Source organism: Devosia equisanguinis, assembly GCF_900631955.1.
Classification (GTDB): Bacteria; Pseudomonadota; Alphaproteobacteria; order Rhizobiales; family Devosiaceae; genus Devosia; species Devosia equisanguinis.
In genome coordinates this window covers 112,834-166,942 of record NZ_UZWD01000022.1, presented here as the reverse complement: position 1 = coordinate 166,942, position 54,109 = coordinate 112,834, and the positions used below count along the sequence as shown (strand labels likewise).

Genomic DNA, 54,109 nt, shown 5'->3' with positions numbered 1-54,109 from the left:
GAAAGACGAGGTCAATGGCTAAAGGGCGGTTTTGTCGGAATTGCGGGTATGCACGGAGGGGGTGTGTGTGTCATGTGGATTGACCCACAAAAGGGTTGAACCGGCACCGCGCTTGCGGTTCAACGAGGCCGGATCATTTTTTGACCGGCCGCTGCCCGCCTGCCGCACGATGCGGACACAATCGGCAGAGAATGTCGCGCCGGCTTGTTGCCACACAGACAGTTTTTGAGAGGTTTGCCATGGCCGTTGAAGATAGCGTCGCCCAGGACCAGCTCCGCGCCTTTATCGAGCGCATCGAGCGGATGGAAGAAGAGAAGGCAGCCATCGCCGCCGACATCAAGGAGATCTATGCCGAGGCCAAGGGCAACGGCTTCGACACCAAGATCCTGCGCAAGATCGTGGCCATCCGCAAGCAGGACGCCAATGAGCGCATGGAGCAGGAAGCCCTGCTCGAGCTCTACATGTCGGCCCTGGGCATGGTCGAAGCGCCGTAAGGGCAGCTGTTCTATAAAAATCGGAGCGCGGGCGCCGTTGGGGCGGTGCCTGCGCTCTTCGTTTGTGGCCGGTGCGGGCTGCGCGCCGCCATGTCTGGTCGTTCGGTGTTGTCGGCGCGGCTGACGGATGTTTTATCTGGCGGCTCGGTGCAGCGATCAGACAAGGATGTCGAGGAGCGACTTCGACATCTGGTCAGCAGTGGTCACCACTTTGGCCGAGGCGCTGAAGCTGGTCTTGGCCTCGAGAATGCCAACCATTTCCCGCGCCAGGTCGACGCCTTCGAGATCGGTGCCTGATCGCGCAATGCGGGTAGCGCTAGCGTCTAGCCGGTCGCTGGCGCGGTGCATGCCGCTGGCGCCGAGGGCAAGGCTGGTCATGGTCATAGCGCAACTCCAAACACAGGCGCGCGACCATCAAGGCGCTTAAAAGCTTGATGTTTGGTTAGGCGAACGCCCGCATTTGCGGCGATTGCTAAATCTTGGCCAGGGCGGCGGTCATGGCGGCCTGGTCGTAGCCGAGGGTGGTGAGGGCGGTGTTGACGATGCCGGTGCGGTCGAGGCCGGCTTCGGCATACATATCGGCCTGGCTGGCATGTTCGACGAAGCGGTCGGGGATCATCAGGGGGCGGAACCGGGTCTTGCCATCGAGCAGGCCATTGGCGGCGAGGAAGGTGGCGACATGGCTGCCGAAGCCGCCCAGCCCGCCTTCTTCGGTCGAGATCACCACATCATGGGTGGCGGCAAGGCGCGCGATCAGCTCTTCGTCGAGCGGCTTGAGGAAGCGTGCATCGGCGACCGTAGGATTGAGGCCAAGAGCGGCCAGCCGGTCAGCAGCGGCGAGGACTTCGCCCAGGCGTGTGCCATAGGACAGAAGCGCAATGGTGCCGCCCTGGCGGACGATGCGGCCCTTGCCGATGGGCAGGATGGCGCCGCGTTCGGGCATGTCGACGCCCATGCCGTCGCCGCGCGGATAGCGGAAAGCGATAGGGCCGGCGTCATAGGCGGCGGCGGTGGCGACCATGTGGCGCAATTCGGCCTCGTCGGCGGCGGCCATCTGCACGATGCCGGGGATGGCGCCGAGATAGGCGTTGTCGTAATTTCCCGCATGGGTGGGCCCGTCAGCGCCGACATAGCCGGCGCGGTCGATGGCGAAGCGCACCGGCAGGCCCTGGATGGCCACGTCGTGCACCACCTGGTCATAGGCGCGCTGCAGGAAGGTCGAATAGATGGCGCAGAAGGGCTTCATGCCTTCGGTCGCCATGCCGGCGGCAAAGGTCACCGCATGCTGCTCGGCAATGCCGACATCGTAAATGCGGTTGGGGAAGAGTTCGGCGAATTTGTCGAGGCCGGTGCCCGAGGGCATGGCGGCGGTGACAGCGACGATGCGCTCATCGTCTCGGGCTTCCTGGATCAGCGTCTCGGCAAAGACCGAGGTGTAGGACGGCGCATTGGACGGCGCCTTGGCCTGGGCGCCGGTGATGACGTTGAATTTTGAGACGCCGTGATATTTGTCGGCGGAGTTTTCTGCCGGGGCGTAACCCTTGCCCTTCTTGGTCACCACATGCACGAGAATGGGGCCGGCGCCGGCATCGCGCACATTTTCAAGAATGGGCAGCAGGTCATCGAGATTATGGCCATCGAGCGGGCCGACATAATAGAAGCCCAGCTCCTCGAACAGCGTGCCGCCGGTGAAGAAGGAGCGCGCGAATTCCTCGGTCTTGCGGGCGGGTTCGTGCAGGAAGGGCGGGAGCTTTTGCACCACGGCCTTGGCCGCTTCCCGCGTGCCGCGATAGACCGGGCCGGAGACGAGCTTGGCGAGATAGGTGCGGAGCGCGCCGGTGGGCGGGGCGATCGACATGTCATTGTCGTTGAGCACGACGATCAGCCGCGCATCCATGGCGCCGGCATTGTTCATCGCCTCATAGGCCATGCCGGCCGACATGGCGCCATCGCCAATGACGGCAATGACATTGCGCGGGGTGCCCAGATGATCGCTGGCGACGGCCATGCCAAGGCCGGCCGAAATCGAGGTCGACGAGTGGCCGGCTCCGAACGGGTCGTATTCGCTTTCGGCGCGGCGGGTGAAGCCCGAGAGCCCGTCCTTCTGGCGCAAGGTGCGCATGCGGTCGCGACGGCCGGTGAGGATTTTGTGCGGATAGGCCTGGTGGCCGACATCCCAGATGATGCGGTCGTGCGGGGTATCGAAGACGGTGTGCAGGGCCACGGTCAGTTCGACGACGCCGAGGCCCGCACCCAGATGCCCGCCGGTGACCGACACGGCGTCGATCATTTCCGAGCGCAATTCGTCGGCCAGCTGGCGCAGGTCTTCGCGCGGCAGGGCGCGCAATTCGGCGGGGCTGTTGACGGTATCGAGCAGCGGTGTGGAGGGCTTGTCGGCCAAGGGGGGCTCCCTGGAGGCGAAACTGAATACCCCTCTTTAGGCTCGGGGTGGGGCCTTGGCAATGCCGGCCCCGTTTCGGCGTCGCGCATCTGTCATAGTGGATAGGGCGTCGAGGAGGCCGGCTTTTCTATGGCCGGCGACGCTCGACGCCCAAAAATCTCAATTGCTGGCGACGGCGAGTGGCTTGGCCGGGCTGAAACTCTTGTGGCCAAGACTGGTGGTATCGTCGCCGGCGCTCATCACCACGACATAGCGGCCCATTTCCGGGGTCGGATCGAAATCGGCTTCGTCATGGTCGAAGATCACGGCGAAATGGTCCGAGGTCAGGGCCGCTGGGGCCATGAAGATGTCGACCACGTGTTCGAGATCGGGGGCGACGAAGTCGCGGTCCCGCATGGCATCGGTGCCCTCGGGGCGGCTGACATGCTGGGCGAGGGCCGCGGCCAGCGGTTCGGCAGTGGTCTTGCCGGCAGCGTCGAAGGTCGACGCGAAGAGATTGGCCATGGGATCGGCGGCGGCGCCGCCCAGCGAGGCGGTCTGGATACCGGTGGCCGCGGCAACGCCGCCCGGCAGGATGGGCAGGCGCAGGCCCGGCAGCGGGGTCGGTGCGTTCCTAGCGGGAGTCGAGCCGGAAATGATCATGTCGAGGGCGCGCTGGGCCTCAGGCTCAGGCCCATTGGTCGGCAGATAAGCGGTGAGCGTATCTGGCGTCTCGGACATGATGAGGCGCGGCTGCGGGACCGGCGGCGCAGTGAGCGCGGCCAGCGCAGTGACGGCGTCGCCAGCGGGCAGGGCAGAGGCGGTGGCCACCTGAAGGCGTTCGGACTTCATCACCGGCATGGGCGCGATGTGAGCCGTGGTCAGTTCCGAGGGGTCGAGCGGAGCGCTGCCAACCGTCGAGAAGGGGATGGCGGTGGGCGCAGCAGAAGCAACCTCCATAGGCGCCGTCGCGGGCATGGGGGCGACCGGGGCTGCCGCTGCGGTTTGCTGCATCGGCATGCCAAGGCTGGCCGGGCGCATGGCCGGGACCGGAGCGATGGGGCTGGCCGATGGCGTCGCGACGGGTGCGGCCAGCGAGGCAGTCTGTACCTGTGCCTGTGGCGCCGGCTGGGCGGCCTGCTGGTTGTCATTGCCGCCGAAGAACATGTCCATCAGCGTCTTGCCGCCGCCGCCGGCGCTATTGTTGGAAGCAACCTGGGTGCCGGATGAACCGCCGCCACAGGGGAAGGCATGGCAGCGCTTCCACTCGGCGAGGGCCACGTTATAGCCCTCCTGCGACAGCGGCTTGCCATCGGTGGGCAGGTGCATGGTGCGGCCGTCGGGGAAGATTTCCTTGAGCTGGGCTCGGGTCATGCGCGGCCAGGCGCGCACGGAGCCAACGTCCAGATGCACGAAGGGGCTGCCCGAGGTCGGGTAGTAGCCGACGCCGCCCACCTGCTTGCGCATGGCAGCGGCACGCAGCTTGGCCAGCGGCACGCCGGGAATGAAAAAGTCCATGGCCGTGCCGCGCATATGCTGGGAATTGTCAGCGACGCCGGAGGAGTTCTTGGCCAGCATGGCGTTGGTCTGAGGAGAGCGATAGGCCGAGACGACGTTGATCGGCTGGCTGGCGCCGACATCCTGATAGACTTCCCAGACCAGGTCGAACAGGCGCGGGTCCATCTTGGTGGGCTCGTTGCGACGCCAGTCGCGCAGGAAATAGTTGAGCTCGTTGAGCCCCGACTGCACATATTGGCCGTTGCGCTTGAAGACGATGCGCGCGGTTTCCTTGGTGTGAGTGTAGTAGAGATAGAGGGCGCGTTCGCTCGCTGCCTGCACCGGCGCTGCCGCGAAAACAAAAATCATCGAGAGTGCCGCGATCATGGCTGCCGCCACCCGCGCACTCCGCTGCCCGATAGTAGACCAAGTCACCGTCACGCCAAACTCTGCCCGGTTCATTGAGAGATATTGGAGGACGTTAGCGCGCAATTCGCACGAATTGATTAACGCTAACCACTTGTGAACAGACCGGATCGGTGCCCCTCACGCCGCTGTTACTACAGGGCAAAGCTGGCACAACAATGGCGGAAGTGTAAAGGGGCGGTTAATCCGAACGGCCGGGCCCTGAAGCCCATAAGGGGTCTCAGGGGGAGAGATCGTCTGCGATCGGGGAGGTTTCGGCGATGATGGCCGGGGCCGGGGCAGCATTGAGGCCCATGGCGGCGATCAATTTTTCATTGTGACCGTAGACGTCGCCATAAGAGCGGATGGTGCCGTCCCCGTCGACGCGCAGGGTGAAATAGGCCAGGTGCACCGGGATCGAGGTCTGCGGGTTTACCCATTTTTCGTTGGGGCCGAACATGGCTTCGAGCGACGCGCCGCTGATATTTGGCTCGTTGGCCATCAGGGCGTCAGCGAACTCGAACGGGTTCTGCACGCGGATACAGCCATGGCTGAAAGCCCGATAGGAGCGGGCGAACAACGACTTGGACGGCGTATCGTGCAGATAGACGTCGTGCTTGTTGGGGAACAGGAACTTGATCTGGCCCAGCGAATTGCCCGGACCGGGGCGCTGGCGCACGCGGAAGGGGAAGTTGGAGGTGCTCACCTGGCTCCAATTGACCTGCCAGGGGCTGACAACGGACCCATTATAGATGAGGTCCATGTTCTTGGCGTCGGTGTAACCGGGATTGCGCATCACCGCCGGGGCGATCTCGCCGCGGATGATCGAGGACGGCACGTTCCAGAAAGGGTTCACCACCAGGTGGCGGATATTATCCGAAAAGATCGGGGTCTGGTTCTTGGTGGTGCCGACGACGACGCGGGTCGTGTATTCCTCATGGCCGTCGCGATTGATGGCGAGGCGGAATTCGGGGATGTTGACGAAGACGTTGAACTTGCCCAGGTCCGAGGGCATCCAGCGCCAGCGTTCCATATTGGCCAGAATGTCCTCGCGACGCGTGGCGGCGCCGCCATTGAGCGCGGCTACGGTGGCCGGCCCGATAATGCCGTCGACTTCGAGCCCCTGGCTTTCCTGGAACGACTTCACCGCCGAAACCAGCATGTCGTCATAGGAATTGGAGCCGAGGGCGGTGAGCTTGAGGCGCTCGCGAATGGCGGGGACGCGTGCATCGGTGCCGCCGGGACGCAGCACGGCGCCTTCGGCAATGGGAGTGGGGCGCGCGGTATCGGTCTTGCCGAAATTGGCCAGCGCCTGCTTCAGGGCCAGGAATTCAGGGTGCTTGGGCTCGAGTTCGGCCAGGATCGAAGCGGGATTATCGCTTTTGGCGAGCCGCTCAAGCAGGGCGGCCTCGTCGATCTTTTTGGGCTGAATGTCGAGGTTTTCGCTGACCGATTGCGGCCGGATGCGGCCATTATGGATATGGTTGGCATAGCGCATGGTGGCGCGCGAAAAGGCAGTTTCGAGCGCGGCCAACGCTGCGGGATCGCCACTCTTGGCGCGACTGAGATCGATATCGGGCGTCAGATAGTCAGACGGGCGCAGCCCTTCGGCATCAGCGGTGCGGAATAGCGCCACGATCTTTTCGGCGGCCGGAGAAAAGCTGATGGCGCCGCTGGCATCCTGGGACAGCCAGATGGGATCGAAATGGCGTTCGCCATAAAGGAAATAGAGGCGCTGGGCCTCGTTATAGGCGGTGGTGTCGCGCGTGGCGCTGTAATAGGCCGCGGACAGGCCGTCCTTGATGGTGCGGGCCAGGGCATTTTGCGGCGGAGCGATGACGACGCGGCTGGTTTCCAGGCTGGCGACAGCCTGCTGGGCGAGGGCCGGCGACAATGCGCCCGAAGTTGCCGCGACGAGGGCGACGAGGCTGGCCAGAACCTTGTGCATGAAAGCTCCTTTTCGGGGTCGTCCGGAGGGAGAATCCCGGCGTCCCGTCAATTCTCAATAACTTGCAAACCTTAACGGGAGCAATTGCTCTCAAAGTTGTGAGACCGGCCTGTGGCCTGGCTACAACGCTCCCCCGTAAACCACTTCGCCCGAACCAGAGGTCCGGGCGAGGGCTGCATGGAAGCGGGTATTGGCTAGAACTTGTAGTTGACGCCGGCGCGCACGACGCTGAAGCGCGGCGAGATGTCGAGATTGCCGACCGGCAGGCCGGCATAGGTCTGCTTGCCCAGGTCGACATAAAGATATTCGGCCTTGAACGAGAGATTGGGCGTAGCCTGGGCCTCAAGGCCCACGCCGGCGGCCCAGCCCATGTGGTTGGCGGTCTGGGAGGTCACCACGTTCTGGTTATTGGTGATCTTGGCAGTGCCATGACCATAGGCGCCACCGATAGTGGCATAGGGCATGACCTGGCCCACCGGGATACCGGCACGAATACGCGCGGTACCGAAGACGTCGGTGACGGCGTCGAAATTACCAGCCGCGCCGGCCGGGGTGCTGAAGGCGATATTGGCCCATTGCAGGTCGGCTTCGGCGCCGAGCACGAAGCCGCCCATATCGAAATTGTAGCCAGCCTGGCCGCCAATGGTCCAACCGCTATTGTTCACGGTGGCGGGACTACCGGGCAGGGCGGGATTGGTGGTGGAATTGCCCCAGGCATAGCCGCCATTGATGCCGGCATAGAAGCCGGACCAACCGCTGGCGGGTGTGGAGGAATAGATCGGGGATGCAGCGGGGCTGGACCAGTTCAGATCAGCTGCCTGGGCGGACGCGGTGACCGCCAAAACTGCGGAAAGCACAATGCCGAAGCGTTTCATCGATGGCCTCATGGTGGTCGAAAACTTAACGATGAGGCACAAATCCCATGCGAGTCATTAATGGCTCGGAAAGGAACAAGGTTAACGCCGGCGCTTTCTCACGCTGTGATCAGGGGTGTTGCAACAGTGCATCGTCACGCTGCGTCGTTGATCAGCCCTTCTGCCAGGCCATATTCGTGCAGCTTGCGATAAAGCGTCGAGCGGCCAATGCCGAGAGCCCTGGCGACGCGCGACATGCGCCCACCATGATGGTCGATGGCAAAGGCGATGGCGGCGCGCTCGATCTCGGCCAGAGCGCGCAATTCGCCGCTGGCGGCGAGGAAGCGATCAGGGGCCGGCTCGGAGATGATTTCGACGCGCTGGCGGGGCAGGACCGCGTCGATGTGAATGGGGGCGGCTGGCGCAGGGCTCTGTTCGACGGCCCGCAGCGCTTCCTCTCGCCCGGAGGACTGGGCGACGATCTGCGGAAAGTCCTGGCTTTCGAGGAAGGCGCCATCGGTGAGGACGATGGCGCGATATACCGCGTTTTCGAGCTGGCGAACATTGCCTGGCCAGTCATAGGCCTGCAGCAGGTCCATGGCTGCAGGGGACGTCCCGAGCACGCGCTTGCCGGCCTCGGCGGAGAAGCGGGCGATGAAATGAGCGACCAGTGCCGGCAGATCCTCCCGGCGTTCGCGCAGCGGCGGGACATAGATGGGGAAGACGTTGAGGCGATAGAACAGGTCTTCGCGGAATTCGCCGGATTTGGCCAGGTTCAACAAGCGCCGGTTGGTGGCCGAGATGACGCGGACATTGACGCGCTCGGGGCGGCTGGCGCCCACCGGCTCGATCTCGCCCTCCTGCAGGGCTCGCAGCAACTTGACCTGGGTTTCGAGCGGCAGTTCGCCGACTTCATCGAGGAAGAGCGTGCCGCCATGGGCTTCGGCGAATTTGCCGGCCTGGTCGGCGACGGCGCCGGTAAAGGCCCCCTTCTTATGGCCAAAGAGCAAGGACTCGACGAGATTGGGCGGAATGGCACCGCAATTGACGGTGACGAAGGGTTTGCCAGCACGTTCGCCGGTGCCTTGGATGATGCGGGCGATCAATTCCTTGCCGACGCCGGTTTCGCCCTCGATCAGCACCGGAATGGTGCTCTTGGCGGCCTTGGCGCACAGGGTCAGCACACGCGCCATGGCAGGGGCGGCGGCGATCATGTCGGCCTGGGTGAAGGTGCCGCTGCGGCGGGCGCGTTCGGAGCGGATGGCGGCTTCGAGTGCGTCGAGTTTGAGGGCATTACGCAGCGAAATGACCAGACGCTCGGGGGAGACCGGCTTGACGAAATAATCCGCCGCGCCCTGGCGCATGGCCGAGATGACGGTTTCGAGCGAGGCATTGGCGGTCTGGATGATGACGGGGGTGGTAAGCCCCTCCTTGCGCATGGTTTCCATGACGCCCATGCCATCGATATCGGGCATGACCAGATCGAGGATCATGACCCCGACGCCGCGGTCTTCACGCAGGATGGACAGGGCCTGTTCGCCCCCGGTGGCGGTGATCGGCTTGAAGCCGGCCCTATTGGCGACCTCGGCGGTCAGGCGCAACTGCACCGGATCGTCATCGACAACAAGAACCCGCGTCATACATACCCCGAAAACTGGCGACCAAAGGAAGGGCACGAATCGTCTGTGCCGTTTTGGGATGACGATGCCGGATGGGGCTTAAGAGGGTGTTAATCCTGCATTATTTGTGAAGCAGGTTGCTGTGGCGGGTGGCCATGAAAAAGGGCCCCGACTTGCGTCGTGACCCTCCAGAGTCGAACTGTTTATGTCTCGAAACCCTATTGCCGGGTCATGCCCTGGAGCTTGGAAAGTTCGTCCTTCACTTCCAGCTTCTTGCGCTTGAGCGCAGAAACCATCAGGTCGTCGACCGGAAGATGCTGCATTTCGGACTGGATCCGCTGGTCCAGTTCATGGTGCCGTCGCTCCAGTGCAGCTATGTGGCCTTCAGTCGTCATAGTAACTCCTTTCAGCGTGTTGGACGGGGGTATCGTCACAAATATTTCATGCTTTGTCGACGCCCATCGGGTGACCACGGGAAATCAGATGCAAAACAGTCCGTGATCGGTTAACCAAGCATGTATCTGGGGCCCTTCGATCCGGTTTTCAATGCTCAGTCTGACCAAGGAACAGGAAGCCCAACTGGGGCTGGAACTGGCCACAAAACGCCAGGAACACTCGGATCTCGACGCCGCTATCCACACTTTGACGCAGTCGCAATTTGCCGATCGCATGCTGATCCAGCGGCTGAAAAAGCGGAAGCTGACGCTTAAGGACCGCATCGTCCAACTCGAGAATTTACTGCTCCCGGACATCATCGCCTGAGCCCGTTCCGCCTTGAGTTGTGGCAAGAATTGGGCTAATTGCGCGCTTTGAGGAGCGGCACGGGGGAATCGCCATGCTCAAGCCACCGGTCGCCATCGTGATGGGCAGCCAATCGGATTGGCCCACAATGCGGCTTGCCGCCGAGACCCTCGAAAATCTCGAAGTCGAATATGAGGCGCGCATCGTTTCGGCGCATCGCACGCCCGAGCGCATGGTGGATTTTGCCACTCATGCCAAGGCCGAAGGGATCAAGGTCATCATTGCCGGTGCCGGCGGCGCGGCACACCTGCCAGGCATGATCGCGGCGATGACGACGCTGCCGGTATTCGGCGTGCCGGTGCGGTCCAAGGCGCTCAGCGGGCTCGACAGCCTTTATTCCATCGTGCAGATGCCCGGCGGCATTCCGGTGGGCACGCTGGCCATCGGTGAGCCGGGTGCGATCAACGCGGCGCTGCTGGCTGCGGCCGTGCTGGCGCTCAATGACGACGACCTGGCCGATCGCCTCGAAGCCCATCGCGCCCGCCAGACCGAATCCGTGCCGCAGTTTCCGTCCGATATCGAGTAGTCCATTGTCCCAAGACTTCGCATCCCTTCCTCCCGGCTCCACCATCGGCATTCTGGGCGGGGGGCAGCTTGGGCGCATGCTGGCGCTGGCGGCGGCCAAGCTGGGACTGAAAAGCCATATCTATTGCCCCGATCCGCAAAGCCCGGCATTCGAAGTGACGCCACACAAGACCGTCGCTGCCTATGATGATGTCGAGGCGCTCAAGGCCTTTGCGGCTGAAGTCGATGTCGTCACCTACGAGTTCGAGAACGTGCCGGCGGCGACGGCCGAAGTGCTGGCGGGGCTGAAGCCGCTACGGCCCGGCGCCAATGCGCTGGCGATTTCCCAGGATCGGCTGGCGGAAAAAAGCTTTCTGGCCTCCAAGAATATTCCGGTGGCGCCCTATCGCGCCGTGCACAGTCTCGATGACCTGCACCGGGCAATAAGCCAGCTCGGCCTGCCGGCAGTGCTCAAGACCACGCGGCTCGGCTATGACGGCAAGGGGCAGCGGGTGTTGCGCGAGCCGGGCGACGCCGAGGCGGCTTTCAACGAGTTGATGCCCCATCCCCTGGTGCTCGAAGGCTTCGTGCCGTTCGAAAAGGAAATCTCGGTGGTGGTGGCGCGCGGGCTCGACGGCACCGTACGCGCCTTCGATGCCGCCGAGAATGTGCATCGACACCATATTCTCTACACCTCCACCGTGCCGGCCGATGTGCCGCCGGGCGTCGAAAAGCACGCCGCCATGTTGGCCAAGGTCATCGTGGTGGCGCTCGATTATGTCGGGGTGCTGGGGGTCGAATTTTTCGTGGTGCCCGGCGAGCGGGTGACGCTGATGGTCAACGAGATCGCGCCGCGCGTGCACAATTCCGGACACTGGACGGAGGCCGTATGCCTCACCGATCAGTTCGAGCAGCATATTCGCGCCATTGCCGGCTGGCCGCTGGGCGATCCGCGCCGCATGGCGGATGTAATGATGCAGAACCTGGTCGGGGACGAGGTCGATATCGTGCCGGGCGGCATCGATGGCGATACCCAGCCACATCTTTATGGCAAGGCCGAAGCAAGACCGGGGCGCAAGATGGGGCATATCAACCGCATTACGCGGGGCGCTTAGGGCGACCGCCCGAAGCGGGTGGCTCAGGAGGCGGCGTCCAGCTCGGCGATGGCGTCGCGGCGTTGGCGGTCGAGCCGGAGCGTGTCGTCCTGCTTGGGGCAGGAGGCACAATAGGTGCCGGGAAAGGCTAGATAGTCGAGGCAGCAGCCCTTGCGGGCCGAGATCAGCACCTGACGCCCGTCGTGCAGGTCGAGCACTTCGAGATCGCCCTGGCCGGTCAGACCCATGGCCTCGAGCCACAGGCGACAGAGCCTGTGCTGTTCGGCGATGGAAAGGCCGGGCTGGAACTTGCCGAGCCGCAGCCCGATGCCCAGCATGCGGTCGGTGAGAAGGCGCAGCGCCGGCACGCGCTTGAGCTTGGTCACCGTGTTGATTTCGGCCAACACCTGGTCGGCCATGATGCGCAGATCGGCGCCGGCGCGGCGGATCAGGCTTTCGAGATCGGCTGAATATTGCGGGCCGGGCGGCAGGCGGAAGCCATTGATGTCATTGCCGGAGGTTTTCTGCGCCATGCGGGACAGTTCCGGTACGGCACCGTGGGCATGGACCGCAATGGCGGCGAGATAAGCCGGTTGCCACATGAGGTTGGTCCAGAGACGCACCGCGTAAAAGGGTTGGCCGGCATGGGGATAGGTCTGTTCGAGCCGTGCATAAAAAGTGCGGAGCAGGGCGGTGTTGTCCTGGCCCAGCACATGCCAGCCCGGCAGGGGGCCGCCTGGTGCGCCTGACATGAAGCCGGTGACCGACGCCGCCGTCGCCAGGAGGCGCGTCAGGGCAACATCCTCCTGATGAACGGCAAAGAGATAGTTGCGAGCAGTCACGGCGCGCTTCCTCGCGAAGAACGGCACTGTCCTAACCGCTTTATGTGGAGAAAGAAAGTCACCTTCCAAACTTGCACTCCGCAGCTTTCCTATCAGGACTGCGTGTAGCTACGCAGAAGGAGGGTAAGACCATGGTCGCCGGGTCGGGCGGAGACTGACGTCGACAGACTCCGGAGAGGTGTCATGCGACGGCGCGGCAGCACAATGCTGGACGATACGCGCGGGGCGGCGGTTATCGAATTCGCCATCCTGACGCCAGTCTTCCTGCTGCTGATGACCGGCATGCTGGCCTATGCCATCTATTTCGGCACCGCTCATGCGCTGCAGCAATTGGCTGCCGATGCGGTGCGGGTCAGCCTGGCCGGCCTCACGTCTCAGGAAAGCCGCGACCTCGTCGAAGCCTATATCCGCAACAATGCGTCCTCATACATGCTGATCGATGAGCGCCGTCTGGTGCGCACGGTTTCCGCCATCGGCAATGACGGGGTGCAGATGCGGCTGGTGCTGCGCTACGACGCCTCTGCCCTGCCGATCTGGAACCTATATCCACCGCTGCCGCTGCCTGACGACGAGATCGTGACGGCGACCACAATCCGTCGGAGCGTGCTGTGACTATCCGGCGCTTCTGGGCGGACCAGCGGGGCAATTTCGCCTTGCTGTTTGCTATGGCTTTCGTCGTATCGATCGGCGCGGCGGCAGTCGCGGTCGACTCGGCCTCGCTTTATTACGAGCGACGGGCGGTCCAAGCCAGCGTCGATCTGGCGGCGATGACCGCGGCCGGCAATCCGGCGGAGGCGCAGCGGCTTGCTCAATTGGTGATGGTTGATGCTGGGATGCTGCCGGCCGATAGCCGCGCCGGACTGAGCGTGGTGACGGGCCGCTACCTCGCCGATGTGCATCGGCCGATCGAGCAGCGTTTTACCCCCGGCGCTACGCCCATAAATGCCGTGCAGGTGTCGTTCGAAAAGCCCGGTACGCTCTATTTCGGGCGCGCTTTCACCACCTCGCCGCAGATTGCCGCTACGGCGCTGGCAGCCTTTACGCCGGAAGTGTCGTTCGCTTTGGGGACGCGGCTGGCCAGTCTCAATCAGGGCGTGGCCAATGGGCTGCTCAGCGCGCTTTTGGGCACCAATGTGTCGCTGAGTGTGATGGATTACAATGCGCTGGCCGGGGCGCGGGTCGACGCTCTCCGCTTTTTGGGTGCGCTGGGGCAGCAGCTCGATATCGAGGCCGGCTCTTATGTCGATGTGCTCAATATGCGGGCGCGGTCGGGGCAGATCGCAGCGGCCCTTGCCGATATCACCACCGGACCGGTGCATCAGGTTCTCAATGTTCTCTCCAATGGCGGACGCGGAACGGAAGTGCCGGTCGGAAAAATTCTCGATATGGGCATTTTGGGCAGCCGCGAACTGGGTGGCGGCTCCAGCGCCGGCGTTTCGCTATCCGCCCTGGAGGTTCTGATGGCGGCGGCGCGCCTGTCCGACGGGCAAAAGCAGGTCGGGCTCAATCTGGGCGCCAATGTGCCCAACCTGACATCGTTGCGGCTCGACCTGGCGATCGGCGAGGTGCCGCAGGGCAGCGGCTGGGCGCGGGTGGGGGAGCGCGGGGCGACGGTGCGCAGTTCGCAGTTGCGGCTCAAAATTGTGGCGCAACTGCTCGGGGGCGCGGTGCTGCTCAATGCCGGCGTCAGGGTGCCCATCCTGCTGGAGGTGGCCCATGCCGAGGCGCAGGTATCAGCCATTGCCTGCCCGACCGCCGACAATCGCAACGGCTCGGCGGTGATCGCGGTGCGGCCGGGCGTGCTCAAACTGACGCTGGGTGATGCCAGTGACGAGCAATTGCGCAATTTCGGTCAGCCGCTTTACCCGGCAAGGGCCAAGCTCATCGACGTGCTGCTGCTCAAGGTTTCAGGCGCGGCGCAGGTGGAGGTTGCCCAGACCGATAGTATCATGCTGAATTTTTCCTCCCAGGAGATCGGCGCCGGCGCCACCAAGACGGCACGCACCCGCACCATGGTGACGTCGCTGATGACCTCCCTCTTCAATTCGCTCGATCTGCGCATCGATGTGGGGCCGCTTCTGGTGCCGCTCACGCTGCTCGAAGGGGCGGTGCGTGCTCTGATTACCCCGCTGGGGCCGACGCTCGACATGACGCTGGCCGGGGTATTTTCAACATTGGGCCTGGGCTTGGGTGAGGCGGATGTGAAGGTGTTCGGGGTGCGTTGTACCGCCCCAGCCCTGGTCCGCTGAGCGCGGCGCAATCTGCCGCTTGTCAGTGCAAATTTAGTGTGCTAGATAACTAATACACTAGATAGGCAAGACACATGGATGATTTCAACGCCAGCCAGCCGATCTTCGTGCAGATCCGCCAACGGCTGATCGACATGATCCTGCGGCGGGCCGTGGCGGAAGGTGATCCCCTGCCATCGGTTCGCCAGATTGCAGCTGATCTGTCGGTCAATCCGTTGACGGTCACCAGGGCCTTTGAAGCCCTGGTCGAGATCGGGGTGGTCGAAAAACGCAGGGGGTTGGGGATGTTCGTTACCCAGGGCGCACGCGCCACATTGCTCGCACATGAACGCGAGAAATTTCTCAAACAGGACTGGCCGCGCATTGCGGCGCAGATCAGGGCATTGGAGCTGGACATGTCCAGCCTGCTGCAAGAACCACACGCCGAAACTCAGCCGGGGAATTCCCAGAAATGACCGACGCATCCCTTGCCCTTGAACCGATCGTCTCGGCCCGCGGGCTGAAGAAATCCTTCGGCCGCAAGCAGATCCTGCATGGGCTGGATTTCGACATTCCCGCCGGGCGCATCTATGGGCTGGTCGGCCATAATGGCGCCGGCAAGACCACGACCCTTAATGCCATGCTGGGCCTCACCAGCTATGAAGGCACCATCCGTGTGCTCGGCGAGGATCCGTTCCAGAAGCGCGCCAGGCTGATGGAGAACGTCGCCTTCATCTCCGACGTGGCCAGCCTGCCGCGGTTCCTCAGGGTTCGCGAGCTGTTTGCGCTGTTGAGCAATATCCATCCCAATTTCTCCACCGACAAGGCACGCCAGTTCCTCGAAGGCACCGATATCAAGCCGGAGATGAAAATCCGCACGCTCTCCAAGGGCATGGTGGCGCAGCTGCATCTGGCGGTGGTGATGGCGATCGATGCCAAGCTCTTGGTGCTGGACGAGCCGACGCTCGGCCTCGACATCACCTATCGCAAGCGCTTCTACCGGCGGCTGCTCGAAGACTACATGACCGAGGAGCGGACCCTGATCATCACCACTCACCAGGTGGACGAGATCGAGTTCATGCTGTCGGACATCATGTTCATCCGCGACGGCGACCTCATCCTGCATATGCAGATGGAAACGGTGAGCGAGAAATTCAGCCAGCTGGTGGTCGATACGCCCGAGCAGCAGCAGGTCGCACGGGCCCTGGGCCCGGTTTATGAGGAAACCCGTTTCGGGCAGACGGTGATGATTTTCGACGGCGTCGATCGGAGCCAACTCGAGCCCCTGGGGCGCGTGTCGACCCCGACTTTGTCCGATCTGTTCGTGGCGCTGATGCAGCGTCCGACCGCCAATCCGGAGACCGCCCGATGAAGGCTTTTTTCGCGCTCCTCCATCGTGAGTTCATCGAACATCGCGGCGCCTTCTTCATCGCCCCGCTGGTGCTGGTGGTCGTTGTCTTCGCCCTGACGGTGCTCGCCTTCAGCGTCGATCGGCTCGACACCCGGTTTTCCGGGCAGCTGTTGACCGTGGTGCCCACCTGGGTGTTCGAGGCCGGCTTTGCCGGGCTGGCGACGGCCTGGATCCTTTATCTGGGCTTCGTGCTGTTCTTTTATTGCGCCGACGGTTTTGCCGCCGACAAGCGCAACAATGCCATGCTGTTCTGGAAATCCATGCCGGTCAGCGATTTCCGCATTCTTCTGTCCAAGCTGGTGGCATCGATCACGATCCTGCCCGGCGCGGTCTATGTCGTCGCCATGGTCAGCATCCTGCTGATGTTCGGCGTCGCCTATGTCACCACCATGCTGGCCGGGCTCGGAAGCGGCAGCCTGTTGGGCAGCATTATCGGCATCTATGGGCAGATGAGCGTGGTCTTCCTTGTGGTGCTCGTCTGTGCGCTGCTCTGGTATCTGCCCTATATGGCGCTGGTCGGAGCCATGGCGACCGCCGTGGGGCGCTGGGCCATTCCCGTCGCCATCCTGTTGCCGTCGCTGGTCTCGGCACTGGAATGGGTGACGCTGGGCGGGCGGCATCCCTTTGCTACCGCGACCTGGGCATTTCTCGACTACCGCTCGCGGCTGCCGGTTGCCACCGACTATATCGAGCGCGTGTTCGACGGCGCCGAAACCCTTGATAGCTGGGTATTCATGACCAGCTTCCTGCGGAGTTTCGACTGGCTGCAGGTAGGGATCGGCGCGGTATTCGCCCTCGTCGTGCTCTATATCGCCTCCGAATACCGGCGTCGCGCAGCAGCCAATTGACCGCGGGCCCGACAGCCCTCATCTTCCCCGGGCCCGATCGTGGCCTGGGGGAGTTCTGGTTTGCGTGTGCATCTGGTGTCGTGCCATCCGGTATCGACAAGTCTATGTGCCCAGTTGGCGGCACATGCCGAGGCCGAGCTGGTGCTCAACGGCCATGAGGTGGATCGCCTCGATCTCTATGAAGCCGGCTTTTCGCCCGTTCTTACGGCTGAAGAGCGTGCGGGCTATTATGGCACGCCGGCGCCGGGCAGTGATATCGTGCCATTGCAGATGCGGCTGATGTCCACGGAGCACCTGGTTCTGGTCTTTCCCACCTGGTGGTTCAGCGTTCCGGCGGCGCTGAAGGGCTGGCTGGATCGAGTGTGGTCGCCAGGGATCGCCTTTTCCCAGGGCACCCCAATCGTGCCGCTGCTCACCAATCTACGCAGTGTCACCGTGATCACGACGCTGGGATCGCCCTGGTGGTTCGATCGCGTCATCATGCGCAGCCCGGTGCGTCACATGCTCAAGCTGGGTGTGATCGATGCCTGCGCGCCGCGCGCCAGCTTTACCATGCTGAGCCTGCATTCGGCTGAGACGGCCTCCGCGTCGCAGGTGAAAAAGTTCATGGGCAAGATCGGCCATGCGCTAGGGCGGGTGGTGCGCAAGGGATAGAGCCGGCGCGGCCGCCGTCTTGGCCTCAAGGCGCGATATGAGGTTCTTGCAAATCATTCGCATTCCTATTGCAAATGATTTGCAGAAGCACTAGCTTCATCGTCAGTTCACAGCGGAGTTGACGATGCGCCGACGTTCCTTTGCCGCGCTGCTCATGACTTTGCCTCTTGCGCTCACCGGCGCAGCACAGGCGGGGGAGCGGATCAAGGCGGTGACCAGTTTCACCATTCTGGCCGACATGGCGCAAAACGTCGCCGGGGACGTCGCCGATGTGGTGTCCATCACCAAGCCGGGTGCCGAAATCCACAATTACCAGCCGACGCCGGGCGATCTCGTCGCGGCGCAGGACGCAGACTTGGTGCTGTGGAACGGCCTCAATCTGGAACAGTGGTTCGCCCAGTTCCTCGACAATCTGCCCGACGTGCCCAATGCGGTCCTGACCGACGGGATCACGCCCATCGGAATCGGGGAGGGGCCCTATGAGGGCAAGCCGAACCCGCATGCCTGGATGTCGCCCTCCGATGCACTGATCTATGTCGAGAATATCCGCGCCGCCTTTGCCAGCGTCGATCCCGATAATGCCGATATTTATGCTGCCAATGCCGCCGCCTATTCGGCCGAGATTGCCGCGACTGTCGCACCTATGCATGAGGCGCTGGCGGCCGTGCCCGAGGCCGAGCGCTGGCTTTTGACCTCGGAAGGTGCGTTCTCCTACCTAGCGCGCGATTTCGGGCTCAAGGAGCTCTATCTCTGGCCGATCAATGCCGACCAGCAGGGCACGCCACGCCAGGTGCGGCAGGTCATCGATGCGGTGCGCGAAAACGCCATTCCGGTGATCTTTTCGGAATCCACCATTTCCTCCAAGCCGGCCGAGCAGGTGGCGCGGGAAACCGGCATCAAATATGGCGGCGTGCTCTACGTGGATTCCCTGTCCGATCCAGACGGCCCGGTGCCGACCTATCTCGACCTGTTGCGGGTTACCACCAGCACTATCGTGACGGGGTTGACGCAGTGACCCACGCTCCCGGCATCGCTGTCACCGACATTACCGTCGCCTATCGCAATGGCACGGTACCGCTGCGCCATGCCAGCTTCACTGCGCCACGTGGCTCGATCACCGCGCTGGTGGGTGTCAACGGCGCCGGAAAGTCCACAATTTTCAAGGCGATCATGGGCTTCGTGCCCCTGGCCTCGGGTGAAATTTTCATTCTCGGGCAGGACGGCAGAAAGGCGCAGCGGCAGAACAAGGTCGCCTATGTGCCGCAATCCGAGGAGGTCGACTGGAATTTCCCGGTGCTGGTCGAGGATGTGGTGATGATGGGCCGCTTCGGCCACATGAACCTTTTTCGCGTGCCGCGCGCCATCGACCGGGAAAAGGTCGCGGCAGCGCTGGCGCGCGTCAATATGAGCGATTTCGCCAAGCGGCAGATCGGGGAGCTCTCTGGCGGGCAGAAGAAGCGCGTGTTCCTCGCCCGTGCCCTGGCGCAGGAGGGTGAGGTAATCCTGCTCGACGAGCCGTTTACCGGCGTCGACGTCAAGACCGAGGATGCGATCATCGCGCTGCTGCGGGCACTGCGCGACGAGGGCAAGGTCATTTTGGTCTCGACCCATAACCTCGGCTCGGTGCCCGAATTCTGCGACCGCACCGTGCTGGTCAAGGGCACGGTTCTGGCCCATGGGCCGACTGCGGAAGTGTTTACCCGCGACAGGTTGGAAGAGGCGTTCGGCGGGGTGCTGCGCCATTTCGTGCTGTCGGGGCCGGGCCTGCATGACGATGACGACCCGCGCCATCTCTCTGTGCTGACCGATGATGAGCGGCCGCTGGTGCTCTATGGCGAGAGTGGTCGGCAGACCCATCAGCAATCGGGCGGCGAACAATGATCGATCTGCTGCTCGAGCCGTTTTCCTATCACTACATGGTCAATGCCATGTGGGTGTCGGCGCTGGTGGGCGGGGTTTGCGCCTTTCTCTCCGCCTATCTCATGCTCAAGGGCTGGTCGCTGATCGGCGACGCGCTTTCCCATTCCATCGTGCCTGGCGTGGCCGGCGCCTATATGCTGGGCCTGCCCTTTTCCATCGGCGCATTCTTTTCGGGCGGGTTGGCCGCGGCGGCGATGCTGTTTCTGTCGCAGCGCACCAAACTGCGTGAAGATGCGGTGATCGGGCTGATCTTTTCCGGCTTTTTCGGGCTCGGCCTGTTCATGGTCTCGGTCTCGCCGCTGCCGATCAATGTGCAGACCATCGTGCTCGGCAATATCCTCGCCATCACCCCGGAAGACACGCTGCAACTGGTGCTGATCTCGGTGGTGACGCTGGCGGTGATGCTGGTGATCTGGAAGGATCTTATGGTCACCTTTTTCGACGAAAGCCATGCCCGCTCCATCGGCATCAAGACCGATTGGCTGAAGGCCATCTTCTTCACGCTGCTGGCGGCGGCTACAGTCGCAGCCATGCAGACGGTGGGCGCATTCCTTGTGATCGCCATGGTGGTGACACCCGGCGCCACGGCCTATCTGATGGCCGACCGCTTCTCCCGTCTCATCGTCATTGCCGTTACCGTCGGCGTGCTGTCCTGCCTTGTCGGGGCCTATCTCAGCTATTTCCTCGATGGGGCGACCGGTGGAGTCATCGTGGTGCTGCAGACGCTGGTGTTTCTTTCAGCATTCCTTTTTGCCCCCAAGCATGGGCTGCTGGCCGCCCGCCGCCGCATTGCCCGGGAGGTACGCTGATGGAATGGTATGAGATGGCCCTGTGGCCGTTCCAATTGCCCTTCATGGTGCAGGCGATGATCATCGCCGTGCTGGTGGCGGTGCCGACGGCGCTACTGTCCTGCTTCCTCGTGCTCAAGGGCTGGTCGCTGATGGGCGACGCCATTTCCCATGCGGTGCTGCCGGGGGTGGTGATCGCCTATATCGTCGGCCTGCCGCTTGGTGTCGGTGCGTTTGCGGCGGGCATGGTCTGCGCCTTGTCGGTCGGCTATCTCAAGGAAAACAGCCGGGTCAAGGAAGACACCATAATGGGCGTGGTGTTTTCGGGGCTCTTCGGGCTTGGGATCGTGCTCTACACCGCCATCCGCACCGATGTGCATCTCGACCACATTCTTTTCGGCAATATGCTGGGCGTCGGGCAGGATGATCTGGTGACGGCCGGGCTTATCGCGCTGGTGGTCGGGATGGTGGTGGCGGCCAAGTGGCGCGACCTCATGCTCTTCATCTTCGATCCGCAACAGGCCGGCGCCATCGGACTGCCGGTGCGGATGCTGCATTATGGGCTTTTGGCGCTGATTTCGCTGACCATTGTGGGCGCCTTGCAGGCGGTAGGGATCGTCCTGGTCATTGCGCTGCTGATCGCGCCGGGAGCCATCGCTTTTCTGGTCACCAAGCGGTTCGGCGTCATGCTGCTGGTGGCCATGGCGATTTCGGTGGGATGCGGTCTCCTGGGCGTCTATCTCAGTTTCTTCCTCGACAGCGCGCCCGCACCGACCATCGTGCTGCTGATGATCGGCTGCTTCCTCGTCGCCTTCCTGGCCACCCAGCGGCGCCAGGTGGCCGCGGTGTGAACCGACACGCTATTGTCACTGGATTGCGACAGCTTGGGCTCGCAAAGGCAGCCTGCGTAAAATTGCTAGAGACAGGCAACGCGAATAGGCCTAGCCTCGTTGATGTTCATGCGGCGCAGCCCGCGCCGCCCTTCGGAGCCACACCAGTTTGAGCAGGCATTTGCCACCGACCGCAGACAACGCCCTCGCATCGCAACTCGAACTCGCCTTTGAAGACAATCGCCTGGCTGCCCAGCTCTATGGCGATTTCGACCAGAACCTCGCCTTGATAGAACAGCGCCTTGCCGTGTCGGCCACGCCGCGCGGCAATCATGTGTTGCTCAAGGGCGCGGCTTCCAAGGTCGATCAGGCGCGACGCGTGCTGGAATCGCTTTACACCAATCTCGAGGAAGGCCGCAGCGTCGATATCGCCGATGTCGATGCGGTGATCCGCATGATCGAGACAGAGGACAGCCAGTTGACGCTGCCGACCCTCGAGCGCAAGGGCAAGGTGCGCATGGCCCAGATCGCCACGCGCAAATCCACCATCGTCGCGCGCACGCCGGCGCAGGACGCCTATATGCGCGCCATGGAGCGGAGCGAGCTGGTCTTCGGTGTCGGCCCCGCCGGTACCGGCAAGACCTATCTGGCGGTGGCGCATGCCGCATCGCTGCTCGAGCGTGGCGACATCAATCGCATCATCCTGTCCCGCCCGGCCGTCGAAGCCGGTGAGCGTCTGGGCTTTCTGCCCGGCGACATGAAGGAAAAGGTCGATCCTTACCTGCGCCCGCTCTATGACGCGCTTTATGACATGATGAAGCCCGAAAATGTCGAGCGCTGCATCACTTCGGGCATTATCGAAGTGGCCCCGCTCGCCTTCATGCGTGGCCGGACCCTCGCCAATGCCGTGGTCATTCTTGACGAAGCGCAGAACACCACATCGATGCAGATGAAGATGTTCCTGACCCGCCTGGGCGAGAACTCCAAGATGATCGTCACGGGCGACCCCACTCAGGTGGACCTGCCGCGTGGCGAGAAATCGGGTCTGGTGGAAGCGGTCAATCTGCTCGACGGCGTCGAGGGCGTGCATATTTCACGCTTCAACGACAAGGACGTGGTGCGCCATGCGCTTGTCGGGCGCATCGTGCGGGCCTATGAAGCCGATACCGCGCGCCGCCTCGCCGAAAAGGAAGGCGACAAGGATGGTCTGGCGCGGACATTGGGCACGTTGCCCCGGAGCTGAACCGCACATCCATGCCTGCCTTGCCCCCGCTTGAGATCGCCGTCATCCGCAATGCGGAGGGCTGGCCGGACCATTTCGATGCCCTTGCCGAAAAGGCGGTGCTGGCGGCTCTCGCCGGCGCCAAGGCGAAGGTCAAGGGCGCTGCCGAGATTTCCGTGCTGCTCACCGACGATGCCGAGCAGCGCGAGCTCAATGGTCAATGGCGCGGCAAGGATGCGTCCACCAATGTGTTAAGTTTCCCGCAGATCGAGCCCTTCGGGCCGGTCATGGGCATTCTGGGCGACATCACGCTGGCGCGAGAAACACTTGAGCGAGAGGCACTTGACCTCGGCAAGAGCCTTGATGACCATTTCACCCACCTAATGGTGCATGGATTTCTGCACATTCTGGGTTATAATCACATCGTGGAAGACGAGGCCCTTCAAATGGAGGGACTCGAAACCCAGATATTGGCGGGGCTGGGGATAGACGATCCCTATGCCGATTGAAAAAACCGCCTGGAACCTCTGATCTTCAGAGGCATTTTCGTCCAAAGGACACCAAGAGCCGCACTTGCGCGGCGCGAGATGATGACCGACAGCGACAGTAACAAGGCCCCCTGGGTGGCCGAAAACCCTGAACCTCCCTCTAGTCCCGCCTCCGCCGTGTCGCGGGGGCCGAGCCTGTGGAACCGCATCAAAGGGCTGATGGCCCTGAGAACGGTTTCCCTGCGCGACGATCTGCAGGTGGCGCTGGAAGAAACCGGCAGCGCCGAGACCGCGAATTTCACCGAGAGTGAACGCATCATCCTGCAAAACGTGCTGAAGCTGGCCAAGGTGTCGGTCGACGACGTCATGGTAGAGCGCAGCGATATGCATGCGGTTTCCATCGACATCAACCTTGGGACATTGCTGGCCAAATTCAAGCAGGTCGGCCATTCACGCCTGCCGGTCTATGAAGATGGCCTCGATGACATCAAGGGCTTCATTCACATCAAGGATGCACTGTCCCGCATCACTGAAGCGGTGAACGATCCTGAAAAGGATGTGCCGGTCAAACTGCTCTCGGCTGCGCTCAGGCAAAAAATCGGCAAATTGGGCATCATGCGCACGGCGATGTTCGTGCCTACCTTCATGCCGGCTTCGGACCTGCTGCAGTCGATGCGCGCCGGTCGCACTCATATGGCCATCGTTGTCGACGAATATGGTGGCACGGATGGCCTCGTGACCATTGAGGACCTGCTCGAGGCGGTCGTTGGCGAGATCGAGGACGAGCACGACGAGGCCGAGGTGGCGCTGATCCGCAAGGTCGGCAAGGACACCTATATCGCCAATGCCCGTGCTGAACTCGATGACGTGCGCGCCCTGGTGGGGCCGGATTTCGACCCTGGCGCCTTTGGCGATGCGGTGGACACCATTGGTGGTCTGGTTTTCGACCTGGCCGGGCATGTCCCCAAGCGCGGCGAGCGGGTAACGGGTCTCGAGAGTCTCGATGGCTTCGAGTTCGAGATTCTTGCCGCAGACAGCCGCCGCATCAAGCGCCTGCGCATTCGTCGCAGGAGCGCGGAGACGCCGGCAGAGCCGGGCGAGCCGCTGGCCATCACCGACCAGCGCAGCGAAGAACAGAAGCAGGCGGCCGAATAGGCCGCCTTTTTTACCTCAGCGCCGTAGCCAGTCGCGGACTGCACTGGCTACCGCCGCAGGATTCTCGATCGTCGGGATATGGCCAGCATCTGGGAAGACCACCAGTTCAGCCCCGGGAATCGCCGCCGCCATCTCTTGGGACAGCGGCAGGGGAATGAGCTGGTCCTCGGCGCCGACGCCCACTAGGGTGGGCACGGCGATGTCTTTGAGAAAGGGCCGGGAATCGATGCGGCCCATGATGGCGGTCTGCTGGCGGTAATAGGTTTCGGGGGTGACACGCATGGTCATCTCATGCACGGCCTCGGCGATCGGGGTATCGAGATGGCGGGGAGCAAGCAGGCCTGGCAGGCCCATGCGCGACACCAGCGCCGATTTGCCAGCTGCTACCAGCGCCATTTCCGCCCGGCGGGCCACTTTGCGTTCGTCGCTGTCGGGTCGGGCATTGGTGTCGAGAAGTGCCAGGTGGGTGACCCGGTCGGGCGCCTGCCGCATGATTTCGAGTACGACATAGCCCCCCATGGACAGGCCCGCGAGCGCAAAGCGCGGCGGCGCGGCGGCGAGCACACGGCTGGCCATGGCCGCGATGGAATCGTCGCGCGACACATCCGCCACCATGGCAGCGGTTCCGGCATCGATGCGGCCAATGAGCGGGGCGTAGAGATAGCTATCGCAGCGCAGGCCAGGAATGAGAAGCAGGGGCTGATACATGGCGAACTCCGCAAAGCAGTCCCAGAGGGGTAGCGGGAGCCGCGAAAGCCCGCAAGAGCCTGCAATTTTCCGTATCGTCAGTGTGGACACGAGGCCCGGTTTGAGCTATAGAGCCCGCCACGATGACCGGCTCTGCTGGTCGGCGGGGGCACCACTAGGTGCCTTTGCTATGTTCACCAGTTTGCAAAAGCTTTGAAAGGGCGGTTGACCTTTGCAAGTAGTCGTTCGCGATAACAATGTTGACCAGGCGCTGCGCGCGCTCAAGAAGAAGCTGCAGCGCGAAGGCGTCTTCCGCGAGATGAAGCTGCGCAACTATTACGAGAAGCCCTCTGAAAAGAAGGCTCGCCAGAAGGCCGAGGCCGTTCGTCGCGCCCGCAAGCTGGCTCGTAAGCGCGCACAGCGCGAAGGCGGCATTGTGGCTGCACCGGGTCGCCCGAGCTAAGCTGCTCAGGGCTCTGCCGAAGAATTTGAACGCCGTCCTTTGGGGCGGCGTTTTTTATTGCCGCTTGCGCCGCCGCCGGTCGATAAGCGCTACCGCGATGGCGAGAATGGCGACGATGGGCATCTGGATAACAAGGGCCGTATGCGCATCTGGAAACAGGGTGCCGGCGGTGAGCGAGCCGAGAAAGCCGCCACCGACCTGGAAGAAACCGGTCAGCGCACCCGCCGCGCCGGCCATGCCGCCGAACCCGGCCATGGCTGCCGCCGTGGCGCTGGGGCTGATGAAGGCAATGCCGACCATCCAGATGCCGACCGGGACCATCACCGCCAGAACCGATTGCGGATAGAGCGCCGGCAGGGTGGCGAAGGCCAGCCCGCTGACGCCCATAAGCACCAGTGCCACCGTCATCAATCGCGTGCCGCCGAGGCGGGTCGAGAGTGCGCCCACCAGCAGGTTGCCGGCAATGAAGGAACCGGTCTGCACCAGCATCGCCATGGCGAACTGGAACGGGGTGAGGCCCAGTCCGTCGATAAGCACGAAGGGCAAAAGCGCAGTGAAGCCGTGGAAGCCGGAAAAGGTAAGGCAAAGCAGGAGCGAGGGAATGAGGAAATCCGGTGCGCTGAGAAGCGTCCGGTAATTGCCGAGGATGACGCCGGGCCGGAAGGGAATGCGTGCCTCGGGAGGCAGCGTTTCCCGCGCGCCGGTGCCCAGCAGGGCGAGAATGGCGAGACCGAACCCTGCCATAACCAGGAACAGATAATGCCAGGAGCCGCCAAGGAGAATGACGCTGCCCAGGGTCGGCGCCACGGCCGGGGTCACGGTCAGGATCAAGTTGATCATGGTGAGGATGCGAATGGCTTCGCTGCCGACGAACTGATCGCGCACCATGGCGCGCGACAGGGCGACGCCGGCGGACACGCCGAAGCCCTGGATGAAGCGGCCGATGAACAGCACTTCAAGCGACGGCGCGGCCATGCAAACCAGGCTTCCGAGCACATAGATGGCAAAGAAGGCGATGCCGACGCTACGCCGGCCAAAGCGATCCGACAGCGGGCCGCAGATCAACTGCGCCAGCGCAAAGGCGGCGAAATAGACCGTCAGCGTCAGCTTGACCCCGGCATCGGTGGTGCCGAGATCACCGACGATGGTGGGCAGGGCCGGCGCGTAAAGGGTGAGGCTCAGCGGGCCGGTGGCCACCATCAGGCCGCCGATAATGGCGGTGCGGCGGGCGGACATGCCCACCGGTCTTGATATGGTCACGGTGTCATAACGCTTTCGAAGAAGGGCCTTGCCTTGTCCCAGATACCAGCGGCCCAGAGGTCGGAATGGCCGACGCCCGGAACGATCCAGAGTTCATAAGGGTTTGGCGCCAGGGCGTAGAGGCGTTCGCCATTGGAAACGTCGATTGTGGTATCGGCGGTGCCATGACCGACAAAGACCGGCTCGGCGACGTCCTTGATCCATACATCGCTGCGAAACTGATCCTGCATCACCCAGTAGACGGGAAGATAGGGATAGCGCTCGGCGGCCACCCCGACGGCGGAAAGAAAGGGCGTTTCGAGCAACAGGGCCTTGGCGTCGCGCTGGCTGGCGACATAGGTGGCGGGGCCGGACCCGATCGAACGGCCCCAGATGACGAGCGGGTCGCCCTTGGCAGCCGCCCAGTCATAGGCGGTTATGGCATCGGCAAGGATATTGTCCTCGGTGATCTGGCCGGGCGAGGCCGGGAAGCCGCGATAGTCGAAGGCGATAAAGCCGTAGCCGGCCGCGACGAACGCTTCGTAGCGCTCATGCTCTTCGCCGAAGCTCTTGGAATTGCCCTTGTAGTAGACGATCACCGGCAAGCCCGGACGGGGCGCCTGATACCAGCCGTGGATGACGCCGTCGCCCGACGGCAGCGCTATATCTTCGGCGCCGCTCAGTGCGGTGTCGGCGAGCGGAATGACCGGGCCGGTGGCGGCGTATTGCAGGGCGCGCTGGTTGACATACATGTAACCGACGACGCCGGCATAGGCGATGGCCACCAGGGCGATGATGGCGATCAGGAGACGGCGCAGCAGCTTCACGTGACGACCTCGATGCGACTCTGTTCGCACCAGCCTATACCAGCCTGGACGCCGGTGTCAGAGTTCGGAAATGGTCTTTTCGAGCGCCTGGGCAAAGACTTCGTCCGGCTGGGCGCCGGAAAGGGCGTATTTCTCGCCGAAAACAAAGAAGGGAACGCCGCGGATGCCTTGCTGGGCGGCGCTGGTGGCCAATTGCGCGGTGATGGATAGCTCGTTCTCGTCATTGATGGCGTCGAGCGCGTCGCCGCGATCCCAGCCATATTGCACGGCGATATCGGCGAGGACGTTGTCGTCGTTGATCTGGCGATGCTCGAGGAAATAGGCATCGGCAATGGCGTTGGCCAACTCGTGCTGATTGCCATTGGGCTTGGACAGCCTGGTGATGGTGTGAGCCTTGGCCGTGTTGAACATGCGCGGCTGCTGGGACAGGTCGAGATCGATGCCGGCCTTCTTGGCCTCGCCCTCGACGCGTGCCCACATTTCCTTGGGGTCGCGACCGTACTTTTCCTGGAGCATCTGACCGACATCGACGCCTTCGGGCGGCACTGTGGGGTCAAGATAGAAGGGGTGGTTGGTCACCTCCACCTCGACATCGTCGGGCAAGGCAGCAATGGCCTGGTCGAGACGCGCTGAACCGACGAGGCACCATGGGCAGACCACGTCGGTGAACACGTCGATCTTGAGCAGCTTGGCCATGAGAAGACTCCGAAGACTATTTGCCTTCAAATGAGCGTTCCCATCGCATTCGGCAAGAAGGAACTTGCCGGTAACCGTCAGCCAGCGGCGGGCGGCGCATTGTCCATGCCCTGCGTCAGGGCGAAGGGCGGGGTCCAGGCAGCGGCGAGCACCATGCCCAAAGCAGCGCTGAGACCCAGCCAACCAAGGACCGGCACCAGCAGCCAGCCTGCGGTGCGCGAGGCTTTACCAACGCGTTGGATGGTGGCCAGGGCCAGCAGAAAGAGGACGACGCTGACAATGCTCATCTGCAGAGAATCAAGCGGTGCGGTGATGAAGGGGACGGCAATGACACCGGCCATCAGCGCACCCAGCCACAGATGAAGACTGATATCGCCCTTGCGGGTGGCGATCCAGCCGGCAGCACCAAGCAGCGGCAGCATGGCGAGATGAGCTACGGCGCCGAGCCAGCCAGGCAGACCGAAGGGCGCGAAAAACAGAGGCATGAGGCCAACAGCTTCGGCGGCAAGATTGGCGAGACCAAACAGGCCAAGCGGGAGGCCGGCAGCGATCAACAGCCCGAAGGCGGCGCGGTAGCGCGCATTAGCGCTCACTGCCTGGGGGCGGGTGGACTGGGGAAGAAGGACTGCGCTGTTGGTGGCCATTTGCGGCTCCAGGGTGGCGTTTTCACCCAATTCAATGGCGCGGAAGGCAAACAGGTTCCCAATAGGTAAACTTGCTCGCGTGCACGAGCGCTTGAGCGAGGGCCTCAGTCAGCCTATGTCGAGAGCGCCAAGGAGATCTGCGATGAGCGAAAAAGACGATGTTGAAAGGCTGGATGGGCTGGAAACGCGCATTGCCCATCAGGATCAGGCTATCGAGGATTTGAACGCGGCGATCACCGAGCAATGGAAGGTGATTGACCTGTTGACGCGCAAGCTGACCCAGCTTGAGGAGCAAGTGCGCAGCGGCGCCTATATCGCCGATCCATCGACTGAGAGTCCACCGCCGCATTACTGAGTGTAACGTGATCCAAATGAAAAGGCCCGCAGAAGCGGGCCTTTTGTGTCTTGGTCGATCCTCGCCGCTCGAGCCTAGCTCTCGTGGCGCCGTAGCTTTAGGCGCCCCCCCGGGGCGATCTCATCCGCAACCGGCTAGTGGCCCAGGGCCTTGACGATCTCTTCGGTGACCTTCTTGGCGTCCCCGAACAGCATCATTGTGTTATCGCGGAAGAACAGTTCGTTCTGCACGCCGGCATAACCGGCGGCCATGCCGCGCTTGATGAACAGCACGGTGCCGGCATCCTCGACGTTGAGAACAGGCATGCCGTAGATCGGCGAGGTCTTGTCGGTCTTGGCGGCGGGGTTGGTCACGTCATTGGCGCCGATGACGAAGGCGACGTCCGATTGGGCGAATTCGGAGTTGATGTCTTCGAGCTCGAACACTTCGTCATAGGGCACATTGGCTTCAGCGAGCAGCACGTTCATGTGGCCGGGCATGCGGCCGGCAACGGGATGGATGGCGTATTTCACTTCCACACCGGCAGCCTTGAGCATGTCGGCCATTTCGCGCAAAGCGTGCTGGGCCTGGGCGACGGCCATGCCATAGCCGGGGACGATGATGACCTTGCCGGCATTTTTCATCAGGAAGGCGGCGTCGTCGGCAGCGCCTTGCTTGACAGGGCGGTCGTCTTCGCCTGCCGCAGCGGCCGAGGCGGTGTCGCCGCCAAAGCCACCCAGGATGACGGAGATGAAGCTGCGGTTCATCGCCTTGCACATGATGTAAGAGAGGATGGCGCCCGAGGAGCCAACCAGTGCGCCGGTGATGATCAGAGCGGTGTTGCCCAGGGTGAAGCCAATGCCGGCAGCTGCCCAACCGGAATAGGAATTGAGCATCGAGACCACGACGGGCATGTCAGCGCCGCCGATGGGGATGATCATCAGCCCGCCCAGGATGAGGGCGAGAATGGTGATGGCCCAGAACATCCAGGCCTGGCCGGTCATGGCAAAGGCGACCACCAGAGCCACGATGGCAATGCCGAAGGCAATGTGGATGAGATGGCGCGAAGGCAGGATGATCGGCTTGCCGCTCATATTGCCATTGAGCTTGGCGAAGGCGATGACCGAGCCGGTGAAGGTGAAAGCGCCGATGGCAGTGCCGATCGACATTTCAACCAGCGCCTGGGCGTGGATGTGATCCAACGTGCCGATGCCGAAGGCTTCGGGCGCGTAGAGCGCGGCGGCGGCCACGAAGACGGCGGCCAGCCCCACCAGCGAGTGGAAGGCGGCGACCAGTTGCGGCATGTCGGTCATCTTGACCGTGCGGGCCATATAGGCGCCGATGCCGCCGCCGAGGCCAAGGCCGCCGATGATGAGCAACCAGCTGATGAAATCGGAGGGCGCAGCGACGGCGAGGGTGGTGACGATGGCGATAGCCATGCCCACCATGCCGAACGTATTGCCCTGACGGGCCGATTTCGGGCTGGAGAGGCCGCGCAGGGCCAGGATGAAGAGCACGCCGGCGACCAGATAGAGCAGGGCGGCGATATTTGCGTCAATCATGATGAGGTTCCTTAGCGAACCGCCATGACTTCGACTTCGGCCAGAAGGGCCGGCGAGATCAGGCTTTTGACGATTACGAGGGTGCTGGCGGGCTGGGCCGATCCGAGCCATTTGGTGAAGGCGGCGCGACTGGCGCGCAATTGGTCAGCATCGGTCAGGAAGGTGCGGGCTTGCACCACATCTGCCATGGTGAAGCCGCCATCGACGAGAATGGACTCGATGTTCTGGAAGATGAGCTCCAGCTGTGCCTCGATGCCCTCGGGGATAGACCCATCGGCGCGGATCGCCACTTGGCCCGACGTCGTGAGGATGGCCTGAGGCGCCGTTGCGAGCACGCCGTGACTGTATTGAATGGGGGGCGTCGATAGGCCCGCGCCGGAAAGGTTACGCCTTTCCATCGGCTAGCCCTTCTTCTTGTACATGGCCAGCATGCGCTGGGTGACCAGGAATCCGCCGAAGATGTTCACGCTGGCGAACACAAGGGCGATGAAGCCAAAGAGTTTGCTCACCCAACTGGCGTCATGAACCATGTTGACGCCCACGGCGAGCAATGCGCCCACCACGATCACCGAGGAGATGGCGTTGGTGACGCTCATCAGAGGGGTATGCAGGGCCGGGGTGACGCTCCAGACCACGAAGTAACCGACAAAGATCGCCAGGACGAAAATGGCGAGGCGGAAGGTGAAGGGGTCGATTGCGGACATATCCATCTTACTTGCCTTCCTCTGGCTTGGCGGCGGGCTTCTTGGAGGCCGGTTTTTTGGCGGCTGGCTCTTTTGCAACAGCGTCTGCCTTGGGCGTTGCAGGCTTGCGAGCAGGCGCCTTCTTGGCGACGACGGGCACGGCAGGTGCAGGTGTCACAACCGCTTCGGGCGCGGGCGCTGCTTCGGCCTTTGGTGCCGCCTTTTTGATGGCTGCGGGTTTCTTGGCCGCACCGGTCTTGACCGGCGCGTCCTTGGGCTCGGCCTTTGCCGCGGGCTTTTTCGGGGCCGGCTTGGGTTTTGCGCTCACCACATCACCAGAAACCGCACCTGAGGGTGCCGTGACGATGTCGCCGGTCTTGGCAGCGGCCACAAAATTGGGGTGCACGACAGCGCCGTCGCGGGTCAGCACGGTGGCCTTGACCAGTTCGTCGTCCCAGTTGATGGCGAGCTTTTTCTCCTTCTTGTCGACAAGGGTGTCGATGAAGGACAGCAGGTTACGCGCATAGAGCTGGCTGGCGGTGGTGGGAATGCGACCGGCCAGATTGGTGTAGCCGATGATGACAACGCCGTTGTGGTCGATAACCTTACCAGGCTGGGTCAGTTCAACATTGCCGCCGCGTTCAGCCGCGAGATCGACGATCACCGAGCCCGGAGCCATGCTTTCCACCATGGCGCGGGTCACCAGCTTGGGTGCCGGACGGCCCGGGATGAGGGCAGTGGTAATGACGATGTCCTGCTTGGAAATGTGTCCGGCGACCAGTTCGGCTTGCGCCGCCTGCTCGTCCTTGGTCAGCTCGCGCGCATAGCCACCGGTGCCGGAGGCATCCTTGAGAGCCTCGGTCATGATGAACTTGGCGCCGAGCGATTCCACCTGCTCGCCGGCAGCGGCGCGCACATCGGTGGCTGATACGACGGCACCGAGACGCTTGGCCGTGGCGATGGCCTGAAGGCCAGCAACGCCGGCGCCCATGACGAAGGCCTTGGCGGGGCGAACGGTGCCTGCGGCCGTCATCATCATCGGCATGGCGCGGTCGAAGACCGAGGCTGCTTCGATCACGGCCTGGTAGCCGGCGAGATTGGCCTGGGAGGAGAGAATGTCCATCACCTGGGCGCGGGTGATGCGTGGCATGAATTCCATGACCATGGCGGTGACGCCGGCCTTGGCCAAGGCGGCGACGTCGCCGTCATTGCCATAGGGGTCAAGGGCGCCGATCAGCAGCGCACCGGGATTGACGCCGGCCAGGTCGGCCGCTGCGGGGCGGCGGACCACCAGCACGATGTCGGCGCCCGCGAGCGTGGTCCTGGCATCGGCGCCGATGGTCGCGCCGCTGGCCGAGAACTGCTCGTCGGCAATGCGCGAGCCTGAGCCCGCGCCCTTCTCAACCGTGACCCCGGCGCCCAGGCCGATGAGCTTGGCGACCGTTTCGGGGGTGGCCGCAACGCGGCTTTCACCCTCAGTCCGCTCCCGCAGGACGGCAATCTTCATGGAAACTCTCTCCTACCCGCCTGCCGACGGGCAGGCTGTTTCACGGGCCTGCTTGTTGAAAACCGATCAGTGGATGACCACGAAATACAAGACCACCATCAGTGCGGCGATGCCGTAGACCGACCACTTAACCCCGGTAATGAAGCCGTTATAGGTCTTTTCGTGTTCTGCATAATCCATGCCGGATTCCAGTACGGGGTCGGTGTGGTGCTGTGCGTGGGTTTTGGCCATTGGGTCCTCAAAAGTATAGTCGTCTATTCGGGCTAATCCGAAAGTCCAGCCTCAGGGGCTGGTGGCTTCCAGCTCGTCGATCAACCGCTCGATCATCGAGAGGCCAAGCGACCAGAATTGGGGATCTTTTGCATCCAGGCCAAATGGCTTGAGCAATTCGGAATGATGCTTGCTTCCCCCCGCCTTGAGGAGCTCAAAATAGCGCTCCGCAAAGCCTTCGCTTGATTTCTCATACTGTGCGTAGAGCGAGTTCACAAGGCAGTCGCCGAATGCATAGGCGTAGACATAGAAGGGGGAGTGGATGAAGTGCGGAATATAGGTCCAGAACACCTCATAGCCCTCATTGGCGACGATACCGTCGCCCAGCGACTCCGCCTGGACTTCCATCCAGATGGCATTGATCTCTTCGGTGCGCAATTCGCCCTGGCGGCGGGCGGTGTGGACCTTGCGCTCAAAGGTATAGAAGGCGATCTGCCGCACCACGGTATTGAGCATGTCTTCCACCTTGGAAGACAGTAGAGCAAAGCGCTGCTTGGGATCGGTGGTCTTGTCGAGCAGGGCGCGGAAGGTCAGCATTTCGCCAAAGACCGAGGCAGTTTCGGCCAGGGTCAGTGGAGTGTTGGCCAGGATCGGGCCCTGTGCGGCGGCGAGGCGCTGGTGGACGCCGTGCCCCAGCTCATGGGCGAGCGTCATGATATCGCGGGTGCGGCCGAGATAGTTCAGCATGAGATAGGGATGGGCGCTCGGCACGGTGGGATGGGCGAAGGCGCCCGAGAGCTTGCCATTGCCGGTGGGCGCATCGATCCAGCCGGAATTGAAGAAGGGTTTTGCGACCTCGGCCAGTTCGGGTGAGAAGCGGCCATAGGCGTCGAGCACTGTGGTGACGGCGGTGTCCCAGTCCCAGACCCGCTCGTCGCTGGTCGGCAGCGGCGCATTGCGGTCCCAGGCATTGAGCTTGTCCTTGCCGAACCACTTGGCCTTCATCTTGTAGTAGCGGTGGCTGAGGCGCGGATAAGCTGCCTGGACGGCAGTTTGAAGGGCGTCGACGACCTCCCGCTCGACCGAATTGGCCATGTGGCGGCTATCGGCAATGTCCTGGTAGCCGCGCCAGCGGTCGGAGATTTCCTTGTCCTTGGCCAGGACATTGGTGATGTGGGTAACGAGCCGCCCATTGGCGCCCAGCGTCTTGGCAACGGCGTGGAAGGCGGCTTCGCGCTTCTTTTCGTCTTTCTCGGAGAGCAGGTGCAGCGTGGATTCCAGATTGAGCTTTTCTCCCTCGACCTCGAATTCCAGCGTTGCCAGCGTCTCGTCATAGAGCCGGTTCCAGGCGGAGAAGGCCGTGACCGACTTGTCGTGGAACAGCTCTTCGAGCTTGTCGTCGAGCTGGTAGGGCTTGGCCTTTCTGAGGTCCGCAAACCAGGTGCGGTAGCGGGCCAGCTCGGGATCGCGCTCGAGCGCGGCGTCGAGCTCGGCGTCCTCGATGCGGTTAAGCTCAAGCTCGAAGAACAGCACCCGGGTCGAGAGGGCGGTCAGCGCCTCATTGGTATCGCCCATGAATTTGGCGCGGTCGGGATTGGTGGAGTTCTGCGCATATTGCAGGAAGGCATAGGAGCCGATGCGGCCGGTGAGATCGCCCAGGGTCTCGCTGTCCTTGATGGCCTTGATCAGGCCGCCGGAGCGGGTGAGATCGAGCAGCTTGCCCTTGTAGGCCGCCTCGAACTTGTTAGCGAGCTGCTTTGCCTCTTCCAGCCCGGCCTTGAATTCGGCGCTGTCCTTGCCGGGATAGAGGTCGGACAGGTCCCAGACGGGAAGGTTGCCGAACTGGTTGTGGGTCTTCTGTGCGGCGGACATGAACGCGACTCCCGAAACGAATTTTCGGGGCGGACCTTAGCCAGTGGGCAGGGGGATGTGAAGGTGGTGGGGTGACGCGGTCGGCATAGTCTATCCCGCCATGAGCCGATGCGTGCCCTCCCAGATCAGTTGCAGCGCCAACAGGAAGACCAGCCAATAGGCAATGCGGTAGAAAAGGCGAGCGTCGATGCGGCGCACGAGATAGACGCCGAGGAATACGCCCAGCACGCCCACCGGCGCCAAGGCCGCCGAGAGCATCAGATTGTGCACATTGAGCTGGCCAAGGAAATAATAGGGAATGAGCTTGGCGGAATTCACGATGGCGAAGAAGAAGGCGGTGGTCCCGGCGTAAAGGGCGGGGGCCAGCTTGCGCGGCAGCACATAGATCTGAAACGGCGGGCCGCCGGTGTGGGAGATGAAGCTGGTGAAGCCGGCGACAGCACCCCAGAATGCGCCCCAGGGCTTTGACGGCGGCAGGCCCTCGAGCTTCTTGCGGATGGGAAAAACAGCGTCGAGCACAAAGAGCAGAGTAACGACGCCGACCATGAGCAAAACGACGGCATCGCTGACCACGGCCCAGAGCGCCCAGCCGATCAGCGTGCCCACGGCAGCGCCGGGCAGCATGATCCGGAGCAGGCTCCAGTCGCATTCCTTGCGATACATCCAGATGGCCACCGCATCCATGCAGAGCAGCACCGGCAACATCATGCCGGCCGCATCGCGCGGCGCCATGACCAGGGTCAGGAGCGGCACGCCAACGACGCCGAGCCCGCCCAACAGGCCCGCCTTGCTGAGCCCGACAATAAGGACCGCCACCACGGCAATCGTGACGAAAACGGGATCGACCATGGGGGAATTGCGAATCCGGAACAGGAGGGGTGCACAAACCCATCCCGAAGGGCCGGTTTTGTCAACTGAGGGTAGGCTGAGCGGCGAAATGAGCTTTTGCGGGCACCGGGCCGAAGCGGCGCAAATGCCGGCCAAAATATCGATTGACGGCGGTGTTGGCGCGGGAGTATCTGCGTCCTCAGGACATCTCGCCCTAACGCGAGACCATAGGCCTGGGAGGGCCGCTTAAGATGGCAGATATGCCCCTGACCGCACCGGCGGTAAAACCGGAAAACCCCAATTTTTCGTCGGGCCCATGTGCCAAGCGTCCAGGCTGGACGATCCAGGCGCTCGCGGATGCGCTGACCGGTCGCTCGCACCGCGCCAAGATCGCCAAGGCCCGTATTCAGGAAGCCATCGACCTTACCCGCAGCCTGCTCGAAGTGCCGGCCGATTATCGCATCGGCATCGTGCCGGCTTCCGACACCGGCGCGGTCGAAATGTTCATGTGGAGCGCGCTGGGTGCCCGCGGCGTCGATATGCTGGCCTGGGAATCCTTCGGGGCCGGCTGGGTCACCGACGTGCAGAAGCAGCTCAAGCTCAGCGATGTCCGCGTTTTCGAAGCGCCCTATGGCGAATTGCCCGATCTGGCGCAGGTCGATTTCAAGCGCGACGTGGTCTTCACCTGGAACGGCACCACCTCGGGTGTGCGCGTCCCCAACGCCGACTGGATCCCGGCTGATCGCGAGGGCCTGACCATCTGTGACGCCACCTCGGCGGCTTTTGCGCAGAAGCTCGACTTTGCCAAGCTCGATGTTGTCACCTTCTCCTGGCAGAAGGCACTGGGCGGCGAGGGTGCGCACGGCATTCTCATCCTGTCGCCGCGCGCCGTCGAACGGCTCGAGAGCTATAAGCCCGACCGTCCGCTGCCGAAAATCTTCCGCATGACCAAGGGCGGCAAGCTGATCGAAGGCATCTTCAAGGCCGAAACCATCAATACGCCGTCGATGCTGTGCATCGAAGACGCAATCGACGCCATGAAGTGGGGTGCCAGCATTGGTGGGCTCAGTGCCATGCAAGCCCGGGCCGATGCCAATTTCAAGGTGCTTGCCGACTGGGTCGCCAAGACCGATTGGGTGGATTTCCTCGCAAAGCAGGCCGATCAGCGCTCCAACACCTCGGTGTGCCTGTCGATCGTCGATGCCGAGATCGCGGCGCTCGATGCCGATGGACAGGCGGCCTTTGCCAAGGCCATCGTCGCCCGCCTCGACAAGCTCGGCGTCGGCTATGATTTCGGCTCCTACAAGGATGCTCCGGCGGGCCTGCGCATCTGGGCCGGTTCGACCGTCGAAGCCGACGATCTCGCCAAGCTGACCCCGTGGCTCGATTGGGCTTTCGCCCAGGAAAAGGCCGCGCTCAAGGCTGCTGCTTAACTCATTTGCCGAACCTTCTGCTGTCGTCATTGCCTGGCTTGACCGGGCAATCCATGGACCACCCGGTCAAGCCGGGTGGTGACGGCAGCGGAAAATACCTTGTGTATCAATCAAGCGGCGCTGACGGACCTGCTGCCGCAGCCAAATTGGAAAATCCCAAATGCCAAAAGTTCTCGTTTCCGACAAGCTGAGCCCCACCGCCGTCCAGATCTTCAAGGACAATGGTGTCGAGGTCGACTATCTGCCCGATCTGGGCAAGGACAAGGAAAAGCTGCTCGAAGTCATCGGCCAGTATGATGGACTGGCCATCCGTTCGGCCACCAAGGTGACCGAGAAGATCATCGCCGCGGCGAGCAATCTCAAGGTGATCGGCCGCGCCGGCATCGGTGTCGACAATGTCGATATTCCGGCGGCGACCAAGAAGGGCATTATTGTGATGAATACGCCCTTCGGCAATTCGATCACGACGGCCGAGCACGCCATTGCCATGATGATGGCGCTGGCCCGCCAGTTGCCGGAAGCCGATGCTTCGACCCGCGCATCGAAGTGGGAAAAGAACCGCTTCATGGGCGTTGAGGTCACCAACAAGACGCTTGGCCTGATCGGCGCCGGCAATATCGGCTCGATCGTGGCCGACCGCGCCATTGGCCTGCGCATGAAGGTCATCGCCTACGACCCGTTCCTCACGCCCGAACGCGCCCAGACCCTGGGTATCGAAAAGGTCGAACTCGACGACCTTCTGGCCCGCGCCGACTTCATCACGCTGCATACTCCGTTGATCGACGCCACCCGCAACATCCTCAATGCGGAAAACCTGGCCAAGACCAAAAAGGGCGTGCGCATCATCAACTGCGCCCGTGGCGGTCTGATCGATGAGGAAGCGCTTTACGCTGCGCTCAAGTCCGGCCATGTCGCCGGTGCGGCGCTTGACGTGTTCCTGGTCGAGCCGGCCGAGAACAATCCGCTGTTCGAATTGCCGAATGTGATCTGCACCCCGCATCTTGGCGCCTCGACCACCGAAGCGCAGGAAAATGTGGCGCTGCAGGTCGCCGAGCAGATCTCGGCCTATCTGATGACTGGCGAGATCACCAATGCGCTGAACTTCCCATCCATCTCAGCCGAGGAAGCACCGCTCCTGACCCCGTGGGTCAAGCTCGCCGAAACGCTGGGTTCGTTTGCCGGCCAACTGACCGAAACCGCGATCTCGGGCATCAAGATCGAGTTCGAGGGCAATGTGGCCCAGCTCAACACCAAGCCGATGATCGCTGCCGCCATCAATGGTGTGCTCAAGCCGTCGCTGGGCGATATCAACATGGTCTCGGCTCCGCAGATCGCCAAGGATCGCGGTATCACCGTCGAAACCACTAATCGCGATCGCCAGGGCTCCTATGAGGGCTATATCCGGCTGACCATAACGACCGAGCGCCAGGTGCGTGGCCTTGCCGGTACGCTGTTCGCCAATGGCAAGCCGCGCATCATCCAGGTCAAGGACATCAACATGGAAGCGGAACTGACCCCGTCCATGCTCTATGTCACCAATGAGGACAAGCCGGGCCATATCGGCCGCCTGGGCACGCTGCTGGGCACGCTGGGCATCAACATCGCCAACTTCAATCTCGGCCGTGCCGAGGTGGGTGGCGATGCTATCGCGCTGATTTCGATCGATGGCACGCTGACCGAGGCGCAACTGGTCGAGATCGCCTCGCTGGAGGGCGTGAAGCAGGCCAAGGCGCTGAAGTTCTGAGGCGCTTACGCGCCAAGACCATGTGAAGCTTACAAAGGCCGGCGCGTTGCGCCGGCCTTTTTGCGTATGGCGTTCAGGCCTTTTGTCGTGCGGCCCATTCGGCCAGGACGATGCCGCCAATGATGATGCCGGCGGCGATGAAGTGATAGGGCTGGAGGCTTTCTCCCAGGATCAGCACCGAGCCCAGTGTCCCGAAGACCGGGATGAGATTGTGGGTGGGCGCGGCGCGATTGGCGCCCACCAGTTCCACCCCGCGGGCATAGGCGATCTGGCTGACCATCGAGGGAAAGATCGCGATATAGATGATGACGAGCCAGACGGCTGTCGAGGCGCTGCCCAGGCTGGCAATGGCGCCCAGCCCGCCACCGAATAGTGCCAGCATGATGAGCCCGGTGATGGCAGCGCCGGCGAAGGACACGGCCATGAAGCTCATGAGGTGCATTTTGGGGCGGAAGCGCAAACCCAGCGTATAGGCCATATAGGAAATGCAGGCGAGGATGACGAAGCCGTCGCCAAGGTTGACGTCGAGGGTGAGCACACGCAGCGGATTGCCGTGGGTGGCGGTCACGAGCACGCCGAAAATGGCCAGCAGCACGCCGATGATCTGCGCGAAGCGGGCGCGGACCCGGAAGATGATGAAATTGGCGCCCAGGATCATCATGGGCAGGGCAGCCTGGACGATGGCGGCGTTGATTCCACTCGTCGTCTGCAGGCCGACATAGAGCAGAACGTTGAAAAAGGCGTAGCCCACCGCGCCATAGGCCATGAGGATCGGCCAGGACTTTCGCACGACGGCCCAGTCCTGGCGCAGATGGCTGATCGAGAAGGGCAGGATGAAGAGCGTCGCCAGCACGCAGCGGCTTGCCAGCAGCAGAAAGGGGTCGATTTCCCCGGTTACCATCTTGGCGGCGACGAGATTTCCACCCCAAAAAAGCGGGGCCAGGATCAATAGAAGGTAGGGTTGATCGAGAAAGCGGGCGGTTATGCCGCGATTTTGGTGTGTCTGCGGCTTTGTCATAATGGCTTTGGTGATGTAAGGACAGTTGGACTTACCAGTTATTCGGCCACATTCAAATCAGACAAAGGTGGCTGGGGGGACGGACGTCCAATTCGAAGGGGCCCGCTGACGCGCGGCCCTATTGTCGCGTTTTCTTGAGGAAGACTGGAATATGGCGAATGTGGTTGTCGTCGGCTCGCAATGGGGCGACGAGGGCAAGGGCAAGATCGTGGATTGGCTTTCGGAGCGCGCCGACGTCGTCGTGCGCTTCCATGGTGGCCACAATGCCGGCCATACGCTGGTCATCGATGGGGTGAGCTACAAGCTGGCGCTGCTGCCGTCGGGCCTGGTGCAGGGCAAGCTCAGTGTTATCGGCAATGGCGTGGTCGTGGATCCGCACCATTTCGTCGCCGAGATGGCCAAGCTGCGTGGCCAGGGCGTTACCATTACCCCCGAGATTCTGCGGATTGCCGATAATGCGCCGTTGATCCTGTCGCTGCATCGCGAGCTGGACGGTATTCGCGAAGACGCCAATTCCGGGCTCAAGATCGGCACGACGCGCCGCGGCATCGGTCCGGCCTATGAGGACAAGGTTGGCCGCCGCGCCATTCGCCTGGTCGATCTTTCAGAACCCGATACGCTGATGCCCAAGATCGAGCGCCTGCTCGCGCACCACAATGCGCTGCGCCGCGGCATCGGCCTGGCGGAAATCGCTGCCGACACGATCTATGAAGAGCTGACCTCGATCGCCGGGGAAATCCTGCCGTTCATGGATCAGGTCTGGCGCGTGCTCGACGACAAGCGCCGCGAAGGCGCGCGCATCCTGTTCGAAGGCGCCCAGGGCGCGCTGCTCGACAACGATCACGGCACCTATCCGTTCGTAACCTCCTCCAACACCGTGGCCGGCCAGGCCGCCGCCGGCTCGGGTCTCGGCCCCACTGCCATCGGTTATGTGCTGGGGATCACCAAGGCCTATACGACCCGCGTCGGCGAAGGCCCGTTTCCTTGCGAGCTCGATGACGAGATCGGTAAGCATCTGGCGACGGTGGGCAAGGAAGTGGGCGTCAATACCGGCCGTCCGCGCCGCTGCGGCTGGTTCGATGCCGTCTTGGTGCGCCAGACGGTCAAGACCTCGGGGATTACCGGCATTGCACTGACCAAGCTCGACGTGCTCGATGGCCTCAAGGAGATCAAGGTGTGCGTCGGCTATGAGCTCGACGGATCACGGATTGATTATTTGCCTGCCTCAATGGGGGCACAAGCGCGGGTTAAGCCGATTTACGAGACGCTGGAAGGCTGGTCGGAGACCACAGCAGGCGCGCGCAGCTGGGCCGAACTGCCGGCGCAGGCCGTCAAGTATGTCCGCTATATCGAAGAGCTGATCGGCGCTCCGGTAGCGCTATTGTCCACCAGCCCCGAACGTGCCGACACCATTCTGGTGGTTGACCCGTTCCAAGACTGAAAAATTTTGCTACAAGACGTCGCTGCAATTGTGAGTACCAAGTAACCAATGGCGGACTACAAGGAGCTGTTGCGCCGTGCGATTACGGCGCTGCCGGAGAACAACGGGGCCGCGCGTCGCGCGGTTTATGAGAAGGCACGCACGGCCCTGGTCGGGCAGTTGCGCGCCATCCAGCCGCCGTTGCCGGCGCGTGAAATCACGCAACATCGCCTGCAATTGGAAGATTGTATCCGCCAGGTCGAGCAAGAGGCCAGCGAAGCCGTGATCATGTTGGGGCGGGACACCGCCCCAATTCCGCGCGAGCCGCTCATTCCGGTGGCGCCAGTTCCCAAACCCGCGCCCGCGCCACAGGCCGCCGCGCCGGTGGTCACCCCCCAGCCGCAATTCACACCGCCGCCCAAGCCGGTGCAGGTGCAAGCCCCGATGCCCGTCGCGGCAGTCCCGGTGGAGCCGGAAATCGATGAGCCGGTTCCGGAACCGGTCTCCATCGAGGACATTATCGGGGAAGCAGCCGAGGCCAGTGGCGCCGCGGTCGAGGCCGTCGAGCCCGATGTGGTAACGGCTGAACCCCTGCCACCGCCGGTGGTGGCAAAGCCGAGCCAGACACCGCAGCGCGCCGATCTTCGCGCCGTGGAGCCGACCCCGCTCAAATCTCCGTCCTTTACCGCCCGTCGTGACAGTCCCGCGCCGCTGGCGGCAAATTCCGACTTTGTTGCTCCCGCAAGCCTGCCGCGGATCGAGTCAGGCCTGGGCGCCACGGCGCTGGCGCGCCAGCCGCAGGTGCAGCCGGTCGCAATCGAACCGGTCTTGCCAGTGGAACCGGCGCTTTCGAGTGTGCGCGAGGTCGATCTGGAAGATGACGCCCGCGAAGCCGAAGGCGTGATCGAACGGGCGATCGAGACGCTGGATCGGGAAGCTCGTGGCGAAGCAACCGAGGCGCTTCCCGATCGGTCTGAAACCCGCGCCGCTGGCGCGCTTGATGGCGATGCCAGCGACGACAGCGGCTTTGCCACCGTGGGTGCCGAGCAGCGCTCGGGCGCCGGGGTGACCATTTTTCTCGTCGTGTTTGCGCTTCTGCTGGTTGGCGTGGGCGGTGCCGGCTTCTGGGCCTGGCGCGAGGGCTATGTCGATCTCGACCAGATGTTCGGCCGCGCCCAGACCACGACGACGCAAACCGCACAGAATGTCGAGACGCCCAATACGCCTTCGATGGACGCAATGACCACTGCGCCGGGCACAACCGGTGAAGAGGCTGTGGGCCCCGGCAACACCGCCACCACGGTGACGCAGGAGCCGACCAACGCGCTCGAAGGACTCGAGACCGAAGACAGGCTGGAGCCGACGCCGGAGGCCGTGGTGCCCAGCGGCAGTGAAACCGTGCTGCCATCGATCAACAGCAATGGCGAAGCCAAGACCGAAGAGCGGCTGTCCGGGCAGGACACCAGTATTGCGGCGACCAACGACCCCAGTGCCAGCGTTGATCCATCCGTGCTTGCCGGTAGTCAGTCGCTGCTGCTCGAAGCCTCGACCGATGGTCGCGGCGGCGCAGTGCCGTTCTCGGGCACGGTGGACTGGAGCGAAGGCGTCGACGAGATCGGCCTGCCGACACTGGTTGCCGAGGCCAATATTCCGGCGCGCAATCTCAAGGTGTCGCTGACCATTCGCAAGAACTCCGATCCAAGCTTGCCGGCCAGCCATTTGATGGAAGTCACCTTCGACGTCTCCGATACCTTTATCGGCGGCTCGATCTCGACGCTGGCTGGCGTGCTGCTCAAGGATGAGGAACTGGTGCCGGGCACGGCGCTGGTCGGCGCTTCAGCGCGCGTTGTCGGCAATTCCTTCCTCTTCGCGCTCAGCACCAGCGGCGACGATGTGACCAACAATACCCAATTGCTGTCATCGCGGCGCTGGATCGACCTGGCCATTGTCTATGGAACCGGCCGCAATGCCATCCTGACCCTGGAAAAGGATGATGAGGCGGAGGCGCTGTTCCGGCAGGCGTTTGCCGCCTGGAACCCGTAAGCAAAGCGATCAGGCGGCGATGAGCCGCCCGTCACTCAAGCGATAATGGCGCTGGGCCAGAGCGGCGATGTCGTCGGCATGGTGACTGACGAGCACTGTGTGCCAGCCATGGCGGCGGGTCAGTTCGGCCACGAGATCGCGCGTCGTGCGCCGCGTCTCATCGTCCAGTGCCGAAAACGGCTCGTCGAGCAGCAGGACGGGCCGGTCACGCAGCAAGGTGCGCGCCAGGGCCACACGCTGCTTTTGACCGCCTGACAGTGTGGATGCCGGTTTGTCGGCAAACTCGCCCAGCCCTACCTCCGCAAGAGCGGCGCGGACCTTTTCTTTTCCCGTGCCCTTGTCGATGCCCTTGGGCAGGCCAAGCGCCACGTTATCGGCGGCGGTGAGGTGATCGAAGAGATTGTCCGCCTGCAGCAGCAGCGAGACCGGCCGCTTTTCCGGCGGCAGGGCGGCGATGTCGGTGCCGTCGAGCAAGAGCGTTCCGGCACTTGGGGAAAGAAAGCCGGCCAATAGATCGAGCAATGTCGATTTTCCGGAGCCACTGGCACCGGAAATGGCGGTGACCTCGCCGGCCTCGGCGCTCAGACTGAAATGGTAGGGGCTGGTTTGGCCGGGATGGGCGAAGACCAGATCATCGGCGCGGAGCATGGGCGATCCTTTCGATGAGACGGGGAAGGCCGACAAAGGCGGTGATGGTGCCGATGAGTAGGAGCGCGGCGATGGCGGCGGCATCGTTGTTGCGATAGGCGCCGAGGGCTCGGAACATCATCAGGGGCAGGGTCTGGAAGTCCTGCGTGCCGAACAAGGCAATGACTCCGAGATCGCCGAGCGAAAAGCAGAAGGCGAGCGCCAGCATCAGCCCGATATCGCGGCCAAGCAGGGGATATTCGATGGTCAGGAATTGCCTGTAGCCATTGATCCCCAGCGACCGGATCAGCTTGCCGCGGCTGCGCACGATGGCATCGAGCGGCGGGCCGAGCGTGGCGATGGCAAAGGGCAGGGCGAGAAGGCTGTTGGCAAAGACCACAACGAAGGGCGCCGCCACGCCAGTGGGCATGCCCGCTTGCCGCACGAGCAGGAAAAAGCCAAGCGAGAGCACCACCGCAGGTACGGCGAGATAGGCATAGGCCGGGGCGCCGAGCACGGTGCGGAGCGCTGGGGTGGCGGCGGCGCTGCGTCCCAGGGCCAGCCCCAGTGCCAAAAGCAAAGTGAGCAGCGCCGAGGCTGAGCCGATCAACAGGCTGGTCAAGGTGGCGCGCCAGAAGCTCGGCTGCGCCAGGACACGGCCGAAGCCCCCCGCCAGCCCGTCGATCAGCACTGAGAGCAGGGGCAGGAGGAAAGTGGCTGTGCCCAGGATCAGCACCAGCCATTGCAGCAGCCGCGCCAGTCCCATGTCGCGCCAGGCGGGCTGGGCGGAGCGGCCAAGGGCCGCCGGAACCGGCGTGAGGGCCGAGGCGAGCAGGATGACGACGGCGCAGACCGCGATCTGAGTCAGCGCCAGACGCACCGCGCCGGTAAGGTCGAAATCGAGCCGGACGGCGGAATAGATGGCCACTTCCAGCGTCTGGTTGGCGGGGCCGCCGCCGAGCAGCAAGACAATTGGAAAGCTGGTGAAGGCAAGGAGGAAAATAATGGCGCCAAGCCCCGGCAGGCTGCCGCGCAAAGTGGGCCAGTCGATCAACCGGAAGCGTTGCCAAGCCGACAGCGCCAGAGACTGCCCGACCTTGAGCCGATTGGCTGGAATGGCGTCGAGCCGGGCGAGCAAAATGCGCGCCGCAAAGGCGCCGTCGAGAATGACATGGGCCAGCAGGATGCCCGAGAGCCCATAGGCGGGGCTGTCTATGGTGACGCCGAACAGCGACTGGCTCAATTGGTTGATCCAGCCATTTCGCCCCCAAATGGAGATGAGCCCGAAGGCCACCACCATGCCGGGGGTTACGATGGCGGCGGCGAAGAGGCCGACTACCAAGTCCCGACCGATAAAGCGCAGGCGATTGAGCGACCAGGCGATAGCCGTGCCGATGCCGAGCGACAGGACGGTGGTGAGGCCAGCCTGGATGGAGGTCATGCGCAGAAGGTGTGGGATATCGATGCGCGAGGTGCCAGCGCTATCGCCAGCGGCGGCAAGAATGGCCCAGAGTACCGCGGCGATGAGGCCGGCGATCAACAGCGACAAGGCTGTGGCGGCGGCGATGCGATAGGGACGATGGGGAAGGGTCAGCATGGTTCTCACCTGCCACCTCCTGAAAGACTTTGCGTGCAGAAACTGCGCCTCCCAGACCAATTGTGGGAGGCGCCGACTGTTGCCCTATGTGGTAGGCGGGCTGGCTTACTGAACGGCGGCCAGCATCTCGTCGATCCAGGCCGCAGAATTGGCCGTTATGTCCTGTTCGGGAATGGTCAGTGTCTTTTCCGGCTGCGGCAGCGTGGCGAAAGCAGGGTCGAGATCAGCGCCTAGGTCGATCACCGGGAACATCCAATTGGTTGTCGGGATCACCTTCTGGCCTTCTGGCGAGGTCAGGTAGGCGAGGAATTGCTGCGCCAGATCCTGCTGGTCGGAAGACTTGAGAATGCCGGCCACTTCGATCTGCGGGAAATGGCCTTCGCTGAACAGAGCCGCCTTGATGGTGTCGTCGCCGTCCTCGATGATGTGGTAGGCGGGCGAGGTGGTGTAGGAGAGCACCATGTCGACTTCGCCATTGAGAAAGAGCGAATAGCTCTCGCTCCACTCGCGGGTAATGGTGAGGATATGCGGCTTGAGACCGGCCCAGATTTCGGGGGCGCGGTCGCCATAAGCGGCCTTGACCCAGAGCAGGAGGCCGAGGCCCGGCGTGGCCGAACGGGGATCCTGGATCGCGATCTTGACCGTATCCGGCAGTGCAATCAGATCTTCGAAGGAAGCCGGCGGCACCTGCATGGTGTCGGTGTCGTGCATGAAGGCGAAGTGCGAAAAGTCGAAGGGCACGAACTGCGCATCGGTCCAGGTCTCGGGCAGAGCCAGATGGCTGAGGTCGAGGCCGTGATCGGCAAAGAGACCGGTGGCGCGGGCTTCCCCGGCAATGGCGGTATCGAGGCCAAGCAGGATATCTGCCTCGGTGCTTGGGCCTTCAAGTTGGGCGCGGCGCAGCGTGCCGATGGAACTGTCGGCGGCCACCCAGTTCACGGTGCAATTGCAGGTGGCCTCGAACCCCTGCTTGAGCTTGGGGCCGGGGCCCCATTCGGCGGCAAAGCCGTCATAGGTGTAGATGGTGAGCGTCGGACGGTCTTGTGACAATGCGGGCGCTGCGGACAATCCGGCAACGAGGACCGCAAGCGCCAGTGTCAAGGATTTTGCCACGGTCTGCTTCCCTTCAATGGTTTGCGGCCATGGGTGAAGGGATCTTGTCAATGGAGAGGATGCGCGAGATGCACCCTTGCCATCTCGAACTTCCTCCGCCAGCATGACCTGGTTCAGGTTCTATGGGTAACTCTCAGCTCCGGCGGTAACCGGAACACCCCAGCGAGACGGTGCGGACCATATTGAGAGAATGCCGAGAGTGCAATCCCCCTCCCTGAACGACGAATCGCCGCTTCCCCTCACCTTCGATCAACCGGTCGCTATTGTAGGCGGTGGGACGGTCGACAATGCGCTGCTGCAGGACCTGCATGAGCGCGGTGTGGTGCTGATCGGTGCCGATGGCGGTGCCGACGCTATCGCGGCGGCCGGACTGGTGCCCGCGGCGATTATCGGCGACCTCGATTCGCTGCAGGATCGGACCGGCTGGGAAAGCCGCAGCCGCGTCATCCACATACCCGAGCAGATCACCACCGATTTCCAGAAGGCGCTCTATTCGACCCGGGCGCCGGTGACGCTGGCGCTCGGAATGACCGGCAAGCGGCTTGATCATACGCTGGCAGCGCTGAGCGCGGTTTTGCAGGTGGCGCCTGACCGGCATGTGCTGCTGGTGGACGAGGTCGATGTGGCGTTGGCGGTGGTCGGGCCCTTTGCCTTCGAGGCCGACCGGCGCGAGCGCGTATCGGTGCATCCCCTGCTGCCGATCCGCTTCCGCCGATCGCTGGGCCTGTTCTATCCGCTCGATGGCCTCTTCCTTGAGCCCGGTGGCCTGCTGGGCACGTCCAATGAGGGCTCGGGTGGGCGCGTTGAAATCGTGCCGGCCGATGCCACGCCCTGGCTGCTGATCCTTGGGCGCGCGCGGCTTTACGACTTGATCGATGCCTGCCTCTTGGCCGGAAAGCCTTGAGCGGCCTGCGCAGAGCCCGGGATTACCTGGCTTCGGCCAGGCGGAATTGCAGGCGCGCCAGCTCGGCATAGCGGCCGCCCTTGGCGACCAATTGGTCATGGGTGCCCTGGTCGATGATCTGGCCATCGTCGAGCACCAGAATAGTGTTGGCGTCGCGGATGGTGGCGAGGCGATGGGCGATCACCAGCGTGGTACGCCCTGCCATCAGATGTTCGAGGGCCAGTTGCACCAGGCGCTCGCTCTGCGCGTCGAGTGCCGAGGTGGCCTCATCAAGCAGGAGGATCGGGGCATTCTTGATGATGGCGCGGGCAATGGCGAGGCGCTGCTTTTGTCCGCCCGAAAGCATGACCCCGCGCTCGCCAACGACGGTGTCATATCCCATGGGGAGATCGGAGACGAAATCATCCACCAGGGCGGCCTTGGCAGCGGCGATGACCTCGGACATGTCGGCGCCGGGTTTGCCGAAACGGATATTGTCAGCAATGGTGCCGGCAAAGATCACCGGCTCCTGCTCGACATAGGCAAAACGCTGCCGCAGATCCTGTTGGCGCACCTTTCGGATATCGACGCCGTCGACGCGGATCGTCCCCGAAGTGACGTCGTAAAAGCGTTGCAGCAGCGCCAGCGTGGTGGATTTTCCGGAGCCGGAGGGGCCCACGAGCGCAACGGTCTCCCCCTTGGAGACGGAAAAGTTCAGGCTCTTGAGTACCTTTTCCCCATTGGGCCCGGCATAGGAGAAATCCACATTGTCGAACTGGACGGTGCCTGGTGAGGGCGTAGGCAGGGGGACCGGCTGGGCGGGGTCGTTGATCTCGGCATCGGTATCGAGAATCTCCATCAGCCGTTCGGTAGAGCCGGCTACGGTCTGCAGCGTGCCCAGCACTTCGGAGACGTTGGTCAGCGCGCCTGAAGCCATCAGCGCATAGACAAGGAACTGGGCCAGCTGCCCGGCCGTCACCGAGCCGTCGAACACGGCGCGTGCGCCCCACCAGACGAGGCCAACAAGTGCGCTGGTGCCGAGGAACATGACCAGCGCCACGAGAAGCGAGCGGGCACCGAGCCGACGGACTTCGGCGCGATAGCTGGCTTCGCTGTGGCTGTCGTAAATGCCGGACTGTACCTGTTCCTGGGTGAAGGCCTTCACTGTGCGCGTGGCCCCCAGCATTTCGGTGGCCATCGCCGAGAGATCGGCCAGCGCATCCTGGGTCTTGCGCGACATGCCGCGCAGGCGGCGGCCATATAGAATGACCGGGACAAGTATGGCTGGCACGGCGATGACCACAGCCAAGGTCAGCACAGGGCTGGTCAGAATCATCATCACCAGCGCGCCGATGATGGTGACCATGGAGCGCAGGGCGAGCGAGAAGCTGGAGCCGACAGCGCCACGAATGACAGCGACGTCGCCATTGAGGCGGCTGGTCAGTTCACCAACGCGGTGATTGTCGAAATAGCGGGTGTCGAGCGCCAGGAGATGGGTGAACACGGCCTGCCGCAGATCGGCAAGAACGCGTTCGCCGACCACGGAGATAAAGTAGAAGCGCGCGCCGCTGCCAATGGCCATGACCGCGGCGATAGCGATGATGATGAAGCCGTAGCGGCCGACATTTTCGAGGTTCTCGGCCAGAAACCCTTCGTCGATGGCCCCACCCATGAGCGCCGGGATCGCCAGAGAGGAAATGGTCGAGACCAGCATGAACAGTAGAGTCAGGCTCAACCGCACTGGATAGGCGAGCATGAAGGGCAATAGACGCCGCAGTGGTCTCAGGCGGCGCGGCGCCTGGGTGACCTCGTCCACGATCTTTTCGGGGTCGGACGTGGCCGACACGGCCTGGTCTGTCATGCTGGGATTGCGCCGTATTTGTTGCTGGGCCCGGCGGGCTGCCGGCGATCGTCACCATATAGGTGTTGCGATCGGGGCGGGCAACTGCGCGGGGCGCGGTAAAATTGCCGCTCCCATGCCCTTGCGGTCGGGGCCTGCTTGTTGTAGGAAGCCCGCCAATACCAGATTTCTGCTCTCCGGGCGCTGCGGCGCCCGTTTGATTTGAGGCGCGCCATGAAGAGTGACATCCATCCCGACTACCACATGATCAACGTGGTCATGACTGACGGCACCACCTACCAGACCAAGTCCACTTGGGGTAAGGAAGGCGAAACGCTGCAGCTCGATATCGACCCGAAGACTCATCCCGCCTGGACCGGCGGCACGGGCCAGCTGATGGACCGCGGTGGCCGTGTCTCGCGCTTCAAGGAGCGCTTCAAGGGCCTGGGCCTCTAAGGCATCTGGACAATCTATTACAAAAGCCCGGCCATTGCGCCGGGCTTTTTTGTTGGAGCGGGTGCCATGGCCTTCGTCATTTTTCTGGGGGCGGCCGTCTTTGAAATCATCGGCTGCTATCTGATCTGGCTCGCGGTGCGCCAAGGGCAGCTCTGGATGTGGGTACCGGCGCTTGCGGCCCTTGGATTTTTCGGTCTGTTGCTGGCCCTGAGCGGCATGGACAGCGCCGGACGCGCTTTCGCGCTTTATGGCGGCATCTACATCCTGGCTTCGGTGCTCTTCATGATGGGCGTGGAGGGGATCAGGCCGGATCGCTGGGACATGATCGGCGCCGGTCTCGCCATTGCCGGTGCCGCCGTGATCTTCCTCGCGCCGCGCGGGGCGTGACGGGGATCAGTCGACGCGGTTGAAGGCGGCCTTGAGGCGAGCGAGCTGGTCGGCAATGCCATTGGCATTGTTGGGGCCGGTCTGCTCGGGCACGTCGCCGCGTTCCAGCGCATCGAGCTGCATCACCCGGGCAAAGAGCCGGTCGCCGCGGTCGATATAGTCGCGCAGGCGTTCAGGCAGGAGGTCATAGCCCGGGCCGCCGCGCTGCGACGGCGTGGCCGAGAACTTGACCTTCTCCTTTTCGGAGCGGGCATTTTCGCGGCTGATCTCGCCTTCGTTGACGGCGCGCTGCAGCAGCAGCCAGGAGGCCAGCTGCATGAGACGGGTAGTGAGGCGCATGGATTCGGTGGCGTAGAGGAAGCCGGCCTCGCGCGGCAGGATGCGGCTTTCTGCCCGTCCCTCGGCGTCAAGATAGGCAGCGACCGTTTCGATCAAGGCCATGCCTTCGCGATAGAGCATGTCGAACCCGCCCGACGCCACAATGCGCGGACCGATCGAAACTGCCTGTCGTGTATCCCCGAACTCGGCCACGTGACCTCCAGTGTTAGAGCCATGCTATGCGCAAAGCCCGCCCGCGTCATCCGTTGCCACTCAGTATTCTAAAAATCTGGTTTAAGATTGGCCGCCAACCCAAAGGCCAAAAAAGAAAAAGAGCCGCAAAATTTACGGCTCTCGAAGTTAACAGGGAGGCGTCAAACAGAGGGAGAAACCACTCTGCAAAATTCAGAAAATCTGAATACCATGACCTTACCGCGAAAAGCTTAATTGGAGCTTAACGTGAAGCGATCTCTTAACCCTGATGCCTGATAGCGGAAAATCGGGGTGAGGTAAGGACCGGCACTGTTCAGAGCCATGCCTGTTGTCGACGGCGTCGCATGGCCAGAACCTGCCGCATGAACAGCAGGACCGGCTCGCTGTGCCAGGCCTGTTCCAGGACATCGCGCGGCGCCCGCAGCGGATGATGGATTGCCTCACGCTCGGGCGCAGCTTCAAGTTCGGTGGTGAGGAAGTAGAACCCCGACAGCAAGAGCAGCGCCGCTATGGCAAACAGATTCCATTCCATGTGGCGACGCCCCCCGATGCCTGAAGCCTCACCACTAAGGCCGTGGTAACGACAAGCGAAGGTTTACCAGTCGTTATGACTAACGGTGCTGGTGAACTGCGCCGGACTAAAACTTGAAGGCGGCTTCAGCGGCCTGGCGGCTCTTGTCCTTGGCGGCGATGGCCTGGCGCAGGCGCTCGATCTCGGTTTCAAGCAAACCGATGCGGGCGTCGAGTTCTTCCACGGACAGGGCGTCGAGCAGCATGCCGATCTCATGGGTCTTCCTGGGTTTCGGATCTTCATCTAGCATGGGCCGCTCCATTCGTTCTGGGGCTGTCGCATTTGGGGCAGACAACTTGTCTCAGCTTAGCCGAGCGGGCTTGTCGAACAAGCCGGCTTGGACGATTCTGGTTCACATGATCCTTCCTCACGACATGACCTATATCGACATCTCCACATCAGGTAGTCCGGAGGTCTTGGTGCCGCAGCGCACCACCCTGCCTGAGGTCGGCGCAGAGGAGGTGCTGATCCGGATCGCCGCTGCCGGCGTCAACGGTCCGGACCTGGCACAGCGGCGCGGCCAATATGCGCCACCGCCCGGTGCTTCCCCGATTCCCGGCCTTGAAGTGGCTGGAGATGTCGTGGCGTTGGGCGCGGCGGTCAAAGGCTGGTCGATCGGCGACCGGGTGATGGCTCTCACCAATGGCGGAGGCTATGCAGAATATGTGGCGGTGCCGCAGGGCCAGGTGCTGCCTGTGCCTGCCGGATGGGATTATGCAGAAGCGGCGGCATTGCCCGAGACCTGGTTTACGGTGACCCAGACCCTGGTAATGCGGGCCGGCGTCGCGCCTGGCATGTTCGTTCTGGTCCATGGCGGCGCAGGCGGCATTGGCGGCGCCGCCATCCAGATAGTGACGCTCCTGGGCGCCAAGGCCATTGCGGTGGTGTCGGACTCCGCCAAGTTCGACTATTGCCTGGGGTTAGGGGCAATCGCGGTGATCGATCGCACCGCTGACGACATTGTCGAGCGGGTGAAGGCGATAACGGGCGGGCACGGGGCCGACCGCATAGTCGATATCGTTGGCGGAGACATGGCAGCGGTCAATGTCGCGGCGGCGGCGCGCGGTGGCCATATCGTGCAGATATCGACGCTGGAAGGGGGGGCGGCCAATGTGCCTTTGCGGCAGATGATGGCCAAGGACCTGACGCTTTCCGGCTCGACCTTGCGGCCGCAAAGCGCTGCGGTGAAGGCGGCCATTGCGACCCGTCTTGCCAGCGACCTGCTGCCCAGGCTTGGCAGCGGCGCCGGCGTCCGCCCGGCTGTCACCACCTTCCCGCTCGAGGCAGCGTCCGAAGCGCATCGGGTTATGGAAGGGCGCGGGCATCGCGGCAAACTGGTGCTGCTCACGGCCTTCGGCATGACGGAAAACGCGATATAAACATTGCGGATCGACCCGCAAAACCTTATATTGTGCGCAGTTCCCCCTCAGCATTTGGCCAAGAGGCGGAGCGGTCCGGAGGAAAACCGGCCGCGCCAGCAGGAGAAATTTAACCATGTCCCAGACCCTTCTGATGCCCAAGGCAACCGCCGTCTGGCTGGTGGACAATACGGCCCTGTCGTTCGAACAGATTGCTGCCTTCTGCACGCTGCACCCGCTGGAGGTGCAGGGCATTGCCGATGGTGACGTCGCCAGCGGCATTATGGGTGCCAACCCGATCCAGAACGGTCAGCTGACCAAGGAAGAGATCGAAAAGGCCGAAGGCAATCCGAATTACCGCATGAAGCTGAGCGAGCCGAAGGTGCGCGTGGCTGCCGTCAAGCGCAAGGGGCCGCGCTATACGCCGATTTCGCGCCGCAACGAGCGCCCCAATGCCATCAAGTGGCTGGTGCGCAACCATCCCGAACTCAAGGATGCGCAGATCATGCGGCTGGTGGGCACCACCAAGTCGACCATTGAATCAGTGCGGGAGAATTCGCACTGGAACGCTGCCAATCTCACTGCCATGGACCCGGTGACGCTGGGCCTTTGCAGCCAGATCGATCTCGATCTCGAAGTGAAGCGCGCCAGCAAGGATGCGCCGGCCCAGGCCGAGCTCAATGAAGGCACGACGCTGCTCACCGCCGAAGAAGCGCTGGCACGCGCCGGTGGCCGTGGGCATGAGCACATGTCCGAGGACGGCGGGGATGGCTTCGAGCCTTCGCATGATCGTCGTCAGGAAGATTTCGACGCCGACTCGGTGTTTGCCAAGCTCAAGTCGCTCAAGACCGACGCTGCCGACGAAGAATAGGCCGCGCGTTCGCAGGCAAAGAGATGAAATCCCCGCCTCGTGGCGGGGATTTTTGTTTGCAATGGCGCAAGTCCGTCAGCAGAAATCGCCCTCGGAAGAGTGTCGCGACAATAGGGCCGCTTGAGCGAGAGGCGTTTTCGGACTAGATGCGGGACAGGAGAATGCCATGTCCAGCCGGCCGAGAACGCTGACCAGAGAGTTCGGCACCGCCCTTGCGGTGCTGGCGGTCTATGTTCTGACGCTGCTGGCGCCGCTGCACCAGGCTGCCGGCCTGCAACGCGATCTCGCCGCGCTCGGCTATGAAACCCAAGGTAGCTGGTCGGTCTGCGCACCCCTCGTGGATGACGGTGACGGCAGCCCGCGCGCGCTGGTGCAGGTCAAGTGTCCGGCTTCTGGCGTGGGCAAGAACGAGCTCTTGGCGGTTCTGCCGGCTGCCATTGTCATAGCGCCGCGGCTCGATACAGCCGTCGTGCTGGCGTTTATGGATGCGCCGCACCTCGCTTCGGGCCCCGAAAACCGGGCGGGGCGATCCCGGGCGCCACCCGTTCTCGCCTGATCGACGATCTTCGCGGCCGCTGCAGCCGCTCGTTTTCGACCAACTCCAAGTGTTCTGCGTCCCCGCATCCTAGGGACGCCTTCAGCACATTCGTATCGAACAGGATTGACCCATGCTTACCCGTATT

58 protein-coding genes and 1 riboswitch (1 of these 59 cut by a window edge) are annotated in these 54,109 nt (G+C 62.9%); of the genes, 30 read left to right on the top strand and 28 right to left on the bottom strand.

What is annotated here, in order from left to right; genetic code table 11:
* Window positions 1–239 precede the first annotated feature (239 nt).
* The gene (locus DEVEQU_RS07630; protein WP_126149981.1) at window positions 240–494 is read left to right on the top strand and encodes a DUF2312 domain-containing protein; all 255 of its coding nucleotides are present in this window, start codon (window positions 240–242) and stop codon (window positions 492–494) included.
* Window positions 495–650: 156 nt separating this feature from the next.
* Here DEVEQU_RS07630 and DEVEQU_RS07625 read toward each other — a convergent pair whose 3' ends face one another.
* From DEVEQU_RS07625 to DEVEQU_RS07595, 7 genes are all read right to left on the bottom strand, one after another.
* Window positions 651–878 carry a flagellar basal body rod C-terminal domain-containing protein gene (locus tag DEVEQU_RS07625; protein ID WP_126149980.1) on the bottom strand — a complete coding sequence of 76 codons (228 nt, stop codon included), beginning with the start codon at window positions 876–878 and terminating at the stop codon, window positions 651–653.
* An 88-nt stretch (window positions 879–966) separates the two neighbouring features.
* A complete protein-coding gene (gene dxs / locus DEVEQU_RS07620) occupies window positions 967–2,895 on the bottom strand; it encodes a 1-deoxy-D-xylulose-5-phosphate synthase (protein ID WP_126149979.1) in 1,929 nt (642 codons plus the stop codon).
* Window positions 2,896–3,054: 159 nt separating this feature from the next.
* On the bottom strand, window positions 3,055–4,758 hold the full coding sequence (locus DEVEQU_RS07615) for a DUF882 domain-containing protein (protein ID WP_126149978.1): 1,704 nt from the start codon (window positions 4,756–4,758) through the stop codon (window positions 3,055–3,057).
* A 259-nt stretch (window positions 4,759–5,017) separates the two neighbouring features.
* Window positions 5,018–6,724: a L,D-transpeptidase family protein gene (locus DEVEQU_RS07610; protein ID WP_126149977.1), complete on the bottom strand. Its 1,707-nt coding sequence runs from the start codon at window positions 6,722–6,724 to the stop codon at window positions 5,018–5,020.
* A 194-nt stretch (window positions 6,725–6,918) separates the two neighbouring features.
* Window positions 6,919–7,599 (bottom strand): outer membrane protein, encoded by a 681-nt coding sequence (locus DEVEQU_RS07605; RefSeq protein ID WP_164550307.1) that lies wholly within the window; start codon window positions 7,597–7,599, stop codon window positions 6,919–6,921.
* 134 nt (window positions 7,600–7,733) lie between these two features.
* Window positions 7,734–9,218 (bottom strand): sigma-54-dependent transcriptional regulator, encoded by a 1,485-nt coding sequence (locus DEVEQU_RS07600; protein WP_126149975.1) that lies wholly within the window; start codon window positions 9,216–9,218, stop codon window positions 7,734–7,736.
* 197 nt (window positions 9,219–9,415) lie between these two features.
* Window positions 9,416–9,592: a YdcH family protein gene (locus DEVEQU_RS07595; protein ID WP_126149974.1), complete on the bottom strand. Its 177-nt coding sequence runs from the start codon at window positions 9,590–9,592 to the stop codon at window positions 9,416–9,418.
* Window positions 9,593–9,752: 160 nt separating this feature from the next.
* Between DEVEQU_RS07595 and DEVEQU_RS07590 the strand changes: the two genes are divergently transcribed.
* The 3 genes from DEVEQU_RS07590 (at window position 9,753) to DEVEQU_RS07580 (ending at window position 11,617) form a co-directional block, all read left to right on the top strand.
* Window positions 9,753–9,959 (top strand): YdcH family protein, encoded by a 207-nt coding sequence (locus DEVEQU_RS07590; protein ID WP_164550311.1) that lies wholly within the window; start codon window positions 9,753–9,755, stop codon window positions 9,957–9,959.
* A gap of 73 nt (window positions 9,960–10,032) precedes the next feature.
* The gene (gene purE, locus DEVEQU_RS07585) at window positions 10,033–10,524 is read left to right on the top strand and encodes a 5-(carboxyamino)imidazole ribonucleotide mutase (RefSeq protein WP_126149972.1); all 492 of its coding nucleotides are present in this window, start codon (window positions 10,033–10,035) and stop codon (window positions 10,522–10,524) included.
* A gap of 4 nt (window positions 10,525–10,528) precedes the next feature.
* Complete coding sequence (locus DEVEQU_RS07580; protein ID WP_223214141.1) at window positions 10,529–11,617, top strand: 5-(carboxyamino)imidazole ribonucleotide synthase; 1,089 nt, start codon at window positions 10,529–10,531, stop codon at window positions 11,615–11,617.
* 23 nt (window positions 11,618–11,640) lie between these two features.
* Here DEVEQU_RS07580 and DEVEQU_RS07575 read toward each other — a convergent pair whose 3' ends face one another.
* Window positions 11,641–12,438: a siderophore ferric iron reductase gene (locus DEVEQU_RS07575; RefSeq protein WP_126149970.1), complete on the bottom strand. Its 798-nt coding sequence runs from the start codon at window positions 12,436–12,438 to the stop codon at window positions 11,641–11,643.
* 183 nt (window positions 12,439–12,621) lie between these two features.
* Between DEVEQU_RS07575 and DEVEQU_RS07570 the strand changes: the two genes are divergently transcribed.
* The 13 genes from DEVEQU_RS07570 to DEVEQU_RS07510 all read left to right on the top strand — a co-directional run bounded on the left by DEVEQU_RS07570 (window position 12,622) and on the right by DEVEQU_RS07510 (window position 23,982).
* Entirely contained in the window at window positions 12,622–13,050 is a 429-nt protein-coding gene (locus tag DEVEQU_RS07570; protein WP_223214140.1) for a TadE/TadG family type IV pilus assembly protein, read from the top strand.
* Complete coding sequence (locus DEVEQU_RS07565) at window positions 13,047–14,687, top strand: TadG family pilus assembly protein (RefSeq protein ID WP_126149969.1); 1,641 nt, start codon at window positions 13,047–13,049, stop codon at window positions 14,685–14,687. The genes DEVEQU_RS07570 and DEVEQU_RS07565 overlap by 4 nt, the downstream gene beginning before the upstream one ends.
* A 74-nt stretch (window positions 14,688–14,761) precedes the next feature.
* On the top strand, window positions 14,762–15,142 hold the full coding sequence (locus tag DEVEQU_RS07560) for a GntR family transcriptional regulator (RefSeq protein ID WP_126149968.1): 381 nt from the start codon (window positions 14,762–14,764) through the stop codon (window positions 15,140–15,142).
* Window positions 15,139–16,038 (top strand): ABC transporter ATP-binding protein, encoded by a 900-nt coding sequence (locus DEVEQU_RS07555; RefSeq protein ID WP_126149967.1) that lies wholly within the window; start codon window positions 15,139–15,141, stop codon window positions 16,036–16,038. The genes DEVEQU_RS07560 and DEVEQU_RS07555 overlap by 4 nt, the downstream gene beginning before the upstream one ends.
* On the top strand, window positions 16,035–16,925 hold the full coding sequence (locus tag DEVEQU_RS07550; RefSeq protein WP_126149966.1) for a hypothetical protein: 891 nt from the start codon (window positions 16,035–16,037) through the stop codon (window positions 16,923–16,925). The genes DEVEQU_RS07555 and DEVEQU_RS07550 overlap by 4 nt, the downstream gene beginning before the upstream one ends.
* A 66-nt stretch (window positions 16,926–16,991) precedes the next feature.
* Complete coding sequence (locus DEVEQU_RS07545) at window positions 16,992–17,579, top strand: NAD(P)H-dependent oxidoreductase (protein WP_223214146.1); 588 nt, start codon at window positions 16,992–16,994, stop codon at window positions 17,577–17,579.
* A 124-nt stretch (window positions 17,580–17,703) separates the two neighbouring features.
* Window positions 17,704–18,594: a metal ABC transporter substrate-binding protein gene (locus tag DEVEQU_RS07540; RefSeq protein ID WP_126149964.1), complete on the top strand. Its 891-nt coding sequence runs from the start codon at window positions 17,704–17,706 to the stop codon at window positions 18,592–18,594.
* Complete coding sequence (locus DEVEQU_RS07535) at window positions 18,591–19,460, top strand: manganese/iron ABC transporter ATP-binding protein (RefSeq protein ID WP_126149963.1); 870 nt, start codon at window positions 18,591–18,593, stop codon at window positions 19,458–19,460. Before DEVEQU_RS07540 ends, DEVEQU_RS07535 begins: the two co-directional genes overlap by 4 nt.
* Window positions 19,457–20,308, top strand: a complete 852-nt coding sequence (locus tag DEVEQU_RS07530; protein WP_126149962.1) for a metal ABC transporter permease — start codon at window positions 19,457–19,459, stop codon at window positions 20,306–20,308. Before DEVEQU_RS07535 ends, DEVEQU_RS07530 begins: the two co-directional genes overlap by 4 nt.
* Entirely contained in the window at window positions 20,305–21,138 is an 834-nt protein-coding gene (locus tag DEVEQU_RS07525) for a metal ABC transporter permease (protein ID WP_386849558.1), read from the top strand. Before DEVEQU_RS07530 ends, DEVEQU_RS07525 begins: the two co-directional genes overlap by 4 nt.
* A 160-nt stretch (window positions 21,139–21,298) precedes the next feature.
* Window positions 21,299–22,360 carry a PhoH family protein gene (locus DEVEQU_RS07520; RefSeq protein WP_223214139.1) on the top strand — a complete coding sequence of 354 codons (1,062 nt, stop codon included), beginning with the start codon at window positions 21,299–21,301 and terminating at the stop codon, window positions 22,358–22,360.
* A gap of 11 nt (window positions 22,361–22,371) precedes the next feature.
* Entirely contained in the window at window positions 22,372–22,848 is a 477-nt protein-coding gene (gene ybeY, locus DEVEQU_RS07515; RefSeq protein WP_126149959.1) for an rRNA maturation RNase YbeY, read from the top strand.
* A 198-nt stretch (window positions 22,849–23,046) separates the two neighbouring features.
* Window positions 23,047–23,982 carry a hemolysin family protein gene (locus DEVEQU_RS07510; RefSeq protein WP_164550306.1) on the top strand — a complete coding sequence of 312 codons (936 nt, stop codon included), beginning with the start codon at window positions 23,047–23,049 and terminating at the stop codon, window positions 23,980–23,982.
* Window positions 23,983–23,997: 15 nt separating this feature from the next.
* Here the strand turns inward: DEVEQU_RS07510 and DEVEQU_RS07505 are convergent, their stop codons facing one another.
* Window positions 23,998–24,690 carry an alpha/beta fold hydrolase gene (locus DEVEQU_RS07505; protein WP_126149957.1) on the bottom strand — a complete coding sequence of 231 codons (693 nt, stop codon included), beginning with the start codon at window positions 24,688–24,690 and terminating at the stop codon, window positions 23,998–24,000.
* Window positions 24,691–24,901: 211 nt separating this feature from the next.
* Here DEVEQU_RS07505 and rpsU point away from each other — a divergent pair, with 211 nt between their 5' ends.
* Window positions 24,902–25,132 (top strand): 30S ribosomal protein S21, encoded by a 231-nt coding sequence (gene rpsU, locus DEVEQU_RS07500; RefSeq protein ID WP_086470604.1) that lies wholly within the window; start codon window positions 24,902–24,904, stop codon window positions 25,130–25,132.
* 54 nt (window positions 25,133–25,186) lie between these two features.
* Here rpsU and DEVEQU_RS07495 read toward each other — a convergent pair whose 3' ends face one another.
* The 4 genes from DEVEQU_RS07495 to DEVEQU_RS07480 all read right to left on the bottom strand — a co-directional run bounded on the left by DEVEQU_RS07495 (window position 25,187) and on the right by DEVEQU_RS07480 (window position 28,538).
* Window positions 25,187–26,368, bottom strand: coding sequence for a multidrug effflux MFS transporter (locus tag DEVEQU_RS07495; RefSeq protein WP_126149956.1), 1,182 nt, complete (start codon window positions 26,366–26,368; stop codon window positions 25,187–25,189).
* A gap of 20 nt (window positions 26,369–26,388) precedes the next feature.
* The gene (locus DEVEQU_RS07490; protein ID WP_126149955.1) at window positions 26,389–27,198 is read right to left on the bottom strand and encodes an alpha/beta hydrolase; all 810 of its coding nucleotides are present in this window, start codon (window positions 27,196–27,198) and stop codon (window positions 26,389–26,391) included.
* Between the two features lie 57 nt (window positions 27,199–27,255).
* A complete protein-coding gene (locus DEVEQU_RS07485; RefSeq protein ID WP_126149954.1) occupies window positions 27,256–27,894 on the bottom strand; it encodes a DsbA family oxidoreductase in 639 nt (212 codons plus the stop codon).
* 77 nt (window positions 27,895–27,971) lie between these two features.
* Entirely contained in the window at window positions 27,972–28,538 is a 567-nt protein-coding gene (locus tag DEVEQU_RS07480) for a TspO/MBR family protein (RefSeq protein ID WP_126149953.1), read from the bottom strand.
* Window positions 28,539–28,680: 142 nt separating this feature from the next.
* Between DEVEQU_RS07480 and DEVEQU_RS07475 the strand changes: the two genes are divergently transcribed.
* Window positions 28,681–28,893, top strand: coding sequence for a SlyX family protein (locus tag DEVEQU_RS07475; RefSeq protein WP_126149952.1), 213 nt, complete (start codon window positions 28,681–28,683; stop codon window positions 28,891–28,893).
* Between the two features lie 134 nt (window positions 28,894–29,027).
* Here the strand turns inward: DEVEQU_RS07475 and DEVEQU_RS07470 are convergent, their stop codons facing one another.
* The 7 genes from DEVEQU_RS07470 to DEVEQU_RS07440 all read right to left on the bottom strand — a co-directional run bounded on the left by DEVEQU_RS07470 (window position 29,028) and on the right by DEVEQU_RS07440 (window position 35,555).
* The gene (locus DEVEQU_RS07470; protein WP_126150003.1) at window positions 29,028–30,431 is read right to left on the bottom strand and encodes an NAD(P)(+) transhydrogenase (Re/Si-specific) subunit beta; all 1,404 of its coding nucleotides are present in this window, start codon (window positions 30,429–30,431) and stop codon (window positions 29,028–29,030) included.
* A gap of 14 nt (window positions 30,432–30,445) precedes the next feature.
* Entirely contained in the window at window positions 30,446–30,832 is a 387-nt protein-coding gene (locus tag DEVEQU_RS07465) for a RidA family protein (protein WP_126149951.1), read from the bottom strand.
* Between the two features lie 3 nt (window positions 30,833–30,835).
* Window positions 30,836–31,144 carry a proton-translocating transhydrogenase family protein gene (locus DEVEQU_RS07460; protein WP_046105516.1) on the bottom strand — a complete coding sequence of 103 codons (309 nt, stop codon included), beginning with the start codon at window positions 31,142–31,144 and terminating at the stop codon, window positions 30,836–30,838.
* 1 nt (window position 31,145) lies between these two features.
* Entirely contained in the window at window positions 31,146–32,624 is a 1,479-nt protein-coding gene (locus tag DEVEQU_RS07455) for a Re/Si-specific NAD(P)(+) transhydrogenase subunit alpha (RefSeq protein WP_126149950.1), read from the bottom strand.
* A 66-nt stretch (window positions 32,625–32,690) separates the two neighbouring features.
* Window positions 32,691–32,855, bottom strand: coding sequence for an aa3-type cytochrome c oxidase subunit IV (locus DEVEQU_RS07450; RefSeq protein ID WP_126149949.1), 165 nt, complete (start codon window positions 32,853–32,855; stop codon window positions 32,691–32,693).
* Window positions 32,856–32,906: 51 nt separating this feature from the next.
* On the bottom strand, window positions 32,907–34,706 hold the full coding sequence (locus DEVEQU_RS07445; RefSeq protein WP_126149948.1) for a M3 family oligoendopeptidase: 1,800 nt from the start codon (window positions 34,704–34,706) through the stop codon (window positions 32,907–32,909).
* A gap of 90 nt (window positions 34,707–34,796) precedes the next feature.
* On the bottom strand, window positions 34,797–35,555 hold the full coding sequence (locus DEVEQU_RS07440) for a sulfite exporter TauE/SafE family protein (RefSeq protein WP_126149947.1): 759 nt from the start codon (window positions 35,553–35,555) through the stop codon (window positions 34,797–34,799).
* A 239-nt stretch (window positions 35,556–35,794) separates the two neighbouring features.
* On the opposite strand from DEVEQU_RS07440, the gene DEVEQU_RS07435 reads away from it, so the two are divergent.
* Both DEVEQU_RS07435 and serA read left to right on the top strand, forming a co-directional pair.
* Window positions 35,795–36,967 carry a phosphoserine transaminase gene (locus DEVEQU_RS07435; protein WP_223214144.1) on the top strand — a complete coding sequence of 391 codons (1,173 nt, stop codon included), beginning with the start codon at window positions 35,795–35,797 and terminating at the stop codon, window positions 36,965–36,967.
* Between the two features lie 160 nt (window positions 36,968–37,127).
* Window positions 37,128–38,711, top strand: a complete 1,584-nt coding sequence (serA, locus tag DEVEQU_RS07430; RefSeq protein ID WP_126149945.1) for a phosphoglycerate dehydrogenase — start codon at window positions 37,128–37,130, stop codon at window positions 38,709–38,711.
* Window positions 38,712–38,784: 73 nt separating this feature from the next.
* Here the strand turns inward: serA and DEVEQU_RS07425 are convergent, their stop codons facing one another.
* Window positions 38,785–39,729, bottom strand: coding sequence for a DMT family transporter (locus tag DEVEQU_RS07425; RefSeq protein WP_126149944.1), 945 nt, complete (start codon window positions 39,727–39,729; stop codon window positions 38,785–38,787).
* Between the two features lie 151 nt (window positions 39,730–39,880).
* Between DEVEQU_RS07425 and DEVEQU_RS07420 the strand changes: the two genes are divergently transcribed.
* Both DEVEQU_RS07420 and DEVEQU_RS19855 read left to right on the top strand, forming a co-directional pair.
* On the top strand, window positions 39,881–41,170 hold the full coding sequence (locus DEVEQU_RS07420) for an adenylosuccinate synthase (RefSeq protein WP_126149943.1): 1,290 nt from the start codon (window positions 39,881–39,883) through the stop codon (window positions 41,168–41,170).
* A gap of 48 nt (window positions 41,171–41,218) precedes the next feature.
* Entirely contained in the window at window positions 41,219–43,192 is a 1,974-nt protein-coding gene (locus DEVEQU_RS19855) for a hypothetical protein (RefSeq protein WP_164550305.1), read from the top strand.
* A gap of 9 nt (window positions 43,193–43,201) precedes the next feature.
* Here DEVEQU_RS19855 and DEVEQU_RS07410 read toward each other — a convergent pair whose 3' ends face one another.
* The 3 genes from DEVEQU_RS07410 to thiB all read right to left on the bottom strand — a co-directional run bounded on the left by DEVEQU_RS07410 (window position 43,202) and on the right by thiB (window position 46,529).
* Entirely contained in the window at window positions 43,202–43,840 is a 639-nt protein-coding gene (locus DEVEQU_RS07410; protein ID WP_164550304.1) for an ATP-binding cassette domain-containing protein, read from the bottom strand.
* On the bottom strand, window positions 43,824–45,416 hold the full coding sequence (locus DEVEQU_RS07405; protein WP_126149941.1) for an ABC transporter permease family protein: 1,593 nt from the start codon (window positions 45,414–45,416) through the stop codon (window positions 43,824–43,826). Before DEVEQU_RS07405 ends, DEVEQU_RS07410 begins: the two co-directional genes overlap by 17 nt.
* A 105-nt stretch (window positions 45,417–45,521) precedes the next feature.
* Window positions 45,522–46,529, bottom strand: coding sequence for a thiamine ABC transporter substrate binding subunit (thiB, locus tag DEVEQU_RS07400; RefSeq protein ID WP_223214138.1), 1,008 nt, complete (start codon window positions 46,527–46,529; stop codon window positions 45,522–45,524).
* 71 nt (window positions 46,530–46,600) lie between these two features.
* Window positions 46,601–46,701, bottom strand: a riboswitch (TPP riboswitch).
* A gap of 27 nt (window positions 46,702–46,728) precedes the next feature.
* Here thiB and DEVEQU_RS07395 point away from each other — a divergent pair.
* Window positions 46,729–47,433, top strand: coding sequence for a thiamine diphosphokinase (locus DEVEQU_RS07395; RefSeq protein WP_164550302.1), 705 nt, complete (start codon window positions 46,729–46,731; stop codon window positions 47,431–47,433).
* A 22-nt stretch (window positions 47,434–47,455) separates the two neighbouring features.
* On the opposite strand, the gene DEVEQU_RS07390 is transcribed toward DEVEQU_RS07395, so the two are convergent.
* Window positions 47,456–49,273 (bottom strand): ABC transporter ATP-binding protein, encoded by a 1,818-nt coding sequence (locus DEVEQU_RS07390; protein WP_126149939.1) that lies wholly within the window; start codon window positions 49,271–49,273, stop codon window positions 47,456–47,458.
* 213 nt (window positions 49,274–49,486) lie between these two features.
* Here DEVEQU_RS07390 and rpmE point away from each other — a divergent pair, with 213 nt between their 5' ends.
* Entirely contained in the window at window positions 49,487–49,708 is a 222-nt protein-coding gene (gene rpmE, locus DEVEQU_RS07385; protein ID WP_126149938.1) for a 50S ribosomal protein L31, read from the top strand.
* 66 nt (window positions 49,709–49,774) lie between these two features.
* Window positions 49,775–50,095, top strand: a complete 321-nt coding sequence (locus DEVEQU_RS07380) for a YnfA family protein (RefSeq protein WP_126149937.1) — start codon at window positions 49,775–49,777, stop codon at window positions 50,093–50,095.
* 6 nt (window positions 50,096–50,101) lie between these two features.
* Here DEVEQU_RS07380 and rcdA read toward each other — a convergent pair whose 3' ends face one another.
* From rcdA to DEVEQU_RS07365, 3 genes are all read right to left on the bottom strand, one after another.
* Entirely contained in the window at window positions 50,102–50,626 is a 525-nt protein-coding gene (gene rcdA / locus DEVEQU_RS07375; RefSeq protein WP_223214137.1) for a protease adaptor protein RcdA, read from the bottom strand.
* Window positions 50,627–50,939: 313 nt separating this feature from the next.
* A complete protein-coding gene (locus DEVEQU_RS07370; protein ID WP_126149936.1) occupies window positions 50,940–51,158 on the bottom strand; it encodes a hypothetical protein in 219 nt (72 codons plus the stop codon).
* A gap of 106 nt (window positions 51,159–51,264) precedes the next feature.
* Complete coding sequence (locus DEVEQU_RS07365) at window positions 51,265–51,447, bottom strand: DUF1192 domain-containing protein (RefSeq protein WP_126149935.1); 183 nt, start codon at window positions 51,445–51,447, stop codon at window positions 51,265–51,267.
* Window positions 51,448–51,553: 106 nt separating this feature from the next.
* Between DEVEQU_RS07365 and DEVEQU_RS07360 the strand changes: the two genes are divergently transcribed.
* The 4 genes from DEVEQU_RS07360 to DEVEQU_RS07345 all read left to right on the top strand — a co-directional run.
* Window positions 51,554–52,576 (top strand): NAD(P)H-quinone oxidoreductase, encoded by a 1,023-nt coding sequence (locus DEVEQU_RS07360; RefSeq protein ID WP_206437809.1) that lies wholly within the window; start codon window positions 51,554–51,556, stop codon window positions 52,574–52,576.
* A 115-nt stretch (window positions 52,577–52,691) separates the two neighbouring features.
* A complete protein-coding gene (locus DEVEQU_RS07355; protein WP_126149934.1) occupies window positions 52,692–53,426 on the top strand; it encodes a DUF1013 domain-containing protein in 735 nt (244 codons plus the stop codon).
* 166 nt (window positions 53,427–53,592) lie between these two features.
* Window positions 53,593–53,982 carry a hypothetical protein gene (locus DEVEQU_RS07350; RefSeq protein WP_126149933.1) on the top strand — a complete coding sequence of 130 codons (390 nt, stop codon included), beginning with the start codon at window positions 53,593–53,595 and terminating at the stop codon, window positions 53,980–53,982.
* Window positions 53,983–54,094: 112 nt separating this feature from the next.
* Window positions 54,095–54,109, top strand: the 5' end (the start) of a protein-coding gene (locus DEVEQU_RS07345; protein WP_126149932.1) for a copper chaperone PCu(A)C. It continues 507 nt past the right edge of the window; the window shows 15 of its 522 coding nt (coding positions 1–15); the start codon lies at window positions 54,095–54,097; its stop codon lies off the right edge, out of view.

What these genes read in the sequence shown, in the direction of transcription:
- DEVEQU_RS07630 (WP_126149981.1), top strand. Translation starts at nt 240, where the DNA reads ATGGCCGTTGAAGATAGCGTCGCCCAGGACCAGCTCCGCGCCTTTATC.
- DEVEQU_RS07625 (WP_126149980.1), bottom strand. Translation starts at nt 878, where the DNA reads ATGACCATGACCAGCCTTGCCCTCGGCGCCAGCGGCATGCACCGCGCC.
- DEVEQU_RS07615 (WP_126149978.1), bottom strand. Translation starts at nt 4,758, where the DNA reads ATGATCGCGGCACTCTCGATGATTTTTGTTTTCGCGGCAGCGCCGGTG.
- DEVEQU_RS07610 (WP_126149977.1), bottom strand. Translation starts at nt 6,724, where the DNA reads ATGCACAAGGTTCTGGCCAGCCTCGTCGCCCTCGTCGCGGCAACTTCG.
- DEVEQU_RS07605 (WP_164550307.1), bottom strand. Translation starts at nt 7,599, where the DNA reads ATGAAACGCTTCGGCATTGTGCTTTCCGCAGTTTTGGCGGTCACCGCG.
- DEVEQU_RS07600 (WP_126149975.1), bottom strand. Translation starts at nt 9,218, where the DNA reads ATGACGCGGGTTCTTGTTGTCGATGACGATCCGGTGCAGTTGCGCCTG.
- DEVEQU_RS07595 (WP_126149974.1), bottom strand. Translation starts at nt 9,592, where the DNA reads ATGACGACTGAAGGCCACATAGCTGCACTGGAGCGACGGCACCATGAA.
- purE (WP_126149972.1), top strand. Translation starts at nt 10,033, where the DNA reads ATGCTCAAGCCACCGGTCGCCATCGTGATGGGCAGCCAATCGGATTGG.
- DEVEQU_RS07570 (WP_223214140.1), top strand. Translation starts at nt 12,622, where the DNA reads ATGCGACGGCGCGGCAGCACAATGCTGGACGATACGCGCGGGGCGGCG.
- DEVEQU_RS07560 (WP_126149968.1), top strand. Translation starts at nt 14,762, where the DNA reads ATGGATGATTTCAACGCCAGCCAGCCGATCTTCGTGCAGATCCGCCAA.
- DEVEQU_RS07555 (WP_126149967.1), top strand. Translation starts at nt 15,139, where the DNA reads ATGACCGACGCATCCCTTGCCCTTGAACCGATCGTCTCGGCCCGCGGG.
- DEVEQU_RS07550 (WP_126149966.1), top strand. Translation starts at nt 16,035, where the DNA reads ATGAAGGCTTTTTTCGCGCTCCTCCATCGTGAGTTCATCGAACATCGC.
- DEVEQU_RS07540 (WP_126149964.1), top strand. Translation starts at nt 17,704, where the DNA reads ATGCGCCGACGTTCCTTTGCCGCGCTGCTCATGACTTTGCCTCTTGCG.
- DEVEQU_RS07530 (WP_126149962.1), top strand. Translation starts at nt 19,457, where the DNA reads ATGATCGATCTGCTGCTCGAGCCGTTTTCCTATCACTACATGGTCAAT.
- ybeY (WP_126149959.1), top strand. Translation starts at nt 22,372, where the DNA reads ATGCCTGCCTTGCCCCCGCTTGAGATCGCCGTCATCCGCAATGCGGAG.
- DEVEQU_RS07510 (WP_164550306.1), top strand. Translation starts at nt 23,047, where the DNA reads ATGGCCCTGAGAACGGTTTCCCTGCGCGACGATCTGCAGGTGGCGCTG.
- DEVEQU_RS07505 (WP_126149957.1), bottom strand. Translation starts at nt 24,690, where the DNA reads ATGTATCAGCCCCTGCTTCTCATTCCTGGCCTGCGCTGCGATAGCTAT.
- DEVEQU_RS07495 (WP_126149956.1), bottom strand. Translation starts at nt 26,368, where the DNA reads ATGTCCGCCCGCCGCACCGCCATTATCGGCGGCCTGATGGTGGCCACC.
- DEVEQU_RS07485 (WP_126149954.1), bottom strand. Translation starts at nt 27,894, where the DNA reads ATGGCCAAGCTGCTCAAGATCGACGTGTTCACCGACGTGGTCTGCCCA.
- DEVEQU_RS07480 (WP_126149953.1), bottom strand. Translation starts at nt 28,538, where the DNA reads ATGGCCACCAACAGCGCAGTCCTTCTTCCCCAGTCCACCCGCCCCCAG.
- DEVEQU_RS07475 (WP_126149952.1), top strand. Translation starts at nt 28,681, where the DNA reads ATGAGCGAAAAAGACGATGTTGAAAGGCTGGATGGGCTGGAAACGCGC.
- DEVEQU_RS07465 (WP_126149951.1), bottom strand. Translation starts at nt 30,832, where the DNA reads ATGGAAAGGCGTAACCTTTCCGGCGCGGGCCTATCGACGCCCCCCATT.
- DEVEQU_RS07460 (WP_046105516.1), bottom strand. Translation starts at nt 31,144, where the DNA reads ATGGATATGTCCGCAATCGACCCCTTCACCTTCCGCCTCGCCATTTTC.
- DEVEQU_RS07455 (WP_126149950.1), bottom strand. Translation starts at nt 32,624, where the DNA reads ATGAAGATTGCCGTCCTGCGGGAGCGGACTGAGGGTGAAAGCCGCGTT.
- DEVEQU_RS07450 (WP_126149949.1), bottom strand. Translation starts at nt 32,855, where the DNA reads ATGGCCAAAACCCACGCACAGCACCACACCGACCCCGTACTGGAATCC.
- DEVEQU_RS07445 (WP_126149948.1), bottom strand. Translation starts at nt 34,706, where the DNA reads ATGTCCGCCGCACAGAAGACCCACAACCAGTTCGGCAACCTTCCCGTC.
- DEVEQU_RS07440 (WP_126149947.1), bottom strand. Translation starts at nt 35,555, where the DNA reads ATGGTCGATCCCGTTTTCGTCACGATTGCCGTGGTGGCGGTCCTTATT.
- DEVEQU_RS07435 (WP_223214144.1), top strand. Translation starts at nt 35,795, where the DNA reads ATGCCCCTGACCGCACCGGCGGTAAAACCGGAAAACCCCAATTTTTCG.
- serA (WP_126149945.1), top strand. Translation starts at nt 37,128, where the DNA reads ATGCCAAAAGTTCTCGTTTCCGACAAGCTGAGCCCCACCGCCGTCCAG.
- DEVEQU_RS07425 (WP_126149944.1), bottom strand. Translation starts at nt 39,729, where the DNA reads ATGACAAAGCCGCAGACACACCAAAATCGCGGCATAACCGCCCGCTTT.
- DEVEQU_RS07420 (WP_126149943.1), top strand. Translation starts at nt 39,881, where the DNA reads ATGGCGAATGTGGTTGTCGTCGGCTCGCAATGGGGCGACGAGGGCAAG.
- DEVEQU_RS19855 (WP_164550305.1), top strand. Translation starts at nt 41,219, where the DNA reads ATGGCGGACTACAAGGAGCTGTTGCGCCGTGCGATTACGGCGCTGCCG.
- DEVEQU_RS07410 (WP_164550304.1), bottom strand. Translation starts at nt 43,840, where the DNA reads ATGCTCCGCGCCGATGATCTGGTCTTCGCCCATCCCGGCCAAACCAGC.
- DEVEQU_RS07405 (WP_126149941.1), bottom strand. Translation starts at nt 45,416, where the DNA reads ATGCTGACCCTTCCCCATCGTCCCTATCGCATCGCCGCCGCCACAGCC.
- DEVEQU_RS07390 (WP_126149939.1), bottom strand. Translation starts at nt 49,273, where the DNA reads ATGACAGACCAGGCCGTGTCGGCCACGTCCGACCCCGAAAAGATCGTG.
- rpmE (WP_126149938.1), top strand. Translation starts at nt 49,487, where the DNA reads ATGAAGAGTGACATCCATCCCGACTACCACATGATCAACGTGGTCATG.
- DEVEQU_RS07380 (WP_126149937.1), top strand. Translation starts at nt 49,775, where the DNA reads ATGGCCTTCGTCATTTTTCTGGGGGCGGCCGTCTTTGAAATCATCGGC.
- DEVEQU_RS07370 (WP_126149936.1), bottom strand. Translation starts at nt 51,158, where the DNA reads ATGGAATGGAATCTGTTTGCCATAGCGGCGCTGCTCTTGCTGTCGGGG.
- DEVEQU_RS07365 (WP_126149935.1), bottom strand. Translation starts at nt 51,447, where the DNA reads ATGCTAGATGAAGATCCGAAACCCAGGAAGACCCATGAGATCGGCATG.
- DEVEQU_RS07360 (WP_206437809.1), top strand. Translation starts at nt 51,554, where the DNA reads ATGATCCTTCCTCACGACATGACCTATATCGACATCTCCACATCAGGT.
- DEVEQU_RS07355 (WP_126149934.1), top strand. Translation starts at nt 52,692, where the DNA reads ATGTCCCAGACCCTTCTGATGCCCAAGGCAACCGCCGTCTGGCTGGTG.
- DEVEQU_RS07350 (WP_126149933.1), top strand. Translation starts at nt 53,593, where the DNA reads ATGTCCAGCCGGCCGAGAACGCTGACCAGAGAGTTCGGCACCGCCCTT.